This is a genomic window from Ascidiaceihabitans donghaensis (assembly GCF_900302465.1).
GTDB classification, from domain to species: domain Bacteria; phylum Pseudomonadota; class Alphaproteobacteria; order Rhodobacterales; family Rhodobacteraceae; genus Ascidiaceihabitans; species Ascidiaceihabitans donghaensis.
This window is the reverse complement of record NZ_OMOR01000002.1, coordinates 1-55,829: the sequence shown is the minus strand read 5'-3', so window position 1 is coordinate 55,829 and position 55,829 is coordinate 1. Positions and strand designations below refer to the sequence as shown.

Here is a 55,829-nt window from a genome sequence, read left to right as displayed (position 1 = left end):
TGCATTGCTTTATGTGATGTTCCTTGTGGGGATGGGTGTCTCTGCGGTGATCATCGGCGGGTTGCTGACTGAATTTACGTCCCTGAAATTGATCCGCGTCGTGCAAGGGGCTGCTGTGGTTGGCGTTGTGCTGAACCTGATCGCCCTGTGGAAACAGGAAAGCGTGCGGCCCATGTCCGCGGACGAACGCGCCGCCCCGCGCCCGAAATTCAGCGATGCATGGACAGATTTCATGGACGGCGGCCAAGCGGGCCGTTTGCTGGTCTGTGTGTTTGTCGGCACCATGGCCTTCAACATGCAAGACGTTTTGCTGGAACCTTACGGCGGTGAAATTCTTGGGCTTTCGGTGTCGGCCACAACCATGCTGACAGCGCTTTGGGCCGTGGGCGCTTTGCTGGGCTTTGCGCTGGCAGGGGCGCGGCTGGCCAAAGGGTCAAACCCCTACCGTCTGGCAGGCGGCGGCATTCTAGCGGGTGTCTGGGCCTTTAGTCTGGTGATTTTCGCAGCACCCATGGCGTCAAACGCCCTGTTCTATGCAGGGGCGTTAATGATCGGCTTCGGTGGCGGCCTGTTTGCAGTCGCTACGCTGACCGCGGCCATGACCATGCCTGCGACAGGCAAAGCGGGACGCGGTCTGGCGTTGGGCGCATGGGGCGCGGCACAAGCCAGCGCCGCAGGGCTTGCCATCGCCATGGGCGGTACTTTGCGGGACTGGATCAGCACCGTGGCCACATCCGGCGCATGGGGCACCGCCCTTGATACCCCCGCGACCGGATATTCATTCGTTTACCACACCGAGATTGGCCTGCTTTTCGTCACTCTTATTGTCTTGGGACCTCTGGTGCGCCGCAGCGGTCCCCCCACCCCTATGGACATCAACCGACGCCCCTTGGGTCTGGCTGATTTTCCAACTTAAAACCCGTCCAGGAGGACATACTATGACTGGCACATTCTTCGGCGAATTCGACATAGCATCACTGGTGCTTTGGCTGTTCTGGATCTTTTTCGCAGCGCTTATCATCTACATCCAACGCGAAAACATGCGCGAAGGCTATCCGATGGAAGACGACGAAGGAAACAAGTCCTCAAACCCGTCGATGTGGCCAATTCCCGAAGACAAAACCTTTGATCTGCCCCATGGGCGCGGGTCTATTTCCGTACCATCAGGCCAAGCACCAGAGCGTGCCGACATCGCCTTGAAGCGCGTAGGGTCCGGCAACGGCTATCCGCTGGAGCCCACAGGCGATCCGATGATCGACGGGGTTGGTCCAGCATCCTGGGCGCCGCGTCGCGATCTGCCTGAACTGGACGGCCATGGCCACCCCAAGATCGTTCCGATGTCCACCAAAGAGGCCTTTCGCGTATCCGCAGGGCGTGACCCACGCGGTTTGCCTGTTGAATCCGGCGATTTCCAGATCGTGGGCAAAGTCACCGACATGTGGGTGGACGAACCCGAACAGCTGGTGCGCTACGTGGAATATGAACTGGACGCCGAACACGGCGGCGGCACACGTCTTGTGCCCATGACCATGGTGCGCATCAAGAAAGACCGCATGCACATCACATCCATCTATGCCGCGCAATTTGCCAATGTGCCAAAGCACAAAAGCGCGACGGAAGTGACCTGCTTGGAAGAAGACAAAATCAGCGGCTACTACGGCGGCGGCCATCTTTACGCCGACGCCAAACGTCAAGAACCGCTGATCTAAAAACACAACCGCAACCCAAAGAAGGGGACACCAGCCATGTCTCATGATGACTTCGAAATAGAGCCCGTTGAGGGGCTTCCCGAACGCCCCCCGAAAGGCGAACAGATCCTGTGGCAAGGGCGCCCGGACCCTTGGGCGCTGGCCTGCGGGGCGTTGTCACTGAAATGGGTTGCGGGATATTTTGTGCTGTTGGCTGCTTGGCGTTTCACAACAGTGGTTGATCTTCTGCCGCTGGGTCAGGCCATTGGCGCTGCTGTACCATATCTGTTGTTGGGGACCGTGGTGTGTGCGTTGCTTTGGCTTGTGGCCTATGTTCAGGCCCGCGCCACCATGTACACAATCACCGACGCCCGTGTGGTAATGCGGATCGGGGCGGCTTTGACGCTGACGATCAATCTGCCTTACACGCAGGTGGGCAACGCGATGCTGGATATGCGCAAAAACGGCACGGGCACCATCGCGCTGGACACAACCGGCGACACCCAGCTTGGGTATCTGGTGTGCTGGCCCCATGCGCGGCCATGGCATTTCAAAAAGGCACAGCCTGCACTGCGTTGCATCAAGGATGCAGAACATGTGGCAGGCATATTGGCCTCGGCTGCCGAAGCGCGTGTGACACGCCCCGAAGTGGCGCGGGCACCTGTGTCATCCAATGCTATGGCCGCGGAATAATCAGATGGCACACACAGACACCCCCCGCGTTCATGCCCCCCAAGAAGATCTGGTGCCGCGCGTCCTGATCCGTTTGGTCTGTGCCTTTGTTCTGGCCGTGGTTGCGCTGGTCGCCATTGCATCCTTGTCGGATCGCCCTTTGGACGGCACACCCGCCCAAACCGAGATCATCGCACAGCGCGATATTCTAATTACCGGACAAGCGTCTGGGGCCGCCACTGTTTTGGACCCCAACGGGTCTGTGATTGCTGATTTTAGCGCGGACAAAGGCGGCTTTGTCGCAGGTGTCGAACGCGTGATTGCCCGCGAACGGGCCAAGATCGGGGCAGATATGTCTGCCCCTGTCCAACTGCAACTGCGCCAAGGAAACCGCTTGTCTTTGCATGATCCCGTTACCGGATGGTCTGCAGAACTGATGGGTTTTGGCGCTGACAACACCCGCACCTTCGCCAGGTTGTTGGGTACCAACTGAAACCTAAAGGGAAGCCACCTCATGGGACTACTGACAAAAGACATCGAACGTGCCCCCTGCACGGTTGAGATAAGCCACAAATTCGAAAGCCTGCACGCCCACGTTCGCTTCAACAACGGTGCCACCGTTTATCCCGGAGACGAAGTGCAAGTGCACGGGCCGGAAATCATGGCGCCTTTTGGCGAAATCGTATCCGAAGACCGCGAAGCCACAATTTACCGCGCGTCCAAGCTGGAACGCCTCTGGACCCGCCTGACCGGTGATTTTGAGGTCATGGAACTGTGCGAATTTTCCTTTTCCGATGAGGTGAAGCTATGAACATGCAGCCTAAACACACCTCTGACATCACCGACGCAGAAGAAAGCCTGAAACTGCAACAGGCCCAATCCGTCACCGACAGCGACAGTGCCACAGCGCTTGCCATGCAGAACACCCTGCTGACGCCGCGCTTTTACACCACTGATTTTGATGAATTGGACGCCATCGACGTGACGCCTGTGCGCGCCGAATGGGACCGTTTGATCGCACAGATGGTGTCAGACCCCAACAAAGGCCATTTCAAGAAAAACGCCGATTGGGACGAAGTCGATTGGGACGGGATGGAACCCGCGCTGAAGAAGGAATTCATCGACTTTCTGGTGTCCTCGTGTACCGCTGAATTCTCGGGTTGCGTGCTTTACAAAGAAATGAAGCGCCGCGGATCGAATTCCGACATCACGCAGCTGTTCCAGCTGATGGCCCGCGACGAGGCACGCCATGCCGGCTTCATTAACGATGCGCTGCGCGAGGCAGGCGTGTCCGTGAACCTAGGGTTCCTGACGCAAAAGAAGAAATACACCTACTTCCGCCCCAAATTCATCTATTACGCCACCTACCTGTCGGAAAAGATCGGGTACGCCCGCTACATTACGATTTTCCGCCACCTGCAGGCGCACCCCGAGCACCGCTTTCACCCGATTTTCAAATGGTTCGAGGAATGGTGCAACGACGAGTTTTCACACGGCGAGGCCTTCGCCTTGCTGATGAAAACCGACCCAAAGTTGACCAGCGGCATGAACGTCTGGTGGATCAAATTCTTCCTGACGGCCGTGTTCGCCACAATGTATGTGCGCGACCACCAGCGCCCTGTGTTCCACAAGGCGCTTGGCGTGGATCCCGATTGGTACGCCCATGAGGTCTATGTGAAAACCTCGGCCCTGACGCAGCAGATTTTCCCGATCACGCTGGACATCGACAACCCCCGCTGGCAGCGCGGCCTTGAGAAACTGCAAAAGGCGAACGCCGATCTGGCAGAAGCAGTGGAAAACAAGCAGTTCTTCCGCAAACTGGGCGCACAGGCGCGGGCCGGTATGGCCTTTGTGTCGCTGTTCACGATCCCCGTGAAAAAACACAAATGCCCTGATGCGGTGCTGATGGAGCCTGCCTACTAATGACACCCTGGATCGCCTCCATTATTGCCCTGTTTGTCTGGTGGTTCTCCACCGGGGCAATTTTGATGGCGGTCAAATACGCAGACCGCGCAGGGCAACGTGCGCGGACAACAACCGTGCTATGTGGCTTGCCGATGATCTTGGTTGGGGCTTACGGGTTCTGGTGGTCTTTGGACAATGAAACCATCTTCGGGGTCTATGTCGCCTTCCTGTCGGCGCTTGGAATTTGGGGCTGGATCGAATTGGCATTTCTGACAGGCACAATCACCGGCCCCAACACACATGCCTTGCCCCCGCACACACCGGAATGGGAACGCTTTATTCGTGCTTGGGGCACATTGGCCTACCACGAAATGTTGTTGATCACAGCTTTGATTGCGTTGTTTCTGGTGGGTACGGGGCACGAAAACGGCTTTGGCATGTGGACGTTCGCGGTGCTGTTCTTTGCGCGTGTGTCCGCAAAACTGAACCTGTTTCTGGGCGTGCCCCGCATCAATGTGGATTTTCTGCCCGACGCGCTGGCGCATCTGCCCAGTCACTTTCGGGATCGCCGCATGAACTGGCTGTTTCCCATATCCACGACCGCGCTGACCTTCGCCGCCGCCTGTTGGCTGGAACGGCTGATGGCGGTAGAAACACCGGGGCAGATCACCGGGTTTGCCTTGTTAAGTGCGCTTACCGCACTCGCACTTTTGGAACACTGGGTCATGGTTCTGCCCGTTCCGGACGAAAAACTATGGCGCTGGATGTTGCCCGCGCCCAAATCAACACAAAAAGAGACACTAAAGGGGGGACATCATGGACTTTGATGCACTTTTTCAGACGCAACTGGATGATCTGAAAGGCGAAGGCAATTACCGCATATTCGCTGAACTGGAACGGATGTCGGGGTCTTTCCCCAAGGCAAAATGCCACGACGAGGACGCGCCGGATCAGGTGACGGTCTGGTGTTCCAACGACTACCTCGGGATGGGCCAACACCCCGCCGTCAGCAAGGCGATGGTGGATGCGGTGCAGGCCTATGGCACGGGCGCGGGTGGGACGCGCAATATCTCTGGCACCAACCACGCGCACAAGGAATTGGAAAAAGAGCTGGCCGATTTGCACAACAAAGAAGCGGCCCTATTGTTCACCTCCGGCTATGTGTCGAACTGGGCGGCTTTGTCCACGCTTGGCTCGCGCCTGCCCAATGCGGTGATCCTGTCGGACGAGTTGAACCACGCCTCTATGATCGAAGGCATTCGCCACGCCAAATGCCCCAAGGTGATCTGGAAGCATAATGACCCGCAAGACCTTGACCGCAAACTGGCGGCCCTGCCCGCCAACGCGACCAAAATCGTAGCCTTTGAATCGGTCTATTCCATGGACGGTGACATCGCGCCGATCCGCGAAATCGTCGAAGTTTGCGAAAAGCACGGCGCGCTCAGCTACATCGATGAGGTGCACGCGGTTGGCATGTACGGCCCACGTGGCGGCGGTGTGGCCGAACGCGAAGGGTTGATGGACCGGATTACCCTGATCGAGGGCACGCTTGGCAAGGCCTTTGGCGTCATGGGCGGCTATATCACCGGGTCCGAGGCGATGTGCGATTTCATCCGGTCTTTCGCGTCGGGTTTCATCTTTACCACCGCCCTGCCCCCCGCCGTGGCGGCTGCGGCGCAAGTGTCGATCCAGCATCTCAAAGCCAGCAACTCAGAGCGCGACCTGCAAAAACAAAAGGTCGCCTACCTGCGTAAACGGCTGGATCAGGAAGGCATTCCGCATCTGGACAACCCCAGCCACATTATCCCCGTGATGATCGGGGATCCGGTGAAAACGCGGATGCTGGCGGATTATCTGATGCAGACCTACGGGATCTACGTGCAACCCATCAACTATCCCACAGTGCCCAAAGGCACCGAACGGTTGCGGTTCACCCCGTCGCCGCTGCACAGCACCGATGACATCGAACATCTGGTGATGGCATTGAAAGAGCTTTGGAAACAATGCGCAATTTCACATGCTGTGGCATAAAACCGCGTAAAATCGCGGCGATGTGACTGTTGACTCTGGTGATGATGCGCTAAGTAATAAGGCAATCATCACTGGAGAAAAAATATGTTCCGTACATTCGCAACCTTGGCTGTCCTCAGCTTGGCAGCCCCCGCATTCGCAGATGGTCATTCAACAGGTGACGCCGAAGCTGGTGAAAAGGCATTCAAAAAATGTAAAGCCTGCCACATGATCGCAGATGGTGACAACGTGATCTACAAAGGTGGCAAATCCGGCCCGAACTTGTATGGCATCATCGGTCGTCAGGCGGGTGCATTGGACGGTTATAAATTCAAAGACAGCATCATCGCAGCAGGCGAAGCCGGACTTGTCTGGGACGAGGCCAATCTGGCGGAATACGTCGCCGACCCCAAGAAATTCCTGCAAACATACTTGGATGACAAAAAAGCCAAATCCGGCATGTCCTTTCGCTTGAAAAAAGGCGGTGACGACGTCGCGGCCTACCTCAAATCCGTGGGCCCTGCGATGGAAGAGGCCGAAGAAGAGACAAGCTCCGACAGCTAAGTCGCTTGGATATTTTAAGAAGGCCGCTGTGGGAACGCAGCGGCTTTTTTTGTCTCTAATCCGTGAATGGGAAATACAATATGACGTTTGTTCAAGGTGGATGCCTTTGCGGTGACGTGCGCGTCACGGCCCATGGCCGACCAAAGCGCGTGGGCCTGTGTCACTGTCTCAATTGCCGCAAACATCATGGGGCCGTGTTTTATGCCGCAGCTATTTTCCCGACATCTGCGGTGTCTGTCGCAGGAACACCCCACGCGTATGAAGGACGGCATTTCTGCGTGCGGTGCGGTTCATCCGTGTATGCCCAAACGGGGGATGAAATAGAAATTCACCTTGGCGCACTTGATGACCCGAACCAATTTACGCCAACCTATCAATTGTGGACAAAACGGCGCGAACACTGGCTGCCTGATCTGGACGGCCTAACCTCTTATGGCGAAAACCGCACAGGCGATTGATATCATGCCGTCATGTAACGATGCGAATTTCCGTTACATCGCTGTCAACGTCCCTACAGACCCGCAAAAGCCGCGCCTCCAGATGGCTTTGCACATAGGCGGCATGAAAGCGCGACGGAGCCTTGATCGTCAGCACCCCCCCTACCCGACCGGCCCGGTCCAAACCGCTGATCCAAGACGCATAAAGCCCTGCATCCTGCGTATGCATCAACCCCTTGGCCAAAGCCCATTCCGTGCCATCAGACACGTCAGGCGCCACAACAGTGCCTTTCACAGGCATCGGCACAACGGTGGTGTCCACCGCGTCCTGTGCCCCCATGCGCAGGGCAAAGTCCGGCCCGACAGCGTCCCATTGGGGCTGCGTGTCTGCGATGATCCTGTCCCAATCAACACCGTATCGCGTGACCCGTCCCCGCGCCCCTTGCAGGTGCACAACAAGCCATCCGCGCGTGCGCAAATACGCCATCTCGCGTTTTACAGTGCGTTCGTCGACGCACCACATGCGGGCGATTTCACGGCCCCCCACGCTAAGTTCATCACGCGCCCAATTGTAGCGCGCAGTTATTAAAGTCATTAGTCTTAGAACACGGCGCTGATCATGCTTGCCTTGCGATAGGGCATAGGCCCCCAATGCTGTCAGAAGATCGTATTTGCGCGCCTGTGCTCCACGTCCCACCGGTTTCGTGGAAAGCATGGCTGCCCTCATATGTTACCATCACGTTTGTGCGGATGGTGCCTCATTATGGCCTGTTGCGGCTCATTCATGCAGCTTGTCGCCGCTTTTCGTCTCTGTGTCCTGATTTGCGTCCTTTTGTACGATTCTGTCAAGACGCATGTGGATAACTTGATCCGCCTAAACCAATTTTAGAAAGAAAATTAGGTAAGTTAGGTATAGGGTGACAGCCTGTGTGTCCCCTATTTGGTTCGTTGTGTCCCCCATTCCCTAGCGGATGGTCAAAAACTGTCCCCTAGGTTTTGGGCGATGTCGGTTATGTCATGATGCGATGTTCCGAATCATTCCAAGCGCTGATACGCCCATATCTGCTTGGAGAAAGGGCACCCTGCGAAAACCATATTCCCTTTTGCTTTTTTCTCCAAATCAGCGTAAATCATGGAAAACACAAAAATAGCGTCCCCACGGGGACAGCATATAGACACCAGCGACAGGCATACCATGTTCACACACGCAGATCTCGCCCAGTTACAGGCCCAATCCTTGAAAATGCAGGGCTTTATCCGGCAGCAGACGTTTTCACCCCAGAATGAAAAATCACTGCGGCGGTTTTCAAGCTGGGAGGTGGCAGAGCTGATCTTTGAGGTGAACCAATCCACCATGCGCGGGCGCTTGGCCGCTGACCCCACCCTACCTCAAGGCACGGTGGAAGAAGACGGACGGCAACGCTGGTACAGCCTTGAGGAAATCAACGAATTGCGCCGCCGTTTGAAGGTGAACCGCAAGTCGCTGATGCCCAAACGCCCCGCTGGCAAACGGGCAATGCGGGCGGCCATTGCCAATTTTAAAGGGGGCGCAGGCAAGTCCACCGTGGCGTTGCACTTTGCCCATGCCGCAGCCCTTGATGGCTACCGCGTGCTGTGCGTCGACTTTGATCCGCAGGCAACACTCAGCCACTCCATGGGACTCACCGATGTCGCCGAGGAATACACCGTCTGGGGCATCATGGCGCGGGATTTGGCCGCAGAAACCAAACGCATGAATTCGGCGGCACAAGGCGCCGAAAGTGGCGCCGCCCTGCCCCAACGGCGTTTGCCCCAATCCATCGCCGATATGGGGTTGGAAGGGTTGCGGGCCGCTGATTTCATCAAGCCGACGAACTGGCCGACCATCGACATCGTGCCCAGCTGCGCCAATGCCGCTTTTGTCGAGTTTGCGTCCGCCCAATACCGCCACATGAACCCCGAATGGTCTTTCTTCGCAGCGGTGTCGCGGTTCCTTGATCAGCTGCCGGCGGATGCCTACGACGTGATCTTGTTCGATTGCCCCCCTGCGATCGGGTACCAATCAATGAACGCGGTGTTCGCCGCCGACATGCTTTATATCCCGTCCGGCCCCGGTTATTGGGAATACGATTCAACGACATCTTTTATCGGGCAATTGTCCGAAGCGCTTGAAGACTTGTCGCGCTTTCAGGGTCTTGTCCCCGCGGGGACAATGAACTTGCCCAAGGCCTTTCTTGATCTGCGTTTCCTGATCACACGGTTTGAGCCGAACAACGAATTGCACCGCGCAATGCAGTCTGCCTTTGGCAAAGTGTTCGGGGATAGATTGACGGAACACCCCATTGAAATGACGCGTGCCGTTGAACAATCGGGGCGGTTTTTGTCGTCAATCTATGAAATCGACTACCGCGATATGACGCGCGAAACATGGCGACGTGCACGGGCGTCGTTTGATCAGGCTTATGCGGAATTCCGCACCAATCTGACAGATGCCTGGGACAAACTGGAGGACGAGACATGAGCAAGCGCCGCGTATTTGACATCGACTTTGAAGCAGAGCCCACACCGGCAATATCCACCGTGGGCGAAACCCGGCGCGGGCCTATGGCCTCTGCCATTTCCGAAAACGCCGCAGCGCTGACAGAACGCCAATCCGCCGAGGCTGACATTCGCGCGGAAAACGATCGTCTTGCCCATGAATATGTCGCGTTGAAAAAAGACGGTGCCATCGTGGCGCGGGTCGCGTTGACAGATATTCACACCACCAAGTTGATCCGTGACCGCGCCGCGTCACGCGACCCTGAACTGGCTGAATTGAAGGCGTCCATTCAAGCTGTTGGTCTGTCCAACCCGATCCACGTGGAAGACATCGGCGGCGGGTACGAATTGATCCAAGGCTTTCGCCGTTTGTCGGCCTATCAGGAATTGTATCAAGATACGCGCGATCCGATGTACGCGCAGATCCCGGCGACCTTGCAGGCCAGCGGTGTGCAACTGGACCATCTGTATCGCCGTATGGTGGATGAAAACCTTGTGCGGCGCGACATCTCATTTGCTGAAATGGCGCAGTTGGCATTGTCGTATTCAAAGCGTTCAGACACGACAGCCGCCCGTGATGCTGTGGATATTCTGTTCGCCTCGGCAGGCCGGCAAAAGCGCAGCTACATTCGCCACTTTGCCCATCTGCTGCAAGTCCTAGGCCGTGACCTGATGCATGCCGAAGCCATTCCGCGCGCCTTGGGTTTGAAGGTGGTGAAAGCAATTGAAAGCAATCCTAAACTGGTCACACAGATCGCCGCCGTTCTAAGGGCGCATCCTAAACGTGATGCCTCTGAGGAATTGGGCATTCTGTCCGCAAGTCTCGCTGGCCCGAAACGCGCGGCGGCACCTGTTTCCGCGAAGTCCAGTGCGAAGACGACGCTTAAGTTGAACCGCCCTGAAGGACAGGCACGGTGCACCGCGACAGACGGACGTTTCGAAGTCCAGTTGGATCGAAATTTCGGTGCAATAGATCAACGCAAACTTGAGGCTGCGGTGCGCAGTTTTTTGGATCAACTGGCGGACTGATCAACAAAGTCAATTATGGCTCTAAACACCAGATTAGGGTCTTCTTCGTGTGCTAAGTGGCCCAACCCTTCAAGAACCATTGACCGTGCGTAGGGTAAGGCATGGGCCGCGTTTGCGGATACCGTCGCAGGAACCGTCTTGTCTTGCGCGCCAGCCAACAGCAGTGTCTGGGTGCTGATTGAGTGTAGCCGGCCCAACAGTGCGTCCAAAGACCATTGAGACATCATCAACAGCGCCCCATCCACATGGTCACGGTCAGAAATCAATCGTGTGTATAAATCGATCTGATCGGGGGCAAGGCTTGACCCTGTTCCGCCGATTAGGGACTGAACCCGCGTTTGTTTGCCTGCCAGTTCGGAGAATATTTTTGCGGTGAACGGAAGGGCGGCAAGCGCTTTTGCCATCGCGGGAAAAAGTACACCTGCGATGCCTTCGAATGTGCTTAGGGCCGCGTTTATGCCGACGACTTTGGGAATGTGTCCCCGCGGGGACAAAATGGCGTCGCACATTTCAAGTGCAAGGGCGCAGCCAGCTGAATGGCCAATGATGACGTCGGGCTTCCACCCTTGTTCTTGGCACAGGGCTGATATGTCTTCGGCCATGGGTGAAAGGCCGCTTCGGTGCCGTGCGCCAAGCTGCGTAAAGCCATGCCCGGGCAGATCGATTGCCACGACAGTGAAGTGGTCAGCCAAAAGTGGCATAAGCCATGCGAAACTGTGTGTGCTGCCCCCTGCCCCGTGCAAAAGCAAAGCGACCGGCCCCTGCCCCATTTGTTGTACGTGCCATCGGTGCGGTGCGTTAAAGATGCGCCGTGACGTCCCGCTATTCGGCCAGTCCGTGGGCACAGGCCACTTCATATCAAACCTCTGCCAAGGATGCGTTGACAGCGGCGCTTAGCCGTTCGGCATTGGCGCGTGGCAAGGCGATGTATGATCCGTCAAGGGCCGCTGACAGATGTTTAAGCTGTGGTTCGGGCCGGTTGCTCATGTCGATGACCAATGCAGGTATCCCGTTTGTGCGAATGACCCCTGCACAGGCGAGGGCATCATCTGCGGCTTGCGCCCGTCCCGCCGTGCCGTCCAGCCCTACATTGGCGCGACCATCTGTGATCAGGACAATTGTGGGGGTCAGGCCCTTGGCGCGTCCGGCCTGAGCCATCAAAGCCGCTTCCTGCAATCCGTTTGCCAAAGGCGTGCCTCCTCCGCCGGGTAGGGCGGCCAGCCGTTTCTTTGTTTGCACAAGTGACTTGGTGGGGGGCAGCAACACGTCTGCGCTTGTGCCTTTGAAGGCAATCAACGCTACATGGTCGCGTGTGGCGTATGCCTGTGCCAGCAACAGTTCAATCGCGCCTTTTGCTTCGCCCAGACGTGAGACAGCTGTGGAGCCCGAGGCGTCTACCGCAAAGACCAAAAGCCTGTCAGAACGTTCCTGATAGCGTTTGACCCGGATGTCTGATGGCCTGATATGCAAGCCGTCCGCATCGGGGCGTTGCTTTGCCCGCACTGACTGCCAAGGTGCCGCTGCGCGAAGCGTTGCGACCAGATCGATGCGGTGTGTGCCATCCAGTTTGCCGGGTTGCGAGGGCAGGGGGCGACCACGCCGGTTCGAAGCCCGCTTCAATCCTGCGCCTGATCCTGCCGCTTTGCGCGTTGTCCCCACGGGGACAAGTGCTGCCAAAACATCTGCAGGCAGAACGGCTTTTACCGCGTCGACCAACATGTCGCCGTCAGGCAGGACGTCATGATTGGCGTTCCCATCATCGGCGCCGTCAGGTTCTGTCTGGGGTTGGGTGTCTTGGACGGTTTCTTCTTCTGGCGGGACAGGCAAATGAAGGGCGCGTGGGGCAAGCACCAAGGCTACGCTTGCGTCCAGGTCCGTTTGCTCAACGGAACGTCTACCATGCAGCGCCGCGTGGGCGCGGGCTGCTTTGATGGCCAACTGGGGGGCGCGTAAGCTTGTGATACCCAGCTGATACGCAAGAGCGGTCAGCGCTTCGATCTGGTCGCCGGTCGAGGTTACATTTGCAACGAGACCCTGCGGCGTCCCCGCGGGGACATGTGGCGCTGCACTTGGTATGCGGTCGTCGAACGCCACATGAAATGCCAGCCGGTCAGATAGGGCAGGGGGGCAGCCTTCATCGGCGTCTGCCCCTTCGTCGAGTGCGAGAATGCAGTGGTGGGTGTGTTTGTCCAAGGTCAAAGCCAGCTTTGCGGCCAATGCAGGGCTGCAACGCTCTGCCATGGTCAGCAATAGGGCGCAGGGCGCTGACATTATGCCATTTGTTTCAATGACTTGGCCGGTTGCCAGCGTGGCCGCGATGTCAATTCCGCCAAAAAGCTGTTCGTCCGAAATATTTGGATGAATTTTGCGGAGCGGCAATGGGATGTCCGCCAGACCCTGCACTACGGTGTCCCGGGCAGGGCCGGCGCGCATGCGGATTACAGCGCCACCCAACCCGACAGGGTCCACGGCCAACAGCGCCATTGCCAGCTGGGCGCGATGCCAATTGGCGGCGGCGTCTTTCATGCCAGAACGGTGTCGAGGGTGCGCACGACACGGGTGGCAGAGCCTGCATCATCCAAAGGATCGCGCCGCAAACGGTGGGGCAATGCGATGGGGGCCACTGTGCGCAAATGGTCGCGGGTGATTGTGTCATGCCCTTTATAGGCAGCCAAGGCGCGGGCGCTGCGCAACAAAGTCAATTCGCCCCGCAAGCCATCAGACCCAAGTGCGATGCAAAGCGCTGCGCAATCATTCAGGATGTCATCCTCTTGCGTCACAGTCGGCAACAGGGCTTTGGCCTTAACGATGGCCTTGCGGATTTTTGCATCTTGTTTGATGTAGGTTTTCAGAAATGCATCTGTGTCACGTTCAAAGGCATCGCGCCGTTTGATGACTTCAACGCGTTCCTTGACGTCCTGCGGTGAGCGGACTTCGACGGAAAGGCCAAAACGGTCAAGCAATTGGGGTCGTAATTCGCCTTCTTCCGGGTTGCCCGATCCCACCAGTACAAAGCGGGCAGGGTGGCGAATGGAAAGGCCTTCGCGCTCAACCACATTTTCGCCAGACTGCGCCACGTCCAGCAGAAGGTCTACGATGTGATCTTCCAACAGGTTTACTTCGTCGATATACAAATACCCACGGTTGGCCCGGGCCAGCAATCCGGGTTCAAAGGCCTTTTCCCCACGTGTTAATGCGCGTTCAATATCCAAGGCCCCCACAACCCGATCTTCGGAGGCCCCCAAGGGCAGATCAACAACGGGCGTCGGGCGTGAATGTGTCTCTGTTGTGCTGTTTTGGGACCATTCGGGGCATTCGTCTGCCGTCTCTGCGTTGATGGGGCAATCTTTGATGGCTGTGATGGGTGGCAACAGGGCGGCCAATGCGCGTACGGCTGTAGATTTTCCAGTTCCGCGATCCCCGAACACCAAAACGCCGCCTATTCCGGGATCGATTGCGGTCAGGATCATCGCTTGTTTCATGTCGGACTGGCCCACAATGGCCGAGAAAGGAAAGGGGGTCTTCATGCGGGTCTCTCTGTTTGGGTAAGGGGGCTGGAACCGCCCCACGTTCCGCGATCACCGACGATTGTGAAGCGGGCGTAAAGTTCTTCCTTGAACCAATTTTCGTCTCTAACACTGCGAATTGCGCGTGCATGAGGCCCGTCGCGGCGTGCAAATTCCGCCATGCTGTGGGCATCGGGCCAGACCGAAAAGGTGATCTGGTTCAGTAGGGGTGCTTCGCCGATGCCGATCTTGAACATGACTTTGGGATCATCGCTAATGACAGCGCTGATGTTGGGCACCCGCCCCCAAAAGCGCAGTATATTGCGTGTTTTGATTGTGGCGCGCGTCAAAACGGCCAAAGGTGCGGTTTGTGGCGTGTCGCTGGCCGTGAAGGGCGCGATTCCCGCCCATTGGCCGCGCACAGAGGTGGTGTTCAAAAACACCGACCAGGATTCGCTGGCATGTGCGACGTAGCGTGCAAAAATCCCTGCGGTTTTGGTTTGGTGTCGGGCTGTTTCCGCGTCCGGCCACGTGGCAAGTATTGCAAAAACCCTGGGGTTGGGGACGATATCAAAGCCTTCCCCCGCACCGGATCCGCAGAGTTTCCAGAACCCGATTCCTTCGACACGCGGCAGCATCATGCGCGCCGCCACCATCATGGACATGGCCCAAAGCCTGTCTTGCCACCGGTCAAAGCGGAAAAAGGATATGCTGATCGTCTGGGTCATTCTTGCACTGTCGTTTGGCATATTTTGCGTAAAGCTAGGGTACGGCTCAGGAAAGAATTGTCAACTAAACTAGACACATGTAACGTCTGGATATGATGACACGTGTTGATCCTCTCGATTCCTTCACCGCAGATGCCAGCGGTGACCGCCGCCCCAAAGCCGTTGTGATTGGCGCGGGGCTTGGTGGTTTGGCCGCAGCGATGCGCCTTGGGGCCAAGGGGTATGCCGTCACGGTTATCGACAAGCTTGACGTGCCTGGCGGGCGGGGCAGTGCTATTTGGCAAGATGGGCACCGCTTTGATCTGGGGCCGACCATTGTGACCGTGCCGCAGTTGTACCGCGATCTATGGGCGGTGTGCGGGCGTGATTTTGATGATGATATGACGCTGAAAGCGCTTGATCCGTTCTATGAAATTCGCTGGCCCGATGGCACCAAGTTTGTGGCCCAGCAAGACACCGACAAGTTGCGGGCCGAAGTTGCGAAAATCTCGCCCGACGACGTGGCCGGCTTTGACAAATTCCTGAACGACAGCGCCAAGCGCTATTGGTTCGGTTTTGAGGATCTGGGCCGCCGGTCCATGCACAAACTGTGGGATCTGGTCAAAGTGCTGCCCACGTTTGGCATGCTACGCGCCGACCGATCCGTGTATGCCCATGCCGCCAAGCGCTTTAAAAATGAAAAGCTGCGCATGGCCTTCAGTTTTCATCCACTGTTTATCGGCGGTGATCCTGTTCATGTAACTTCGATGTATATTCTTGTGAGCTATCTCGAAAAGGAATTCGGTGTGCATTACGCCATGGGTGGCATCGCCGAGATGGCCCGCAAAATGGCAAATGTGATCGAGGACCAGGGCGGTGCGCTGTTGATGGACACCGAAGTGGATCGCATTTTGGTCAATGACGGCAAGGCGCAGGGTGTGCGGTTGACATCCGGCTTGGATATGGCGGCTGATGTGGTCGTGTCCAATGCCGATGCAGGCCATACCTATGATCGCCTGATGGCCGATGTCCCGAAGCGACGCTGGACCCCCGCCAAGCTGAAGAAGACCCGCTATTCGATGTCTTTGTTTGTTTGGTATTTTGGCACCAAAGGCACCCGCGACATGTGGGGCGATGTGGGCCACCACACCATTTTGAATGCACCGCGTTACACCGAATTGCTCGACGACATTTTCATGAAGGGTAAATTGGCCGACGACATGAGCCTTTATGTCCATCGCCCTTCGGTCACGGATCCGTCTGTGGCACCCGATGGCGACGATTCGTTTTATGTCCTTAGCCCTGTGCCGCATTTGGGCCATGGTGGCGTGGATTGGAAAACCGAAGAACCCAAGTACAAAGCGAAGATGTTGCAGGTGCTTGAGGATCAGTTGTTGCCGGGATTGGCGGATAAGATCAGCACCGAAGTTGTCTTTACGCCGGAAACCTTCCGCGACCGCTACCTTAGCCCTCATGGTGCGGGTTTTTCGATTGAGCCACGCATCCTGCAAAGCGCATGGTTCCGCCCCCACAACGTGTCTGAAGAAGCCAAAGGTCTGTATTTGGTCGGTGCGGGCACGCATCCCGGTGCGGGCGTGCCTGGGGTGATTTCGACAGCTGAAGTTCTGGGCAAATTGGTGCCGGATGCGGAGACAGTGAAATGATAAGACCTGACGATCTTGAACAGTGTCGTGATGCAATTCGCCATGGGTCTTTGTCTTTTCATGCCGCGTCACATTTGTTGCCCAAAAAGGTCCGTGATCCTGCCTTGGCGCTTTACGCGTTTTGCCGTTTGGCCGATGACGAAGTTGATTTGAAAACGGATAAGGTGCGTTCTGTTTTGCGTTTGCGTGATCGGTTGGATCGCGTCTACGAAGGACGGCCGGAAAACGCGGCCCCTGACCGCGCCTTTGCGGCTGTGGTTGCCGATTTTGACATGCCTCGGGCCTTGCCTGACGCTTTATTGGAAGGATTGGCATGGGATGCGGAAGCACGCAGGTACAAGACCCTAAGCGGCACAATAGACTACAGTGCGCGCGTGGCGTCGGCTGTTGGTGCGATGATGTGTGTGCTGATGGGGGTCCGCGACGCTGACGCTTTGGCGCGGGCGTGTGATTTGGGTGTGGCGATGCAATTGACGAACATTGCGCGCGACGTGGGCGAAGATGCGCTGGAAGGGCGTTTGTACCTGCCAACCGATTGGTTTGCAGAGGCTGGCGTGGATGTGGGTGCCTTCATGGCCGATCCGCACGCGACGAAAGATATTCGCGCCATGGTGAAGCGGTTGGTGATGGAAGCGAACCGCTTGTACTATAGATCCGAAGCGGGTTTGGGGGCATTGCCAGTGGGCTGTCGCCCGGGAATTTACGCGGCCCGGTTCATCTATGCGGGAATCGCAGGCAAACTGACGCGCATGGATTACGATTCGATCACGGCGCGGGCCCGCACCTCAAAAGCCCAAAAGCTGGGGTGGTTGGCCCAATCTGTTGGTCGCAGCGGATTAAGCATGGTGATGCCGCGATCTGCGGTGCTGTATGCCAACCCCGTGCCAGAGGTGCAGTTTCTGGTCGATGCCACAAGCGATCCACGCGAAAGACCGCGCAGTGACAAGCTGTTCGACGTGCTTGCCGCACTGGAACATCACAGCCGCGCGGAACGCGGTGGGTTGAACCAGACACCTGCGTCGCTTAGTTAGCTTTTATGTTTTGGCTTCTCTTCACATTGTTTATGGTGGCGTGCTTTAGCGCGGGTGCAACAGGTGGTCTGTTTCCACCGGGCGCTTGGTATCGCGGCTTAAATAAACCGGTTTGGACGCCGCCTGACTGGGTGTTTCCGGTCACGTGGATCACGCTTTACATATGTATGTCTGTGGCGGGGGCCCGTGTGGCACTGGCAGAAGGCAACGGAATTGCGATGGCGTTTTGGTCGATCCAGATTGCGCTGAACGCATTGTGGACACCTGTGTTCTTCGGTTTGCAGAAAATCCGGCTTGGGTTGGCCGTCATCGGGGCGCTGTGGGTCGCCGTATTGCTTGGTATGATTGCGCTCTGGGAGGTTGATACATTGGCGGGGATGTTGTTTGCGCCCTACCTGTTGTGGGTGACGATTGCCGCGGCCTTGAATGCGTCCGTTTGGAAGCTAAACCCTGAGCAAGCCGCCTAACTTCATCTCGCCAAGTAAACCTCTGGGGAGTCTGCAAGACGGGGGCTGGCCCCCTGTAACCTATCCAAACACCCAGTTCCGCCTGCGGGGCACACGCACAGCCAACATTGGTTTCAGCAAAGGGTGGCGAAACCGGGTCAGATCCAAAGCCTCGTGAACGCCAACTGTCTCAACACCGTCCAGTTTCGTCCTTACGGCGGATCGGGAATAGAACGGCGCGTCCAGCATGTTTTGGTGCTGGGTCGGAACATAGCCTGCGTCGCTGCGTGTTTCGCGTTTGACACCCCAAAGGCTACGCTTCATCGCGGCTTTTGGGGGCAGGGGGATTTCACGGGCGGTGCCGTCAGCTTCAAAGGCAAAGCCAGCTGCCAATTCTGAACCATCCAACCGCGTGGCGTCATAAAAACAGGTGGCACCGTTTGCGGTAGGATACCGGCCCCACGTCCAATAGCTGAAATCATCTTCCAAGGCGCGGGTGCCAAAGTTGGCGTCAAAATAGCCTTCGCCGGACCATTTCCAGCCGGGACGGTCAATGTCGACTTCGATGCGTGACTTTGGGGCGAAGGGGCGCCAGACATGCGCACCATCCGGCGTCAAAGGCAATTCGACGCCTGTTACCGCTGAAGGCGTGACACGAATTTGGCCACGCACCCGCGACACCAGAGGGGGGGATGACACTTCGTCGATGTCTATGACAAGCTGGTCGCCGATCCAGCGCATTGACGACGGGCCGACCTCAAGCCGTGACGCGGTCTGGCGCAGGGCAGGGGTGCCGCGATCCGTCATGGTGAAACGTCCGCCGGGGCCATAGGTGGCCACATTGATGCACACGTTGTTTTGCGGGTTTTTGCGCCCCGACCACTTGTACCACGGCGAAAACACCGACCCGATGAACCCGATCACAGACACCGCGCGTGTCCCGCAGTCGCTTAGGCCGTCGACATACCACCAGGCGTAGCCGTTCGGGCAGACGTCGATGTTGAAGTTAGGTCTTTCCAGATCGCCTCGGCCGCGTGCTGCGCGGAGAGCGTCGCCATCGGCACTCCCGCTCCGGGATGTGTCCCGCCCCCGGCCAGATATAACCCGTTCACAGGGGTGTGTGTCGTGGGCCTTTGGAACGCGGCCAGCATCCCGTGGGGCGTTTGGCCGTAGAGTGCGCCCAGACTTGCCGGAAACATCGCGTCGAACATCTGCGGTGTTGTTATGCTGTTCGTGTGTGGCGTCGGACTGAAAGTCAGACCGAAGCCCGCCATCGTCTGAAGTGTCGATTGGTGCCATGTTTCTAGCTCCTGTGGGTCGGTGTCGGCATGGGTCGCCGGTGCGTTTGATATGATCTCGAAGCGTTCCAGGGGGGGTGGGCCCGTGTCTTTGCCGCGATCCATCGCACAGATGTAAAGCGTGCGGCGTTCAGGAACGCGTCCTTGGGCAAGGCTTTGGAATTCTGCTTTCGGGTCGCTGTCAAAGAACACATTGTGATGTGCAAGGTCCGGACCATGTGGCGTCGCGGCAAAGCTGTGAACCCGCGCCGACAGGCTACGTTTCAGCCGTTTGGTTTGTGGCGCGACATTTGCAACATCGGGTCCAAGTTGGCCCGTTGCCAGTGCGCGGGGATCGCCCGCGAACACGGCGCAATCACAAGACAGCCGTTCGCCGCTTTGAAGTTTGATGCCCGTGATAGACCCGTTGTCTGTTTCAATGCTTTGCGTGTGGCAGTTCGTGCGCAGTGTGCCGCCCATGCCTGTAAAACATGCCGCAATCGCTTCGGCCAGTTTGTGCATCCCGCCTTGAACAACCCAGACCCCCGCGGCCTCGGCCTGCCAGATCAGCGACAGGATCGCAGGCGACAGTTGTGGCAAACCGCCCACATAGGTGGCGTAACGCGCAAAAAGCTGCGCAAGTCGCGGATCATCGAAATCTCGGGCAAGACTTTTTGCCAAAGACGACAACGGGGCCATGTCACGGATCAGGCTTGGTTGTTTCAAAACGTGTTTTGTAAGGTTGGCCAGCGTCGGTTTTGGGCTGCGCATCATTGGCGCGTCAAAAGCGGCATACAGCCGTTCGGCTTTGGCACAAAACTTATCAAACTGTTGTGCGGCCTCGGGTCCGGCAAACGCATGCACGGCTGCGCTGCTTTTGTCGGCGTCACTGTGCAGATCCAGCGTGCTGCCATCTGGCCAGAAATGCCGCGCCAGCGTGGTTTGTGAAATAAGCGTCACGTGATCTTCCAGCCGTGTTCCTGCGTTTTGGAATAAATCGTCAAAGACATGTCGCATGGTCAGCACCGTTGGCCCAGCATCAATGGGGCCTGCGTCCGATGCAACCGTGCGCATTTTGCCGCCCACCCAGCTGTGCCGTTCCAGTACCGTCACATCCAGTCCTCGCGCCCGCAACCGCAAAGCAGTTGCAAGCCCTGCGATGCCGGCGCCGATCACGACAGCATGGGGAACAACCATATGGGGTGGCTTGGGCATTGGGGCTCCGGGTTGGGTTGGTGTGAGCTGATTGTTGACTCGTGAGCGCAATGTGTCCAGTATGATTTACACTTTAGTGTCCGAATATCGTGACACATGCATGAAAATGCGCCAGTGAGAGGAGTCCACATGGGCCTGAATACCCGCATCGAAGCCGCGATTTCCAATGCAGTTAAAGTGGGGCAAGCCAAGTTTCCGGACAACTCCGGGGCTGTGCCGCCGCGATTGGCTTCGGCACTGGCCTATGCCACAGCACCGGGTGGCGCACGTATTCGCCCCACCATCCTGACCTCTGTTGCGATGGCTTGTGGTGATGACAAGCCCATGCTGGCCGATGCTGCGGCTTCAGCGCTTGAGCTGATCCACTGCGCGTCCCTTGTGCATGACGACTTGCCTTGCTTTGACGATGCGGACACCCGCCGTGGCAAGCCAACCGTGCATCTGGCCTATTCCGAACCTTTGGCTGTTCTAACGGGCGACAGCCTGATTGTGCTGGCTTTTGAAATTCTGGCCCGTCAATCGTCTCATGCGCCGGACCGGGTTGCGCAAATGATTGTAACATTGGCCCAACGCACTGGCATGCCAGGGGGTATTTGTGCAGGCCAAGGCTGGGAAAGCGAAGCGCAGATTGATCTAAGCGCCTATCATCAGGCCAAGACAGGGGCCTTGTTTATTGCCGCCACCCAGATGGGGGCCATCGCTGCGGGCCAAGAGGCAGAGCCGTGGTTCGAATTAGGCGCGCGCATCGGCGAAGCGTTCCAGGTCGCGGACGATTTGCGGGATGCGTTGTATGACGCCGACACGTTGGGCAAACCTGCAGGGCAAGATGATCTGCACGGCCGTCCCAATGCGGTGACGCTGCTGGGGGTCCAAGGCGCGATCCAGCGTTTGAAAGACATCTTGGGGGGTGCGATTTCATCCATTCCAAGTTGCCCGGGTGAAGCGCAACTGGCTGAAATGGTGCGTATGTATGCGGAACGTCTGACCCCCGTTGTCAGTCCGCAAAGTGTGCCTGGCGAATGACGGCGGACACCCCTGATCTGGGCCAATGGAAAGGCGGTTGGATCAACCGTTTGATTGCGCGCCCGGGCTTTCAAAGCTGGGCAAGCAAGTTTCCCTTGACCCGTGGCTTCGCGCGGCGTGACGGCGCGGTGTTGTTCGATGTGGTGCAGGGGTTTGTTCAAAGTCAGGTTCTGATGGCTTTGGTCGAGATGGATATTTTCAAGCGCCTGCGCGCAGGGCCAATGTCGCCCGAGGTTTTGGGGCAGGCTTTGAATGTGGCCCCCGACCGGATGGAGATTGTGCTGCAGGCGGGGGCGGCGTTGAACCTGCTGACACGCAAACGCGACGATCGCTTTGCGCTGGCGCGTCGGGGTGCGGCCTTGATGGGTGTGCCGGGTCTTGAGGCGATGATCCGCCACCACAAAGCCTTCTACCGTGATCTTGAGGATCCGGTGGCTTTGTTGCGCGGTCCCGACCAGACAGAGCTGTCGCAATTTTGGCCCTATGTGTTTGGGGCAGCCAGCGCAGAAGACCCCGAGGTGGCACGCACCTATTCCGACCTTATGGCGCAAAGCCAAAAGCTGGTGGCTGAAGACACGCTGCGCATGACATCTTTCAAAGGCATCGCCACCTTGCTGGACGTGGGGGGCGGCACGGGCGCATTTTTGGAAGCCGTCGGGCAGGCGCATACGGGTTTTGATTTGCAGCTGTTCGATTTGCCTGCCGTCGTCCCCGATGCGCAGGCCCGTTTTGATGCGGCAGGGTTGGCGGATCGCGTGACGCTTTATGCGGGGTCTTTTCGGGACGACGCGTTGCCAACGGGCGCTGATGCAATTTCGTTGATCCGCGTTTTGTATGACCATTCTGACGATACGGTGCGCAGTTTATTGCACAAAGTATACGCGGCGTTGCCTGCGGGCGGGCGGTTAATTGTGTCAGAGCCGATGGGCGGCGGCGCAAAGCCTGACCGGTCCGGCGATGTTTACTTTGCTTTCTACACATTGGCGATGCAAACCGGACGCACCCGTTCCCCCCAACAGATTGAGGCGCTTTGCCGTGACGCAGGCTTTGAAAACATCCAAAGCCCGACGCCCGCCCGTCCTTTTGTGACGCGTGTTTTGACCGCGCAAAAACCACTGTTGTAAAATTTACCTGACACAAAAGTGTCTAAACTAATTGACACATGGCTGTGTCCACTTAGAATGACACTCACACAATGTCGCACCCCCTGAGTCTGTCTTGGGAAAACGTGCCGCTTCATTATCGCCTTGGGAGGCTTACTTGGAAACCACCGCCGTTCTTCTGAAAGGTCCACGTGATCTAGAGGTCGAGACCCTCGCGTTGAATGCGCCGGGTGTGGGTGATCTGGTGGTGGACGTCACGCATTCCGGCATTTCCACAGGCACCGAGAAACTGTTCTGGACAGGCGATATGCCGCCATTTCCGGGCATGGGGTATCCTTTGGTGCCGGGGTATGAGGCTGCAGGCGAAGTGGTCGAGGCCGGTGCCTTGACCGGCTACAAGCCGGGCGACCGCGTGTTTGTGCCGGGTGCCAATTGCTTTGACGGGGCCTTCGGATTGTTCGGCGGCGCGTCCAATCGTTTGGTCACTGATTCTGAACGCGTCACGCGCATTGACCCCGCTTTGAAAGAAGAAGGGGCTTTGCTGGCCCTAGCCGCCACTGCCCGCCATGCGATGGCTGGCATGAACAAAGCCGTTCCAGACCTGATTGTGGGTCACGGTGTTTTGGGCCGCCTGCTTGCGCGCCTGACAATTGCTTCGGGTGCTCCTGCGCCAACGGTTTGGGAAATTGACGAAAGCCGTCAAGCGGGTGCAACCGGCTACGAGGTTGTGCATCCCGACGCCGACACGCGCCGCGATTACACATCTATTTATGACGCGTCCGGTCAGGCGCATCTGCTGAACGATTTGGTGGGCCGAATCGTCAAGGGTGGTGAAATCGTTTTGGCCGGGTTCTATGCCGCGCCTTTGTCGTTTGCCTTTCCGCCGGCCTTCATGAAAGAGGCGCGCTTTCGCATCGCAGCCGAATGGACCCGCGACGATTTGATGGCGACACGCGCCCTCGTCGAAAGCGGCACGTTGTCCTTGAGCGGCCTCATCACACATCAAACAAACGCAGCCCAAGCGGCGGCGGCTTATAGCCAGGCGTTCACCGATCCCGCCTGTCTCAAAATGATTTTGAACTGGGAGCACTAGTCGTGAAAGATGAAGTACCAAATCTGAAAGATTTCGATCAGCGTCTGCGTGATGAAGCTCACGAGGACTTGGCGGATATCATCGCCGAAGAACCCACAAGCAAAACCCAGATCATCGCGATCTATGGCAAAGGCGGCATTGGCAAATCCTTTACGCTGGCCAACCTCAGCCACATGATGGCCGAACAAGGCAAACGCGTTTTGCTGATTGGTTGCGACCCGAAATCCGACACCACATCGTTGCTGTTTGGCGGCAAAGCCTGCCCGACCATTATTGAGACCTCGACCCGCAAGAAACTGGCGGGCGAAGAAGTTGCGATTGGCGATGTGTGCTTCAAGCGCGGCGGCGTCTTCGCGATGGAGCTTGGCGGACCAGAGGTTGGTCGCGGTTGTGGCGGACGTGGCATTATCCACGGGTTTGAACTGCTGGAAAAGCTGGGCTTTCACGATTGGGACTTTGACTACGTTCTTTTGGATTTCCTTGGCGACGTTGTCTGTGGCGGCTTTGGCCTGCCCATCGCGCGTGACATGGCGCAAAAGGTGATTCTGGTCGCCTCCAACGATTTGCAGTCTTTGTATGTGGCAAACAACGTCTGTTCCGCGGTTGAATATTTCCGCAAGCTGGGCGGCAACGTGGGCGTCGCAGGCTTGGTCATCAACAAGGATGACGGATCGGGCGAGGCGCAGGCCTTTGCCGAAGCGGTCGATATTCCGGTGCTGGCGTCCATCCCGCAGAACGATGATCTGCGTAAGAAATCCGCGAACTATCAAATTGTTGGTACGGCTGAATCTGAATGGGGTGCGCTGTTTGCCGCCCTTGGTGACAATGTCGCCGTGGCCCCGCCCGTGCGCCCGACGCCTTTGGATCAAGACGCGTTGCTGAACCTGTTTGATGCGTCTGAAACGGGCGGTGATGTGGTTCTGGAACCAGCCACCGACATGGACATGCGCGGCAAAAACGCTGAGCCGAAGCCGTCCCTCGAAGTTGTGTACGACGACGCATGAGTGATGAAGTCACATATGACGCCGCCGATGCGGTTGAGGTCACGACGGGGCACCCGCGTGAGGCTGAGATGCCTGCGCCAAGCGGTGCGCCTGTCGATGGTCTCGGCTGTCACTCTGGTTCGGAAATGGAAAAGGCCGCGCGTATGGCGGGCAATTCCGAGATGCTGGACAAGTTCGCCGCTGACTATCCGCAAGGCCCCCATGACAAGCCGCAATCCATGTGCCCTGCTTTCGGGTCTTTGCGTGTTGGGTTACGGATGCGCCGCACGGCGACGGTTTTGTCCGGCTCGGCCTGCTGCGTTTATGGTCTGACGTTCGTGTCCCATTTCTACGGCGCGCGCCGCTCTGTTGGCTATGTGCCGTTCAACTCCGAAACTCTGGTCACCGGCAAGCTGTTTGAGGATATCCGCGAAAGCGTGCATGATCTGGCCGACCCTGAAAAATATGACGCGATCGTTGTGACCAATCTTTGCGTCCCGACCGCGTCCGGTGTGCCCCTGCGTTTGCTGCCGCGTGAGATTGATGGCGTGCGGATTGTGGGCATTGATGTGCCGGGTTTTGGGATTCCCACCCACGCCGAAGCCAAGGACGTGCTGGCCGGTGCCATGCTGAAATACGCCCGCGAAGAGGTTGAGGCGGGGCCTGTGGCATCGCCTGCTGCTGGCAAATCCGATCGCCCGACTGTGGCGCTTTTGGGTGAAATGTTTCCGGCTGATCCGATGATGATCGGCGCGATGCTGGCCCCCATGGGTTTGGCGGCGGGGCCTGTTGTGCCGTGCCGTGAGTGGCGTGAATTGTATTCCGCGCTTGATAGTTCTGTCGTGGCGGCGATCCATCCGTTTTACACGGCCTCTGTGCGCGAATTTCAGGCCGCTGGCCGCCCTGTTGTTGGGTCTGCGCCCGTTGGCGTTGATGGCACAGCGGCGTGGTTGAAGGGTATCGGCGAGGCGCATGGCTGTACTGCGGATCAGATCGCTGCTGCGCAAAACGCGTTTTTGCCAGCGATCAAATCCGCCCTTGAGGGGGCCAAGATTGACGGCACGATTACACTGTCGGGCTATGAAGGCTCTGAATTGCTGGTTGCCCGTTTGATGATCGAAAGCGGGGCCAATGTGCCTTATGTGGGCACTGCCTGTCCCAAGACACCTTGGAACGCAGATGATTGTGCGTGGCTTGAGGCCAAGGGTGTGAAGGTGAAATTCCGCGCCTCTTTGGAAGATGATTGCGCGGCGATGGAAGCGGTGCAGCCTGATCTGGCGATTGGCACGACGCCTGTTGTGCAAAAGGCCAAAGAGCTGGGCATTCCGGGTCTCTATTTCACCAACCTGATTTCTGCGCGGCCTTTGATGGGGCCTGCGGGGGCGGGATCGTTGGCTCAGGTCGTGAATGCGGCGATTGGGAACAAAGATCGTATGGCCCATATGAAAGCGTTTTTTGAAGGCGTCGGGTCTGGCGATACTGCGGGTGTCTGGGAAGGCGCGCCGAATGTGCGGCCTGATTTCCGTGCTCAGAATGCCAAGAAGATTGAGCGTCAGCGTAAAGCGGCAGCTGCGGCGGATATGATTTGATGGGTGTGTTTGGATCATATGTTGATTTTGGGGCTCTGCCCCCGGCCTGCGGCCTCCCCCGAGGTATTTTGGCCAAGATGAAGTGTGGGGGTGGTTCATGCTTGTGATGGATCATGATCGGGCTGGTGGGTACTGGGGTGCTGTTTATGCGTTCTGTGCCGTCAAAGGGTTGCAGTGTGTCATTGATGGTCCTGTGGGTTGCGAGAACCTGCCGGTGACGTCTGTTTTGCATTACACGGATGCCTTGCCGCCCCATGAGTTGCCGATTGTGACGACGGGATTGGGTGAGGAAGAATTGGGTCGTGATGGCACCGAGGGCGCGATGAAGCGCGCCTGGGGCACGCTTGATCCGGCCTTGCCTGCGGTTGTTGTGACGGGGTCCATTGCCGAGATGATCGGTGGCGGCGTCACGCCCATGGGCACCAATATTCAAAGGTTTCTGCCACGCACCATTGATGAAGATCAGTGGGAAGCGGCGGATCGTGCCATGACCTGGATCTTTACCGAGTTTGGCATGACGAAAGGGCGCATGCCGCCCGAGAAAAAACGCGAGGAAGGTGCGCGTCCTCGCGTGAATATCCTTGGTCCGATGTATGGCACGTTCAACATGCCATCCGATCTGGCCGAGATACGGCGGCTGGTCGAAGGGATCGGCTGCGAGGTCAACATGGTGATGCCGCTTGGCGCCCATGTGGCCGAAATGAGAGATCTGGTAAATGCCGATGTGAACATCTGCATGTACCGCGAGTTCGGGCGTGGATTGTGTGAGCTTCTTGCCAAGCCATACTTGCAAGCCCCGATAGGGATCGAGAGCACTACCAAGTTCCTGCGCGCACTGGGGGATTTGGTGGGCCTCGATCCCGAACCTTTTATCGAGACCGAGAAACATTCGACCATTAAACCGGTTTGGGATTTGTGGCGCTCTGTCACGCAGGACTTCTTTGCCACCGCGTCTTTTGCGATTGTGGCCAACGAGACCTACGCCCGTGGCATTCGCCAGTTTCTTGAAGACGACATGGGCCTGCCTTGCGCCTTTGCCGTGGCCCGTGTTGCGGGCAAGAAGACCAACAACGAAGAGGTCCGCGCGATGATGGGGCAGAAACGCCCGCTGATCGTGATGGGGTCTATCAACGAGAAAATGTATCTGGCTGAGCTTAAGGCAGGTTTCGGCCCAGCCCCTGCGTTTATTCCGGCGTCCTTTCCGGGGGCTGCGATCCGTCGCGCCACAGGCACGCCATTCATGGGATATGCGGGGGCGACTTATATGGTGCAGGAAGTGTGCAACGGGCTGTTTGATGCCCTGTTCCACATCTTGCCTTTGGCCTCTGAAATGGATGCGGCTGAAGCCACCCCAACGACCCTGCGTCGCGACTTCCCTTGGGATGCCGACGCTCAAGACATGCTGGACCACATTGTGGAACAGCATCCGATCCTGACCCGAATTTCCGCGGCAAAAACCCTGCGCGATGCGGCTGAGCAAGCAGCCCTCGCGAATGGTGCGGAACGTGTGGTTTTGGAAACTGTGCGCGCATTGGATCCGGGGCTTGCCGGATCACAACCAACTGGAGGAGAGACGACATGAGCGATCTGACGTCCAATACCCCGATGGAGCAGTCCGCTGCCCCGAAACGGAATGCGCAAAAGACCGAGTTCATGGTCTATTTTGCCGTGATCTTTGTGGCGACTTTGCCGCTGGCCTGCCTGACATGGGCGCTGGCCGCGTTTAAGTCCCGGTCGTTCACGGACAAAGGCCCGATGGCCCGTGCCTGGACCCAAGCCCGCATCATAACGCCTATGATTTTTTCGCGGTGACCCGCGAGCACACTTACAGTGTGACGATGATTTTCTCGCGCTAACGCGCGCGATCCTCATCCCCGAAATTCCTGACTTGTGTGCGCCTGTTGGGAACACGAACTGGACGTCTGGCAACAGGCGGACAGAGCCCCGAGGGGGGAGACCCCTAAAGGACCCGGCCGCGGGGTGCGCGGCGTCAGCATAACCTCCCGGAGGAATAATTATGGCTGATAATACAAACCTGTCTTTCACAGGTCTCACAGACGAACAGGCGCAAGAATTGCATTCTGTCTACATGAGCGGGCTCTGGCTGTTTACAGCAGTTGCCGTGGTTGCTCATTTGGCAGTCTTCATTTGGCGCCCGTGGTTCTAAGGAGGGATTGATAAATGGCAAAGTTCTACAAAGTCTGGCTCATTTTTGATCCACGCCGTGTGTTTGTCGCACAAGGCGTTTTCCTGTTCCTGCTGGCAGCGATGATTCACCTCGTCCTGCTGAGCACAGAGCACTTCAACTGGTTCGAACTGGCAGCGCAGAACGCGCAGTAAGTTCAAAAGGCGTGCCTTTCGGGGCATGCGCTTGAACCGGTGATCCAAGGAAAGCCAAAGCAAAGCTGCGGGCGAGGCGCATGTCGCGACGCCCGCAGCAAACCAATCATTTGTTATGACGGCAGCCGTCCCATTCGGGGCACAAGCCACCAATTGCGGAGACATGAAGATGGCGTTGCTCAGCTTCGAAAGAAAATATCGCGTCCGCGGAGGGACGTTGGTCGGCGGTGATCTGTTCGACTTTTGGGTAGGTCCATTTTATGTCGGCTTCTTTGGGGTCACGACTGCCTTTTTCGCCTTGTTAGGCACCATTTTGATCTTCTGGGGCGCCTCGCAGCAGGGCACCTTTAATCCGTGGCTGATCAACATCGCGCCGCCGGACCTCAGCTACGGTTTGGGCATGGCCCCCTTGTTGGAAGGCGGTTTGTGGCAGATCATCACCTTCTGTGCCACCGGCGCTTTCATCAGCTGGGCGCTGCGCGAGGTCGAAATCTGTCGCAAGCTAGGCATGGGCTATCATGTGCCTGCCGGATTTGCCTTTGCCATTCTGGCCTATGTCACGCTGGTCATTTTCCGCCCCCTTCTGATGGGCGCATGGGGTCACGGTTTCCCTTACGGGATTTTCAGCCACCTCGATTGGGTCAGCAACACAGGCTACGCCTATTTGCACTTCCATTATAACCCGGCCCACATGCTGGCGGTGACCTTGTTCTTCACCACCACATTGGCGCTGGCTTTGCACGGTGCGTTGATCTTGTCCGCCGCCAACCCCGAAGAGGGCGAAGAGGCCAAAACCCCCGATCACGAAGACACGTTTTTCCGCGACTACATCGGCTATTCCATCGGCACGCTGGGCATCCACCGCGTTGGCTATCTGTTGGCTTTGAACGCCGTGTTCTTTTCTGCCGTGTGCATCATCATCTCTGGTCCGGTCTGGACCGCTGGCTGGCCCGAGTGGTGGAACTGGTGGTTGGACATGCCAATCTGGGGCGCGGACCCCATGCCTGTAGGAGGACTGTGATCCATGTTTAATACCTATCAAAACATCTTCAATCAGGTGCTGGTCCAGGGCAATCCCGAATGGGGCATGGATGACAGCGGCGAGTTGATGCAGGAACGCACGCTTAAGCCTTTCTTCTCGCGCCTTGCCGGCTTCATCGGCAACGCCCAAATCGGGCCGGTCAATGCAAACATGTACGGGATCATTTCCTGCGTGTGCTTTATGATCTGGTTCAACATCGTTGGCTTTTCCTTTTTGGTTCAGGTCGACTGGTCTGTGCCTGAACTGCTGCGCCAGTTGTTCTGGCTGGCGTTGGAACCCCCCGGTCCCGAATACGGGCTGAGCATGCCACCCTTGAACGACGGCGGTGCCTTCATCATCGCGGGCATGTTCTTTCTGGTGGGTTGCGTCACATGGTGGTTGCGCACCTATCAATTGGCGCAACAGCACAAGATGGGCAAACATGTGGCTTGGGCCTTTGCCGCGCTGCTGTTCCTGATCCTTGTGCTTGGTTTGATCCGTCCCGTGCTGATGGGCAGTTGGTCAGAGGCGGTGCCCTACGGCATCTTCCCGCACCTTGATTGGACCACCGCGTTTTCGATCCGCTACGGCAACCTTTATTACAACCCGTTCCACTGTCTTTCGATTGTGTTCCTTTATGGCTCTGTCCTGCTGTTTGCGATGCACGGCGGCACTATTCTGGCCGTCACGCGTTACGGCGGCGACCGCGAGTTGGAGCAGATCTATGACCGTGGCACGGCCACCGAACGCGCGGCCTTGTTCTGGCGCTGGACCATGGGGTTCAACGCCACCATGGAAGGCATCCACCGCTGGGCCTGGTGGTTCGCGGTTTTGACCCCGATCACCGGCGGCATCGGCATCCTGCTGACAGGCACCGTCGTCGACAACTGGTTCATCTGGGCGCAAGAACACAACTTTGCACCAATGTATGACGGCTCATACGGCTACGAGGACTACGGATCTTACGAAGCCTTCATCGGGAAGGAGGACTAAGCGATGTTTCCCAAGTGGTTTGACAAATGGAACGCCGACAATCCCACCAACATCTTTGGCCCCGCCATTGCGGTGGGGGCGGTGGGCTGCGCCATCTTTGCGGCAGCTCTGATCGTGACATGGGGCAACCCGGCCCAGACAACCAGCATGCAGACGGGCCCGCGCGGCACGGGCATGTCGGTGCCGGAGTTCAACGTGGCTTTGGCCAAGGCAGATCCCGACATCGAAAACTTCGACACCGAGGACACGCCGTATGTGCCTGAAGGTGGTGAGGAACTGGCGAAAGATATCTATCAGAATGTGCAGGTGCTGGGCGATCTGACTGATGACAATTTCAACCGTCTGATGGCCGCCATGACGCAATGGGTCGCACCGGAAGAAGGCTGTGCCTATTGCCACGGCGACGTGGACCTTGAGGATTATGGCAACGACGATCTTTACACCAAAGTCGTGTCGCGCCGCATGATCGAGATGACGCAAGCCATCAACGAAGAATGGGACGGCCACGTCAACGCCAACAAGGAAGTCGGCGTGACATGCTACACCTGCCACCGCGGCGAACATGTGCCATCCAACATCTGGTTCCGCATCTCGCCCGTGAACGCCAAGACGGCAGGCTGGTCCGCCAACCAGAACCGCGCCACGTCGCTGAGCCAATCGACGTCATTGCCGTCGGACGCTTTGGAAAAATACCTGCTTGAGGAAGAAACCATCGCGGTTCACAGCCTCGACAGCCGTGAAGCGGGTGTGCCGGGTCAAGATGGTTACGCCAGCATCCAAGACACCGAACGCACGTATTCCTTGATGAATTACTTTGCGAACTCACTCGGCGTGAACTGCGTGTTCTGTCACAACTCCCGCGCCTTTTACGATGGTGGCCAAGTCACACCGCAGTGGGGCACGGCGTCTTTGGGCATCTTGATGGTGCAGGAAATCAACAACGATTACCTTGTGCCGTTGAAAGACACATACCCGGCAAACCGTCTTGGCCCGATCTATGCGGATGCGCCCAAAGCGGCCTGCAAGACTTGCCACAAGGGCTACCAACAGCCTTTGCAGGGTCTGAATGTGATCGAAAACTATCCGGAGCTGGCCTCGTCAGAGCCACCTGAGTACGCGGAAGAATAAGACTTTCGCGGGCGGCCTTTCCGGGCTTGCCCGCGATGCCAGGCACGGATCATTGGCTTCCTTGATCCGGGCAGCGGGGCTCAACACCCCGGTTCCCTTCCTGTTGGCTACAGGAACCTGGCGCTGCATCTTTGGAAACACGGGTGCAGCGCCTTTTTATTTCTGACCTCGATACGACGCGGGCAAGGCGTCAGAGGTCTAACAGATTGGATGTGCGCTATGACAAATTCCCCAATTCTAGACCGTGTTGCCGGACCCCGCGATATGCGCGGGCTGACCGATCCGCAACTGCGGACCCTCGCGGATGAAGTGCGCTGCGAAGTGGTGCAGGCCGTGTCCGAAACAGGGGGGCATTTGGGGTCTTCTTTGGGGGTTGTGGAACTGACGGTTGCCATCCACGCGGTCTTTGACACGCCCCGCGACAAGTTGATCTGGGACGTGGGGCACCAGTGTTACCCGCATAAAATCCTGACAGGCCGACGCGATCGCATGAACACTCTACGTCAAAAGGGGGGCCTAAGCGGTTTCACCAAACGCAGTGAATCCGAATACGATCCTTTTGGCGCGGCGCATTCCTCGACGTCCATTTCTGCAGCATTGGGGTTCGCTGTGGGTCGCGATCTGGGCCAGGCGACAGGCGATGCCATTGCGGTCATCGGCGACGGATCGATCAGCGCGGGCATGGCCTATGAGGCAATGAACAACGCCGGGGCCGAAGGGCGCCGCCTGTTCGTGATCCTGAACGACAATGAAATGAGCATCGCTCCGCCAGTGGGTGCGATGTCGGGCTATCTGTCCAGCCTGTCCGAACGAGGCCCCCTTGCGGGCCTGCGCGCTGTGGCAGAAGGGGTCGAATCCGCACTACCCAAACCGGTGCGTGATGGCGCACGCCGCGCGCGTGAAATGGTGACGGGTCTGGAAAGCCGTGGCACGTTCTTTGAGGAACTTGGATTTGACTACATCGGCCCGATAGACGGACACGATATGGATCAGCTGCTGCAAGTGCTACGCGCCGCGCGAAGCCGCGCAACAGGGCCGGTTTTGATTCACGCCTGCACGGTCAAAGGCAAAGGCTATGCCCCAGCGGAAGGATCGGCCGACAAATACCACGGCGTTGCGAAATTTGATGTGGCCAGCGGTGTTCAGAAAAAAACCAAAAGCAATGTGCCATCCTACACCAGCGTCTTTGGCGAGGCACTGACCGACGAAGCATCGCGGGACGTGGCGATTGTGGGGGTCACTGCCGCGATGCCGTCGGGCACAGGGATCAACATTTTGCAGGACCGCTTTCCGGCACGTGTGTTTGATGTTGGCATCGCCGAACAGCATGCTGTGACCTTTGCCGCAGGGATGGCGGCGTCCGGTTTGAAACCCTTTTGTGCGATTTATTCCAGTTTCTTGCAGCGCGGTTATGACCAGATTGTGCATGACGTGGCATTGCAAAATCTGCCTGTGCGTTTTGCTTTGGATCGTGCCGGATTGGTGGGCGCGGATGGCCCGACGCATGCGGGGGCTTTTGATGTGGGGTTCTTGGCCAGTTTGCCCAATATGGTTGTGATGGCTGCCGCAGATGAGGCAGAGCTGACGCACATGGTGGCCACGGCTGCGGCGCATGACAGCGGGCCGATTGCGTTCCGGTATCCGCGTGGCAACGGCACAGGGGTCGAGCGCCCCGAACGGGGTCAGGTTCTTGAGATTGGCAAAGGCCGCATGATCCGCGAAGGAGGTTCCGACGTGGCCTTGTTGGCGCTTGGCACATCGTTGCAGGATTGTGAGGCGGCGGCAGATGCGCTGGAGGCAGACGGGATTTCGGTCAGCGTCGCCGACGCCCGCTTTGCCAAGCCTTTGGACATGCGTTTGATTGGCGAACTTGCGGGAACGCACCGGACGTTGATTACTGTAGAACAGGGCGCCATGGGCGGCTTCGGTGCGATGGTGTTGCAAGCCATGGCGGGGGCGGGGATGCTGGACAAGGGGTTGCAGGTGCGCACCATGCACTTGCCGGACCGTTACATTGATCAGGCCAGCCCGGACGAGATGTATGCAGACGCAGGTCTGACAGCGGACGACATCGTGAACAAAGTGCTTGAGACTCTGGGTCACAAAACCGATGTGGTGGATTTGGCCTCTGTGCTCCGAAAAACGTGAGGGTAGCGGAAAATTTGAAATTCTCCGCTACGTTTTCTTTCCAAGAAAACGGCTAATGCAGCGTCGCTTTGGCGCTTTCAGCGCGCGCTCGTGCAATGGCTGCTTGGCCGGGCAATCCCGATTGGTCATAAACATCCGCCAGCATCATATTCAAGGGCACGCCACCCGGATCAAAGGTGCGCCGCATTTCAAGGACCTGCTGCGCCTTTGATGCTTGTCCCGACTGGATCAACGCATCTAGGTGGATTTGTTCAAACAGATCCCGCTGTGCGTGGCTTCCTCCGCATTCTGCCAGCCGGGGCAGCGCCTTGCCCAGAAACCGGATCGCATCGTCCCAGTCTTCGGCTGCATGTGCGGCGATGCCGTGGGCAGCCCATAATGCCACGTCTTCCCATGTTTTGTGATCGTGTTGTGTCGTATCTTTTGCGCGGGCTTCGATCGCGTCCAAAAGGGCTTCGCCTTCGGGACGCTTTGCACGGCCCAAAGCGTATAGATATTGCAGCGTCAGAAACGGGCTAACCGTGTCTGCGCCACGTTTGGCCACGTAATCAGCCACATCCCCCCAACGTGCGCCCACGTCAATGCCCGCGAATTCCATGCGTGCCAGCAATGATGCGGCGCCGACCTGATCTTGGGAATAGTCTTTGGCCAACCCCCACACATGGGTGTCATAGGCTTGCAGCACATCTTCCGGACGGCCTGCGCTGATATAGAACAGCGCCATGTGCCACCAAAGATGCGAATGGATAAATGAATTTAGCCCGTCCCACGTGTCTGCGACGCTTTCCAAAAACGCGATACCTTCGGTGATTTGACCGCGCGTGAGATAGACGTGGGCCAGCGTGTGATGCGCCCAGGGTTCGGCACGTTGAATGTCCATAGCGCGCCGCGCAGAAGCGGCGGCATCGTCCAGAAGGTGACATTCTTCATAGCCAAAAGACACCATCCCATGGGCATAGGGAATGTCGTCGGCCGCTGGCATGGTTTTCAGAGCCACGCGGAGCATGCTTGCGAAATCGCCGATGTTGAATGTGTGGTACTGCGCCAGCTTTAAAGCCACCATATCGCGGGGATGGTCCTCCAGAATGGTTTCGCACAGCGTGATGCAGGCGGGAACATCACCATCGACCCAGGCGCGAATAGCTTGTGTCATAAGTTGTTCGCGCACAGTCACTTTTGGAGCTACGCGTTCGGCTGCCTCAATAAAGGGGGTGGCCTTGGCCGCTGCGATCGGGGCTTCAAGCAACATCCAGATCATGGCTGTGTAGGTGTTGGCCAGACAGCATTCAGGTGCGTCAACGGCCGCTTTCATGACATTTGTGGCTTTGGGATCAAAGCTGATGAAGCCGTGGATCAGATCGTTGATGCCTTGCAGCGCGGCAGCATCGGCCCCTGTGACGGGCAGGCCATATAGGTCTTGTGTCATGCGGTCCTCGTAAAGGTTGTTAGATGATGGGCGACGACGTCCGGAACATCCCAATGAATGGAGTGACCTGCGCCGGGCAAAATCACAGTGTCTATATCGCCAAGCGCTTTTTGTGCGACGGCGACAGGCAACAAAAGATCATTCTCGCCCAGAAAAGCGCGGGCGGGCATAGGGTATGGGCCCAGCAATGGCGTCGGATCGAAATCGGCCAATGCTGCGATCTGGTGCGACATGGCATCCGCGCTTTGCGCAAAGGGGTATGCAAGCGAAGCATCGACGGCCTCTTGCACGGCATTTTCCAATTCGTAAACCGCAGGGTCAAACAGCCACGGGAATAACGCACGCAGCCATGTGTCGGGGCTGGCGTCGCTTTTGCGAATGGCCAGCAACGTCTGAAACAGCGCAAGATTGCGGTTGAGCTGTAGGGGGGCCGCAGCGGCCAATGCTAATGATCGTACACGTTTCGGTGCAGACCGCGCCAAGGTCATTGCGACGGCGCCGCCCATCGAATGACCTAAAACATGGGCTTGTTGCAGATCCAGATGATCCAGCAGGGCCAGGGCATCAGATGCGAAATGGGCGACTGAGGCCGGAGCGCCCATTGGCCGTGTGCGACCTGTGGTTCGGTTGTCGGGGCGGATCAGGGTGAAATGCGGCTCTAACAATGGGACAAGAGGCGCCCAGCTGGCGCTGTCGCTGAGCATCCCCGCAATCATCAGCAAAGGCGGGCCATGGCCGCTGATCTCGTAATGTATGGTCACGCCATCATGGGCAAATTCAGGCATTGTGATCGCTCCAACAGGGCAGCAGATCACCTTCGGCAGGAATCGCCGCATAGACCGCGCGGGCGATTGCGCGGCTAAGACACAAGGCCGCGCCATGACCTGCCATCAACAAATCGCGGGCAGGGCTGTCCATGGGATGCGCACCTGTCGCTGCGCCAAAAACCAGATCGCCATCAGCTGGACAATGCGCGGGAACAATGGCGCGTCCGATACCATCATGGGCGGCTGTCGCGAACCGCAAGCATTGGGCTTTGTCCAATGTCAGATCGGTGGCGACAATGGCGATGGTTGTGTTCGCGCGCTCGTACAGGGCGGTCATTTTCCGGCTGGTCAAATCACGGCCCAAACCGCTGGATGGATCGGGACCTTTGCCGCCGAATTCGCCGTCAATTTCGAACGGTGCGGCCCAGAAGTGCGTATCGGACGGTGTTGTGGCGCTGCCGATGGGGTTTGCAGCGACCAATGCGGCCACTGTGGCCCCATTTGGCAAAACCAAAGATGCGGTGCCAAGCCCGCCTTTGTACATGCCTGTCAAAGCCCCTGTGCCCGCGCCCGCGGTGCCAATTTCAAACTGTTCAGAGGCGGCTTCAAACGCGTCGCGCCCAAGCTGGCGGTAGGGGTTGGTGTCCCAATTTTTTTCGCCGCCATTGATCAGATCAAACAAGATAGCACCCGGAACAAGCGGGATGATTGCGTCTGCCACCTTGTAGCCGCGCCCCTGCGCACGCAACCCGTCAACAACCCCTGAACACGCGTCCAACCCATAAGCGGACCCGCCCGACAGAACCAGCGCGTCAACCTGTGCGACGGACTTGTCGGGGGCCAAAAGGTCGGTTTCGCGTGTTCCGGGTGCGCCGCCCATCACAGCCACGCTGGCCGTGAAAGGTACTTCCCCCACCAGCACTGTTGTGCCTGATTTCAGGGTGTCGTTTTGGGCGTTGCCGACTTTTAGTCCGGCAATATCTGTAATGCTGTTTTTGGGGCCGGGGTTCATTTGGATTTCAGGCCTTCGGCGAAGGTTTATTTTGCGAGATGAAGCAGGATCAGATGTGTGGTTTTGCAGCGGCTGTTTCAGGATCACCAGTGTTTGGCACACCTTTGGGTTCGATCAGCAAGACCTTACATTCGTGTTCGGCGCGGGGCCTGTGGGTGACGCCTTTTGGCACGATGAACAATTCCCCCGCTTTGACGGTGTGGTGTGCGCCGTCCAGATCCATTGTCATTTCCCCTTCAAGCACCAAAAAGAAATCATCCGTGTCAGGGTGGTCATGAAACGGGAATTCGCCTTGAAATTTCACGACCATCACGTCGTTGCCGTTGTAATCCGCCACAACATGGGGGTCCCAGTGGCTGTCGAACTGCGCGAGTTTCTCTGCAAGGTTGACCGTCTTCATATGCACCGTCCCCCGTCTACTTCCATGGCCACCCCTGTTATCATGCTGGCCTCGTCCGAACACATGTAACACGCGGCATTCGCGAGGTCTTCGGGTGTCGAAAAACGCCCCAGTGGAATCGTCGACAGGAATTTGGCGCGCATTTCCGGGGTGTCTTCGCCCATGAAGCTTTTCAGCAGCGGTGTTTCCCCTGCCACAGGGTTCAACGCGTTGACGCGGATGCCTTCGGGGGCCAGTTCCACGGCCATGCCCTTGGTGGCATTGATCATCCAGCCTTTTGAGGCGTTGTACCAGTTCAGGCGCGGACGTGGAGAGACGCCCGCAGTGGATGCGATGTTCAGGATTGCGCCGCTTTTGCGGGATTTCATGTGCGGCACAAGGTGGCGGGCGCTGTGGTAGACGGACTTCATATTCACGTTGTAGACGCGGTCAAAATCGTCTTCGGTGACGTCTTCCATAGGCGCCGGTAAATGCGTCACGCCGGCATTGTTGACCAGAATGTCGACGTGACCAAACGCAGCAAGTGCGGCATCCACCATGGCTTTGACCGACGCGCCGTCTGCCACATTCACGGTACACGCAACAGCAGATGCCCCGTGCTTGGCCGCTTCGGTTTTCGCCCCGTCTGCATTGATGTCCGCGACCAGAACCCGGCACCCTTCAGCCACGAATTTTGCGACGATCCCTGCGCCAAAGCCGGACGCGGCCCCAGTCACGATTGCAGTTTTTTGGTCCAGTCGCATGGTGGTTTTCCTTCTATTGAAAGTCGCGCCAGAACAGTTGCAACAACGGCTTCTGGTTCGGCCCTTTGGTGTCGATGATGGTTTCGATAAACAACAGCCCCAATCCGCAGGCTTCGCGGTTGCTTAACCCGCGCATGTCGGTGTCGGATCGCGCATATGCCCGGCTTAGCCCTTTTTCAGCGGCTGTGACTTCCAAAGCGCTTGCGAATCCTTCCAGCACTTTTTCGCGTTTTGCATCCGCGATACGGGGCGGGTTGGGTCGTGAGACCCCAAGCGTCGAAGCTTTGCGCACGATCCGCAGGTATTCCTTCAGGGCCGGCGCGTTCAGCCGCGCCATGGTTTGAACAAGGGCGCGGCCAAAGACCTCGGGGGCGATTGTATCTTTGACAGAGCGGCCACAGTTGGCGGTGCTCATGGCTTGCATCACCGTCAGTTCGACCTTCATGTGATAGATCTGTTCGCTGACGGGCATATAGGGCATGCCGCGGTCCAAAAGCGGCGCCAGCAGCCCACCCACAGGGTTGGTTGGTGTGGGGGCATTGCGGGCGTTGATCAATTGATCGGCCATGTGTCCCAGGATCGTCTGGTTGTTGGCCAGCTTGGTGCCGTGGTCCAACATCAGCTTCAGTTTTTCGCCTTCAAATCCTGCCGCGCGCAATGCCTGCGGGTTGTTCTGTTCGGTTTGCAGTTTCTGCAAAAGCCGCACCACATCGCTTTTGCGCACTTTTTCTTGGGCGCTTGCCGCGAAAGGGCATGCCAACAGCACAACCAGTAAAAGCCGAAGGAATATCACGTGATTGCGTCCTTTAGAGTGGTCATCCTAAAGCGATGATCCGAGGGGGTGGAGGTCTGGCAGTTTGGGTGCCGCGTTCAACAGCTCTTGCGTATAGGGATGTTGCGGGCTTGCAAAGACCTGAGCCGTCACACCTTGTTCAACTATTTGTCCGGCTTTCATGACCAACACGCGGTCGGTCACGGTTTTCACCACGCTTAAGTCATGGCTGATAAACAAATATGTTAGCCCGTAACGTGCACTTAGGTCCGCCAACAGGTCAAGGATTTGGGCGCGCACCGACACATCCAGCGCGCTAACCGCTTCGTCGAACACAATCAGTTCAGGCTTGATGATCAAAGCGCGCGCAATTGCGATTCTTTGGCGCTGGCCGCCGGAAAACTGATGGATGTATTTGTGTTGGGCCGCGGCTGCCAAGCCCACGGCCTCAAGTGTTTCGCCAATCAGCGCCTGTCGCGCAGCCCCTTTGGGCGGTTGTTTCAGCAAATGGAACGGTTCGGTGATTAACCTGTCGACTTTGTGCCTTGGGTTGAAGCTGCCAAAGGGGTCCTGAAACACCACCTGCATTTTGCGCCGCACATCAAGGTCGGGGGTCTGCCCCGCATAAACGGGGGCATCGTCGATCAGGATTTCACCCGACTGCACAACGTCCAACCCCAGAATGGCCCGTGTGAGCGTCGATTTTCCGCAGCCACTTTCCCCCACCAGCCCCACACGTTCGCCGCGATCTATGTTAAAGCTGACGCCTTTCAGCGCCTCGAACATCGCGGGCGCCCCGAACAAGGACGTGCGCGGCATTTTGTAGCTGCGCCGCACAGAATTGACCCTAAGCAGCGGTTTAGACTGCGTGACCGGGGGCAATGCAACTTCGTGCCCTGACGCCGCGAACAGCATTTTGGTGTAGTCATGCTGCATGTTGGCAAGCAATGCGTTTGTGGCACCTTGTTCGACGATCTGCCCCAATCGCATCACAACAATATGGTCGGCCATGTCCGACACAACGGCCAGATCATGGGTGATCATTAGCAATCCCATATCGTAATCGCGGGCGAGATCCTGAAGCAGATCAAGAATTTGCGCTTGGGTTGTGACATCCAGAGCCGTTGTCGGTTCATCCGCAATCAGCAGCTTGGGACGTAACGCGATAGCCATGGCGATCACGACGCGTTGCCGTTGCCCGCCCGAAAGCTCGTGGGGATAGCGCGACAAAGGGAATTTGTCTTGCGGCAAGCCCACACGTGTCAACATGTCGGCGGCTTGCGCACGCGCCGTCCGTTTCGATGTGTTGGAATGGATCAGGATCGTTTCCGCCACCTGATCCCCGATGGTTTGTACCGGGTTCAACGCGGTCATCGGTTCTTGAAACACCATGCCGATGTCGTTGCCCCGCAACTGGCACATTTGGGCTTCGGATTGGTCCAAAAGGTTTTCACCATCCAGCAGGATGTCGCCGGTTGTGATCGCGTGATCAGGCAACAATCCGATGACCCCAAGTGCCGTCATGGATTTGCCTGACCCGCTTTCTCCGGTCACGGCCACAATCTGACCGGGTGCCACGTCAAGTGACACGTTTTCCAGAATTGTGGCCGTACCAATCGACAGGGACAGATTGCGAATGCTCAGCAGGCTCATGTCCGCGCCACCCGAAGTCGTGGGTTCAGATAGTCGCGCAACCCGTCCCCCATCAGGTTCAGGCCCAACACCGTGATGATGATGGCAAAGCCGGGGATCAGCGCCATGTGCGGGGCTATGCTGACAAGGGTTTGCGCATCTGCCAGCATCCGTCCCCAGCTTGGGGTGGGGGGCTGAGCGCCCAGACCCACGTAACTCAGGGCCGCCTCGGCCAAAATGCCAAGGCTGAACTGGATGGTGGCCTGCACGATCAGCAGGTTCATGACGTTGGGCAAAATGTGTTCCAGCGATATGCGCGCCGCGTTCTTGCCAGCAACACGGGCCGCGAGGATAAATTCACGTTCCCAGATCGGCATGGCCGCACCCCGCACCACCCGCGCAAAGACAGGGATATTGAAGATGCCGATGGCGATAATCGCGTTGATGGCGCCTGCCCCGAAAATCGCGGTGATCAGGATGGCGATGACCAACGAGGGAAAGGCAAAAATCAGGTCGTTGGCGCGCATAATCAGCTCGTCCACGTATGATCCTTTACGCGCCGCGGCCCAAAGCCCCAGCGGAATGCCAAGCGCCATACCGATGCCGACCGCCACAAAAGCCACCGCAATCGACGTTCGTGCCCCCACCATAATCATGCTGAAGATGTCGCGTCCGAAGTGGTCGGTGCCAAACCAATGCACACCGTTTGGGGTTTGCAATTTGGCGGGGATGTTCATTGCGGTGTGTTCAAAAGGAGTCCAGACAAAGGACACGAGGGCGGCGGCAATCGCCAGCAGCGACAGCACCCCACCTATGACAAGGTTGCGGTTCATGTGCGTGACCTGAGACGGGGGTCGACAGCGGCATAGGCCAGATCGACAGCAAAGTTGACGACAATCACAGCAAAGACAAGCAGCATGACCACGCTTTCCACAACGATCAGATCGCGGGCCGAAATCGCCTGAAACACCAGTCGCCCAAGGCCGGGCAGATAAAACACTTGTTCGATGATGATAGACCCCGCCAACAGAAACGAGAACTGCAATCCGATGATCGTCAGCACGGGGATCAGGGCATTGCGCAGCCCGTGCCGCCAGATGGTTTGCGACTTGGTGAGGCCCTTGGCGCGGGCGGTGCGCATGTAGTCTTCGGTCAAAACGTCCAATAGGGCGCTGCGCATGACGCGGGCCAGAATGGCGGCTTGGGGCAAGGCAAGCGCTATGGCGGGCAACGTCAGCGACCACAGACCCGCGCCTAAGCCCTTGTCCCAACCGGCAAACCCGCCTGCGGAAAACCAGCGCAGGTTGATGGCAAACACCAACACAAGCATCATCGCGAACCAGAAGTTGGGCACTGCGACCCCGAATTGCGTCGCTCCCATAATGCCAACATCCCCCAAACGGCCGCGCCGCGCCGCCGCATACATGCCAGCGGGCAGGGCGATCACCGTGGACAAGGTCAGCGCGTAAAGCGTCAATGGCAACGACACCCACAAACGGTCCGCAACCATTTGTGCAACAGGCGTGCGGTAGGTGTAGGAGGTGCCAAAGTCCCCCACAAGCATGCCTTGCACCCACGCCACATAACGCTGCCATTTTGGCACATCCAGGCCCAGTTCGGTGCGCAACGCTGCAATGGTTTCCTCTTGCGCGTTGATGCCCAGCATGAAGGATGCGGGATCTCCGGGTGCGACTTCAATCACAAAGAAAATCAGCACGCTTGCGATGCACAGGCTGAGGATCAGCGACATCAGACGTTTGAGTGTGTAGCGGATCATTGGCGCCTAGACTGTTCGTTCAAATGCGTTAGCTGTGTAGGCCATGGAAAAGCGTCCTTTGTTCATTGGCTCGGAAATCTACCGCGGTTCGACTTACGGAGATTGGCACCCTTTGCGGGTGCCGCGTGTGTCGACGGTAATGGATTTGAGCCGGGCTTTGGGCTGGTTGCCTGCGCAGGTCTATGTGCCCAGTCCACGTGCCAAACCAGCGGCTTTGGCTGTGTGGCATGATGCAGAATATCTGGATGCGTTGGTGGCTGCCGAAGCTGCGCAAACGGTGACGGATGCGGTGCGTGAAAAGTTCGGGTTGGGCACGCCGTCCAATCCAGTGTTCCCCGAAATTTACCGCCGCCCCGCCACCGCTGCCGGTGGATCGCTGTTGGCCGGTGAATTGTTGGCAAAAGGGGGCGTTGTCTATCATCCTGCGGGGGGCACACATCACGGTATGCCTGCCCGCGCAAACGGGTTTTGCTATTTGAACGATCCGGTTCTGGCGCTGTTATCGTTACGGCGGCACGGCGTACAAAGGGTCGCCTATCTGGACATTGACGCGCATCATCCTGACGGGGTCGAACATGCCTTTGGAGATGATCCCGAGTGTCTGATGATCTCCGTGCATGAAGTTGATCGTTGGCCGCGCACGGGTGTGGTTGAAGGCGACACAACACGTCAGACTTACAATCTGCCTGTGCCTGCGGGCCTGAATGACAGCGAAATGGCTTTGATACGCAAAGAGATGATTGTGCCGTTGATCTCGGATTTTGCGCCTGATGCTGTGGTGATCCAATGCGGCTCGGACGCGATTGAGGAAGACCCACAATCGCGACTGGCGCTGTCAAATAATGCGCACCGCGCGATTGTCGGGGCCTTGATGCACGCGGCACCACGTCTCTTGGTGCTGGGAGGCGGCGGCTACAATCCATGGTCGGTGGGCCGCTGTTGGACAGGGATTTGGGGGGTGCTGAACGGATATGATGCGCCAGAGGTGTTGCCTGAGCCCGCACAAAAAGTGCTGCGTGCGCTTCGCTTTGAGGGCAACAGCCGCGGGCGCAATCCACCTGACCATTGGTTCACGACCTTGCATGACGCGCCGCGATCCGGTCCTGTTCGGCAAGAGATCACGAATGCAATCAAAGCGGTTCTTGGTGAAACTCGGCGTCGGTGACGTGGTCGCCCCAATCGGCGGCAGAGCCATCTTGCGTCTCTTGCATCGCCATATGCACCATGCCTGTGTCCGGACCTGCGCCGTGCCAATGATCTTCATGGGGCGGGATCCACACCGTATCACCGGCGCGGATGATCTGGGGCGCTTCGCCACGCAAACACACACGACCCGTGCCAGACATGACATACAAAGTCTGCCCCAAAGGATGGGTGTGCCATGCCGTACGCGCGCCGGGTTCAAAGCTGACCACAAGCGCATTCAGACGGGCAGGGGGCTTTGATCCTATGACGGGATCCATCCACACGGTGCCGGTGAAATAGTCGGGATTGGCGCGTGTGGTGGGACGCGTGCCTGCGGCGTGGATGTCCATTAAGAAACCTCTTTTGCGTCAGGGGGGTAAGGCGGGGGTGTCCCCCGCCCCGCCGGTTTAGTTTGCCCAGCTGACGCCAGTCAAATCTGTCGCTTGGGTCGGCGCGTTGGTCCACAGACCTTGCACACCCGCTTTGGCGACAGACAAGGCCGCCAGTTGGAACAGGTAGCCGTTCACATAATCGCCCGAGATCATCTTTTGTGCGTCACCCATCAGGGCTGTACGCGCTTCGGGATCAGATGTGGCGTTCAATGTGGTCATCAGCTCTTGGAACTTTGGATTGTCGTATTGGAAATAGTAATCCGGGTTCGCATAGATGCCGATGTCCATGGGCTCCGTGTGTGACACGATCGTCAGCCCAAAGTTTTTGCCGCGGAACACAGTTTCCAACCACTGCGCCCACTCGACGTTGGTGATTTCCGCCTTGATGCCGACCTCTGCCAATTGCGCCGCGATGATCTCGCCGCCGCGACGGGCGTAAGAGGGGGGCGGCAGGTGCAGCGTGGTTTCAAACCCATCTGCAAAGCCTGCCTCAGCCAAAAGCTCCTTGGCCTTTTCGGGGTCATAGCTGCTGTTCGCTTTCAAATCGACATAGGCCGGATTGTGCGGCGCGAAATGCGTGCCAATCGGTGTGCCATAGCCGAACATGGCGCCGTCCACGATGGCTTGGCGGTCGATGGCATGGGCCAAAGCTTCGCGCACCTTCACGTTGTCGAAGGGGGGCTGCTTGTTGTTGGTGGACAGGATCGTTTCGCCCTCAGTTGAACCAACCAGCACTTGGAACCGCGGGTCTGCTTCGAACTGGGGCAGGTTTTCGGGGGCGGGGAAGCCGGAAAACACGTCCACATCTTCGGCCATGACGGCTGCAAAGGCAGCCGTTGGGTCAGAGATGAATTTGAACGTGGCTGTTTCCAGCGCAGGGGCTTCACCCCAATAATCAGCATTGCGGGCCAGTTCGATTTTGTCGCCTTGGGTCCAGCTGACAAACTTGAACGCGCCTGTGCCGATGGGGGTCTGCTTGATGCCCTCGATGCTTTCAGGGGCCACGATGACGGCGTCCCCCCATGCCATGTTGAACAGGAAATTGCCGTTTGGTTCGGACAGGGTCACAACAACAGTTGAGGCGTCGGTCACACTTACGTCGGTGATGCCTGCAAACAGTGCTTTTTGCGCGTTCACTGAATCTTCGGCGCGCGCACGGTCTAGTGAAAATTTCACGTCCTCAGCGTCCATTGTGCTGCCGTCGTGAAAGGTCACACCATCACGCAGTGTAAACGTGTAGGTCAGACCGTCTTCGGAAATTTCCCAGCCGCTTGCAAGGCCCGCAACAACTGATCCGTCGCCCATAAAGCGCGTCAGACCTTCAAACACGTTGGAATACAGCACGGAATCAATTGCACCGGCGGCGGCTGATGTCGGGTCCAGATGGGGCGGTTCAAGCTGCAACGCGACGGTGATGTCGGTTTGGGCTTGGGCGGCAAAACCGGCAACGCCCAATGCGCTGGCCAGTGCCAATCGAGATACGAAATGTTTCATGTGTGGTCTCCCTTAGTCAGTTTTTATTGGGCAGCAGAAGCGTTTCCAAGCTTGCACCCATCACCTTTGCGCTGTCGAGCATATCATCAATCCCGATATATTCATCGGGTTTATGTGCCAGCTCCAGAATACCCGGTCCGTAAGCAATACAGTTCTTTAGCTTGCCGATCCGGTCAATGTGTTTTTGGTCGTAGGTTCCGGGGCTTGCGACATACTCGGGGGCTTTGCCCATCACGTCCTCAATCGCTTGGGCCACGGTTTCAACGACAGGTGCGGACTTGTCGGTCATGGACGGCAAAACGCTGTTCAGTTCCGTCATTTCATAGTTAAAATCGGGACGCGTTTCGCGCAGTCCTTCCAACAGCCCTTTGACCTCGCTGCGCACCTGATCCAACGGTTCTTCGACCAAAAAGCGGCGGTCAATCACGATGCGACAACTGTCTGGCACACAATGCGCGGGCAATCCGTCAAAATCGTCGTCTTGTTCTTTTTGCCCGCCATGGATCGAATTGATGTTCATGGTGGATTGCTTTGCCCCTTCGGGCACCACGGGCATATCCGTTATGCGGGCGGCCATTGCGGGGAATAATTTGTCTTCGAATTCGCCAATCACAGCCCCCATATGCCGCACAGCGCAATCGCCAAGGAATGGCATCGATCCATGGGCAATCTCGCCTTTGGTTTCGATTTCGGCCCACCAGCCGCCGCGATGGCCCAAACAGATGCGATCTTTGTTCAAAGGTTCCGGAATGATGACGTGTTGCACGTTTTCAGGGCTGAAATGGCCGTGTTCGGCAAGGTATGCGACCCCGCCGTAACCGCCTGATTCCTCGTCTGCGGTGCCGGAAATCTCGATTGCACCGTGGAAGTCGGGGTGTTCTTCGATGAACGCTTCGGCTGCGATGATGGATGCGGCCAACCCGCCTTTCATGTCGCAGGCCCCCCGCCCATAGATGTTGCCATTGGCAATCTCTCCGCCAAAAGGGTCAAACGTCCAGCCTGCGCCGACCTCAACCACGTCTGTGTGGCTGTTGAAATGCACGCAATCGCCTGTGTGCGCCCCGTCGCGCCGCGCGATGATGTTCCAGCGTGGATATTTTTCGCTGTCGCCGGGTGTGCCAAAGGCGCGGATCAGTTGTGTTTGTAAGCCGTGGGCAGACAGGCGTTTGTCCAGATAATCGCAAATCGCTTGATAGTTTTCGCCGGGCGGGTTCAATGTGGGGATGCGGATCAGGTCCTGCGTCAGCTGGATCAAGTCGTCGCGCTTGGCCGCAATGCGTGTCATAAGCGAAGTTGTCATTTCACACCTTTCGTTAAACGACTTGCAGTATCGCGGCGCATGAGTACGGTATCAATACCGTATATTCACGGGGGTTGGCAATGGATAACGTAACGACTGAAATGCTGGAGGCGTTTGACGCGGCCCCCATTGGCTTGGCAGTGTCACGTCACCGGACCTTGAGCAGTTGCAATCTGACGTTCGCCAGCTTGCTTGGCTACAGTCGTTCCGAACTGTTGGGACAGTCCTTTCGCATGCTGTACCCCAGTCATGCCGAATTTGACCGTGTGCGCGACATTGGCCTTGTGACGATGGCGCAAACGGGGGCCTACTCGGACGAACGAATGATGCGCCAGAAAGACGGTGTGCCCAAATGGTTCCGCTTTCGTGCACGAACGCTGGCGCCGGATGATCCCTTGTCCCATCTGGTCCTAAGCTTTGCGCCCATCCGCGACCATCTGGACGGTCCGCGCCTGACCAAACGCGAACGCGAGGTTTTGTCCCGCCTCAGCCGAGGCCTGACCAGCAAGGAAATCGCGCGGGAATTGGAATTGTCACCGCGCACGATTGAGGACGTGCGTGCGCGATTGTTGCGCAAATTTGAGGCGAAGAATACGGCCGATTTGTTAAGGCGGATGAGTTATGCGAGGCCAAGCGGGTAGGGGAGGCGACTTTGCAGACAATCAAACAGCAAAAATGACTTTGCTAAGATTTTACTAAGTCATCAAGCCAGATGTGACAGATCGTTTGGTTTTCACACTCCATCGCCATCCCAAGCCTTTGGTCTACAATTTGTCTTGCATACGCAGCATCAAACTTAGCCAGAGTATCCCAACCATGGTCTAGACCGTAAATTCCCCAGTCTATTCGTGGGTGCCATTCATCCACATTTTGGATTTCATGGACTTCCATGGAGTGAACAAAGTAACCGTTTTCAAATATTTCGTCTAACATGGTTCGCACGAATTGAGGTGAATGATCCTCGCGTTTCGCATCCGTCAAACATTTTTCTATTGCTGCACTTGTTGCCTTCATCAATCCCACTTCTCCATCACTTCCTCAAAATTGACATGTCCCGCGTCTCCATGCGTTGGCGGATCGGATGGTGTGCCCATGAACCGTGGCACGGGGCCGGGTTGCGTGATCCCGTCTGTGTCCACGAAGGTGCCGCGCGCCTGATTGTGTGGATGCGTTGGCGCCTCTTGCATCGACAGAACGGGGGCAAAGCAGGCGTCAACATCTGTCAGGATCGCAGACCATTCATCGCGGGTCTTGCCCGCGAACAGTGCTTCCAAAGCCGGGTGCATTTCGCTTTGGTCGCCGTATTGTTTTGAAAAGCGCGGGTCGTCTTGCAAACCCACGGCATCCAGCAAAGCGGCAAAAAATTGTGGCTCTATTGGCCCGATAGAGACATATCCGCCATCCTTGGTCGTGTAGCAGCGGTAATACGCGGCGCCCCCGTTCAGCACGTTGCCACCGCGTTTGGTGTCATCCCAAGCGCCGCCAGCGTTCAGCCCGTATTGGAGCACCATCATGAGGGCCGCACCGTCTGACATGCAGGCATCCACAACTTGACCCTGTCCTGTTCTACGCGCGTTCATCGTGGCGGCCAGAACCCCTGTCAGCAGCATCATGCCGCCCCCTGCAAGGTCGGCAATGATGTTTTGCGGGGGCGGGGGTGGCGTGTTGGCGGGGCCTATGGACCACAGCGCGCCGGAGATTGCCATGTAGTTCAGATCGTGGCCCGCGCGGTCTTTCAAAGGCCCCGTTTGCCCCCATCCGGTCATGCGACCGTAGACCAGTTTCGGATTACTCGCTTCAAACGCCTCTGGCCCTAATCCAAGACGTTCCATCACGCCCGGACGGTACCCTTCAATCACAACTTCTGCTTTGTTGATCAGTGTTTTCGCACGCGTTAAATCATCTGCATCGCGCAAATCCAACGTCAGGGATTTGCGTGAGCGGTCATACAGATTGTGTTTCTGTTCCAACCCGAACAGCGGCTTTTGACCGGGACGCGCGATGCGCACGACTTGCGCCCCCATGTCGGCCAGCATCATCGCGCAAAAGGGCGCCGGCCCAAGACCGGCCATTTCGACGACACGCAGGCCACGCAGGGGACCGTTGCGGTCAAGCATCTGTCAGCTCTTTCATCGCGGTCAGAAAGGCGCTGACCTCTGCCAGAGTGTTGTAGTGGCACATGGACACCCGCACGGCCGCAGGCAATCCAAGCGGCGTTAGAATGTTGCCCGAATAGTGGTCTGCCTTGCGGATATGTGTGCGAATGCCGCTGTCGTTCAAATGCGCCACGATCTTCTCCGCGGGGACATCAGCGCTGGCAAAACACACAAGCCCCTCGCGCGCAGGGTTGTCCGCGCCGCCGATGATCGTGATGCCTGCAAGATCTGTCAGGCCAGGCAGGTTGCCAGTGCCAAACAGCATCGCATCTGTCAGCTCTTTTTCGTGGGCCTTGATTGCGGTTGCTGCGGCTTCGATGTGGGTGCGTTCGGTTTGGCCATCGCCAACCTGCTGGCCCAACCACCCGAAATAGGCCACGACGTCTGAAAATGTAGCATATGCGCCGGTGTCGCGTGTCCCCAATTCCCAGTTTTCCTTGGGGCCGTCGATCAGGGCTTCGAGGGGCAATTGGGACAATCTGTCAGACGCCCAAGCCACCCCGTATCCGTGGCGCGAAAAGACCTTGTAGGGCGAGATGACATAGCCGTCGATGTCGTAGCTTTGGATGTCGATGTGACCATGGCTTGCGTGTTGGATGCCATCGACGATGATGAAACATTCAGGCGCCACAGCGCGAATTGCGGCGGCGATGGAAGCCACGTCAATGGCCATTCCGGTGACAGGCGAGGTGTGCAAAATAGTAGCAACACGCACCTCTGGTGTCATGTGGGCGGCATAGGCTTCGGCTGTGACGCGCCCTGTGGCGTCGTCGTGTGGCACGGAAATATAGGGTTTGCCTGCAACAGTCGCCCAATGTTGCGCGGCGCTGCGGGATGCGGGGTGTTCGACGGTTGATCCGATAACGGACCCTTGTGGTGTGCCCATCACGGCCGTGCGGATCAAACGATAGGTCAGTTCCGTGCCGCTTTCGCCAACGAAGAACTGGCCGATGTGCGTGTTAAAGAACGTTGCCATGTCGGCTTTGGATTGCTTGATGATCGCACCCAAAGCCTGTGCCCCGGGATTGTCGCGCCCTTGGTTGTCCGGAATAGCAGCAAACTTTGCCGAGGTTTCGACAGCAGATTTCAGCGTCAAAGCCCCGCCTGCGTTTTCGAAAAACACGCGTGGCCCGGAAAAGGGGCAGGCGTCAACATGTGCAAAGCGGTCGCGAATTTCAGTCAAAAGCGTATCAGAGAACATGGTCGATACCTACGTAGTTTGTTTTGGGGTAAAGATGGGCGAGGGCCGCGATTTCGTCACGTGTCGGGGTTTGTCCGGTCATACAGAACAGATACTGCGCCCCGCGTTTCATACGTGTGTCGTAGTCTTCGCGTTGATCCAGTGTGGCATAGCCGATTTGGGTGAAATATACGATGCGGGCCCGTACATCCGCTTCAGCGGGGGGATATGAAAAACGTTCGAACATCAGCGAGATGGCTGCAATTCGCGCGATGTCGCTTTCGTCCAGCGCACGGCGTACCGTGCCTGATCTGCGGGCCCAATCGCGAATGGCAAAGTCCAGTTTGGTATCAAAAGCCGATCCGTAAACCCACTTGCTGAACAGCTTTGCCAACGCCTCGCAGATTGTAGCGCCGTCGTTGTCAGCGGCATCAATCAACGCTTTTGTGTTGGTCGCGGCCCATGTGTCCAACAATGCATCCATCAATTCGGACCGGTTTTTGAAGTACCAGTAAAAACTGGATCGCGGGCAGTCCAGAATGGCCGCCAAAGACAGAACCTTGACCTGATCCTCGCCTTCGCTGATCAGAGTATCAAGTGCCGCAGTCAGCCAATCTTGACGCGTCGTGCGTCCGGGGCCACGTCCGCCTGCCTTTTTACCGTCTTGCATCTGGTGCTCCGTTGTTGTTGCCACAATTGGCGATCATGGCGCATGATGCAAGCGGCGCTTGGCGTTCCGCTGGCTGTGTTGGTATGGCTTAAAATTCGTCAAATTCGGGCACATTCCCCAGACGTACCAGAAAGCTGGGCGCTTCGACTTCGCCGGTGCCAAGGTCTTCACACAGCATATACGCATCCGCGCCTGCGCAATCGTCGCGCATTGCTTCGCGTTCGGCACGGTTTTGGGCATCATTGGCGTTGGAATATTCGAACTGCTTGTCGATTTTCAACGTCGCCTGACCAGCGCGGCCTGCATCTTTTTCAACGTAGGTTTGGCAAATGTAATGGAACTTCTGGGTGGCGTTGTCAGAGTTTGACATGAACAGCTCCTGCAATTGTTGATACGTGATGTGACGGGTGGTAAGGGCGTTCGTCGCAAAGCACCACCCGAAAAGCTTGGTCCTGAAAGCCAATTCGGCTATAGAAATTAACATAATCCCAATTACGCGCTAAATTTTCGATGTTAGGTGGGTTCGCAAACGAAGTGCAAATTCTGTACGGATACAGAGCCTGTGCGATGTCACGCAAAGGATAGGTCTTTGCGACCACTGATCGGATTTCGTTTGCCTCAATATAGCGGATCGAATTGGTGAACACCTCGTCTTCTTGAAACGTGCACCTCATAAGTGTCAGGTCTTTTAGGTCAAGTGTGCGTACGTCGATTTGGGACATCGGACCCGCGATTGCACCGGCTGTTAAATAGCGCCCTCCCCGACGCAAAACCTCTAAAAGTGACGGCCATTGTTCGCCTGCGACCAGATCAATCACCACATCAATCGAACCCGCGCCCAGTTCTGCCACCATCGCATGTGCGCTTGATTAGGCTGGCTCAAATCAGGCGTTTTGAAGAGTATCCTTTACCGAATTTGCTTTTGGCAGCACGTTTGCACATCGAAAGACTGTTTTGCCATCCCGCGATGCGATGGGGTTAAAACCGAACAAGGAATGACAGGTATGAAAGACGCGGTAGACGAGCTTTTGAAGACTGTTTCAGTTCCCTTTGAAAAAGCCCGTGCCATGCCGCCATCGGTCTATACATCCGATGATTTTTTGAAGCGCGAATTAAACGACATCTTTGCCAAGGACTGGTTCTGCGTGGGTCGTGCGTCGGCCCTTGCCGCATCCGGCGATTATGTCACGCTTGAGCTTGCCGGTCAGCCCATTATCGTTTTACGCGCAGGTGACGGCGCTTTGCGGGCCATGTCGAATGTATGCCGCCACCGCATGTCGACGTTGCTTGAGGGGCGCGGAAACACCCGCAGCATCGTCTGCCCTTACCATGCCTGGACGTATAATCTGGATGGATCATTGCGCGGTGCACCTGCGATGACCCAAAACGAAGGGTTCTGCAAATCCGACTACCAGCTGCCTGATGTGCGTTGCGAAGAATGGCTGGGCTGGGTTTTTGTGTCGCTCAATCCTGACAGCCCGCCAGTGGCCAGCCAACTGTCCAAAGTGGCAGATATGGTCAGCGACTACGACATGACGAATTATACAGAAACCTTCTTTGAAACCCATGTCTGGGACACCAATTGGAAGGTTCTTGCCGAGAATTTCATGGAAAGCTACCACCTGCCCGTTTGTCATGCAGGCACCATTGGTGGTCTTTCCAAGCTGGAAGAAATGATTTGCCCGCCCGGTGAAGACGCGTTCAATTACCATACGATCCTCAAGGATGAATCCCTGAAGATCGCGATGGCTCATCCCAACAACACGCGGATGAAGGGCGAACGTCGGCGCACGACCTACCTGCTGGCGATCTATCCCAGTTTGATGATCACCCTCACACCGGGATACTTTTGGTATCTAACGCTACACCCCGAAGGTGTCGGCAAGGTGCGTATCGGTTTTGGTGGTGGCATGTCCGATGACTATGCAGACGACGTGGATGCGCAAGCGAACTTCGAGCAACTTAAAACGTTGCTGGATGATGTGAACGTCGAGGACAAAGGCTGCACCGAAAAGGTCTATAAAGGCCTGTCTTCGGATGGCGCTGCGCCTGGGCATTTGTCGCATCTTGAACGGCCCAACTATGATTTTGCCCAATACATCAACGCGCGGGTTCAAAGCGCAAACAAATAGGATGACGGCCGTGGCCCATGACCGCATGCGCAAATCTAATACCGGAGCGGCACGCGTAACGTCCCCTCGATCCACGCGAAGCCCTTTTGACGGAGTACCCGGCGATGAATGAACAGGTTGCCATCAGCGCGTTTGAAACAGCCCGTGTTTCTGAAATGCGCCAGACTTTGGCCGATTGCGCAGCATCCCCCGATGGGGCGCCGCAAGGGTTGCCGGGCTACTTTTACAACGACCCTGCGTTCTTCGACCACGAATGTAGGACTTTTTTGCGTGATGGTTGGCATTGCGTGGGGCGGGCCGATGAATATGTAGAACAAGGCGATTATCTGGCGCTTGAGTTGTTGGGCGAACCGCTGATTATCGTGCGCGACAAAGATGAAATCAAAGCGCTGTCAAACGTCTGCCGTCACCGCGGCATGCCGCTTGCCGAAGGACAAGGCAATGCGAACCGTTTTGTGTGTCGCTACCATGCATGGGCCTACGGCACCGATGGCACATTGCTGCGGGCACCGCGCATGAAGAATGCAGGCTTTGACGCCAAGACATGCAAGCTGGGCACGTTTCCTTGTGTGCAGCGGTTTGGGTTTGTCTACGTTAGCCTGTCGCAGAACCCTGCGGATATTGATGTGGAACTGGCGGGGCTTGGGGAATTGATCGGGCGGTATGAGCCAGAGAAATATGTGACCGTACACAGCGACAGCGAGGTCTGGAACTGCAACTGGAAATGTCTGGTCGAGAACTTTATGGAAGGCTACCACCTGTCCGTTGTGCACCCGCAGACGTTGCACGGGTACACGCCAACAGGCCTCAGTAAAAAGGGACCAAATGGCGTGGGTTTCACCAGCTATTTTGCCAACTATCCCGACAACATTCCGCCCCGCGGCGAAGGGGCGCCGGGTCTCAGCGAAAAAGAACGCCACCGCTCAACACTGTTTGCGGCTTTTCCTTGTCAGGTGGTCAGCGTGGCCGCATCCCTGCTGGTGTCTCTCAACATCCGCCCCCTTAGCCCCACGTCTATCAGGGTACGTTGGTCCATGTCTGTCTACGGCGACAGCCTTGATGGTGATACCATCGACCAGCGTATCGCGCTGTGGGAGGACGTGAACCGCGAGGACCGTGAAAAACTGGAAGCGATGCAAGCAGCGCTGGGGTCGGTTTTTGCCACCGGTGGACCGCTGGCCGAAGACGACTACGAAGGCACGGTCCGCGACTTTCTGCTGTGGATCGCCCGTCAAGACGCCGCTTGACGTGATGCGGCCTGCGGGCGATGCAAGGGCATGACTGTGCGGTTTACATATCGGCAACTGGAATATCTTGTTGCGGTTGGGGATGCGGGAACCATCGCGCAAGCGGCGGGGCAATTGAATGTGTCCTCGCCGTCCATTTCGACAGCCATCAACCAATTGGAAGCGCATTTTGGGGTACAGCTTTTTGTACGTCACCACGCGCAAGGGCTGACGCTGACGCCGGGTGGACGGCGGTTGTTCTCGGAAGCAAAACGCATGCTTGCAGACGCAGCGGCGCTGAATGACATTGCGGAAGATGTTGCCAAAAGGCCGGGCGGGCCGCTGGCTGTTGGCGCATTGTCCACGCTTGCCCCGTTGCTGAGTGCGAAGTTTCGCAAGTCGTTCGAACAAAGTTTCCCCGAATCGCGTGTTTCCTTGTTCACGGGCGATCAGACGACACTGTTCCAGCAATTGGCGCGGGCGGAAATCGACGTGGCGATCACCTATGATATGGAAATCCCGCAAGACATCCATTTCGAAGGGCTTGCGGCCCTGCGGCCCTGTGTCATGCTGCATCCCGATCATCCACTGGCGCAAGGCGATTGCGTGTCTTTGCACGAGATTGCCACAGACCCTTTGATTTTGCTCGATCTGCCTCTTAGCCGAGACTATTTCCTATCCACATTTCGCGGTCTCGGGATCACCCCCAATATCGCGGATCGCACCAACGATCTGTCGGTTGCGCGCAGTCTGGTGGCGAATGGCTACGGGTATAGCTTGCTTAGCATCGGCACAGAGATTGCCTATGCCCCGGACGGGCAGCCCTTGGCCATTCTTCCCATTTGTGAAGACGTCGGCCACATCACTTTGGGGTTGGCGACCAAACAGATCACATCAAGATCTGCGATTGTTCAGGCGTTCTACGACCATGTGCGCACCCAAATCGATGCACACGGATTGCCAGCAACGCGCATGTTTTGCTAGACACCCGCCACCAAGCGGTCCAGCAGCGCATCCATCATGGCATCGCAGGCCGCAAGCTGGCATATCTCGACGTACTCGTCCGGCTTGTGCCCCTGATCCATCGATCCGGGCCCACATACCACGGTCGGAACGTCCAGTTTTTGCGAAAACAGCCCGCCTTCTGTGCCGAACGCGACTTTGATGGTTCGGTTGGTTTGCGCCAGTGACTGGACCAGACCGACAACGGCGCTGGCCGGATCAGTGGACAACGAAGGATAGGTGTTTGTGATGTCGATCGTGATATCTGCCGCCCCGAAGCGTGTGCGCAGGTCTCGCAGATAATCGTCGCGGTATTTTTCCAGACGCGACATGATGTCTGCAGGATTGTCCTGAGCCAGATTGCGGATTTCAAACAGGAATTCTGCATGATCCGGTACAATGTTCAGGGCGGTGCCGCCCACAACTGTTCCCACATGAACCGTGCTATATGGCACATCATAGTCGTCATCTCGT

Annotated in this window: 59 protein-coding genes (1 of these 59 running past the window's edge); 33 read left to right on the top strand and 26 right to left on the bottom strand. The window is 57.3% G+C overall.

Annotation, left to right across the window (positions count from 1 at the left end):
- From ASD8599_RS18845 to ASD8599_RS18800, 10 genes are all read left to right on the top strand, one after another.
- Positions 1–916: the 3' portion of a PucC family protein gene (locus ASD8599_RS18845; RefSeq protein ID WP_108830323.1), read on the top strand. The gene continues 512 nt to the left of window position 1, outside the view; only the last 916 of its 1,428 coding nucleotides appear in the window; its start codon lies off the left edge, out of view; the stop codon is at positions 914–916.
- A 22-nt stretch (positions 917–938) separates the two neighbouring features.
- Positions 939–1,709, top strand: coding sequence for a photosynthetic reaction center subunit H (puhA, locus tag ASD8599_RS18840; RefSeq protein ID WP_108830322.1), 771 nt, complete (start codon positions 939–941; stop codon positions 1,707–1,709).
- Positions 1,710–1,745: 36 nt separating this feature from the next.
- Positions 1,746–2,381 (top strand): photosynthetic complex putative assembly protein PuhB, encoded by a 636-nt coding sequence (gene puhB / locus ASD8599_RS18835; protein WP_108830321.1) that lies wholly within the window; start codon positions 1,746–1,748, stop codon positions 2,379–2,381.
- A 4-nt stretch (positions 2,382–2,385) separates the two neighbouring features.
- The gene (puhC, locus tag ASD8599_RS18830; RefSeq protein ID WP_108830320.1) at positions 2,386–2,853 is read left to right on the top strand and encodes a photosynthetic complex assembly protein PuhC; all 468 of its coding nucleotides are present in this window, start codon (positions 2,386–2,388) and stop codon (positions 2,851–2,853) included.
- 21 nt (positions 2,854–2,874) lie between these two features.
- Positions 2,875–3,171, top strand: coding sequence for a hypothetical protein (locus ASD8599_RS18825; protein ID WP_108830319.1), 297 nt, complete (start codon positions 2,875–2,877; stop codon positions 3,169–3,171).
- Complete coding sequence (acsF, locus tag ASD8599_RS18820) at positions 3,168–4,283, top strand: magnesium-protoporphyrin IX monomethyl ester (oxidative) cyclase (RefSeq protein WP_108830318.1); 1,116 nt, start codon at positions 3,168–3,170, stop codon at positions 4,281–4,283. Before ASD8599_RS18825 ends, acsF begins: the two co-directional genes overlap by 4 nt.
- A complete protein-coding gene (gene puhE, locus ASD8599_RS18815; RefSeq protein ID WP_108830317.1) occupies positions 4,283–5,092 on the top strand; it encodes a putative photosynthetic complex assembly protein PuhE in 810 nt (269 codons plus the stop codon). The genes acsF and puhE overlap by 1 nt, the downstream gene beginning before the upstream one ends.
- Positions 5,082–6,296 carry a 5-aminolevulinate synthase gene (gene hemA, locus ASD8599_RS18810; RefSeq protein WP_108830316.1) on the top strand — a complete coding sequence of 405 codons (1,215 nt, stop codon included), beginning with the start codon at positions 5,082–5,084 and terminating at the stop codon, positions 6,294–6,296. The genes puhE and hemA overlap by 11 nt, the downstream gene beginning before the upstream one ends.
- Positions 6,297–6,380: 84 nt before the next feature.
- On the top strand, positions 6,381–6,839 hold the full coding sequence (locus tag ASD8599_RS18805; protein WP_108830315.1) for a c-type cytochrome: 459 nt from the start codon (positions 6,381–6,383) through the stop codon (positions 6,837–6,839).
- A gap of 80 nt (positions 6,840–6,919) precedes the next feature.
- Entirely contained in the window at positions 6,920–7,297 is a 378-nt protein-coding gene (locus ASD8599_RS18800) for a GFA family protein (RefSeq protein ID WP_108830314.1), read from the top strand.
- A gap of 10 nt (positions 7,298–7,307) precedes the next feature.
- Here ASD8599_RS18800 and ASD8599_RS18795 read toward each other — a convergent pair whose 3' ends face one another.
- Positions 7,308–7,991: a hypothetical protein gene (locus ASD8599_RS18795; RefSeq protein WP_108830313.1), complete on the bottom strand. Its 684-nt coding sequence runs from the start codon at positions 7,989–7,991 to the stop codon at positions 7,308–7,310.
- Positions 7,992–8,471: 480 nt separating this feature from the next.
- Here ASD8599_RS18795 and ASD8599_RS18790 point away from each other — a divergent pair, with 480 nt between their 5' ends.
- Both ASD8599_RS18790 and ASD8599_RS18785 read left to right on the top strand, forming a co-directional pair.
- Entirely contained in the window at positions 8,472–9,776 is a 1,305-nt protein-coding gene (locus tag ASD8599_RS18790) for an AAA family ATPase (RefSeq protein ID WP_108830312.1), read from the top strand.
- Entirely contained in the window at positions 9,773–10,822 is a 1,050-nt protein-coding gene (locus ASD8599_RS18785) for a ParB N-terminal domain-containing protein (RefSeq protein WP_108830311.1), read from the top strand. Before ASD8599_RS18790 ends, ASD8599_RS18785 begins: the two co-directional genes overlap by 4 nt.
- Here ASD8599_RS18785 and bchO read toward each other — a convergent pair.
- From bchO to crtA, 4 genes are read right to left on the bottom strand one after another with little or no spacing between them, the layout of a single operon-like run.
- A complete protein-coding gene (bchO, locus tag ASD8599_RS18780) occupies positions 10,807–11,679 on the bottom strand; it encodes an alpha/beta fold hydrolase BchO (protein WP_108830310.1) in 873 nt (290 codons plus the stop codon). The genes ASD8599_RS18785 and bchO overlap by 16 nt on opposite strands.
- A 1-nt stretch (position 11,680) precedes the next feature.
- A complete protein-coding gene (locus ASD8599_RS18775; RefSeq protein ID WP_108830309.1) occupies positions 11,681–13,348 on the bottom strand; it encodes a magnesium chelatase subunit D in 1,668 nt (555 codons plus the stop codon).
- The gene (bchI, locus tag ASD8599_RS18770; RefSeq protein ID WP_108830308.1) at positions 13,345–14,349 is read right to left on the bottom strand and encodes a magnesium chelatase ATPase subunit I; all 1,005 of its coding nucleotides are present in this window, start codon (positions 14,347–14,349) and stop codon (positions 13,345–13,347) included. Before bchI ends, ASD8599_RS18775 begins: the two co-directional genes overlap by 4 nt.
- Positions 14,346–15,056 (bottom strand): spheroidene monooxygenase, encoded by a 711-nt coding sequence (crtA, locus tag ASD8599_RS18765; protein WP_108830307.1) that lies wholly within the window; start codon positions 15,054–15,056, stop codon positions 14,346–14,348. Before crtA ends, bchI begins: the two co-directional genes overlap by 4 nt.
- A gap of 95 nt (positions 15,057–15,151) precedes the next feature.
- Between crtA and ASD8599_RS18760 the strand changes: the two genes are divergently transcribed.
- Genes ASD8599_RS18760 through tspO form a run of 3 tightly spaced genes read left to right on the top strand, consistent with a single transcriptional unit; the run spans position 15,152 to position 18,197 of the window.
- Entirely contained in the window at positions 15,152–16,699 is a 1,548-nt protein-coding gene (locus tag ASD8599_RS18760) for a phytoene desaturase (RefSeq protein WP_422664771.1), read from the top strand.
- On the top strand, positions 16,696–17,730 hold the full coding sequence (gene crtB / locus ASD8599_RS18755) for a 15-cis-phytoene synthase (RefSeq protein ID WP_108830305.1): 1,035 nt from the start codon (positions 16,696–16,698) through the stop codon (positions 17,728–17,730). The genes ASD8599_RS18760 and crtB overlap by 4 nt, the downstream gene beginning before the upstream one ends.
- A 5-nt stretch (positions 17,731–17,735) precedes the next feature.
- Positions 17,736–18,197 (top strand): tryptophan-rich sensory protein TspO, encoded by a 462-nt coding sequence (tspO, locus tag ASD8599_RS18750; RefSeq protein WP_108830304.1) that lies wholly within the window; start codon positions 17,736–17,738, stop codon positions 18,195–18,197.
- Positions 18,198–18,257: 60 nt separating this feature from the next.
- Here tspO and crtC read toward each other — a convergent pair whose 3' ends face one another.
- Complete coding sequence (gene crtC / locus ASD8599_RS18745) at positions 18,258–19,100, bottom strand: carotenoid 1,2-hydratase (RefSeq protein ID WP_146188242.1); 843 nt, start codon at positions 19,098–19,100, stop codon at positions 18,258–18,260.
- 26 nt (positions 19,101–19,126) lie between these two features.
- Positions 19,127–20,668: a 1-hydroxycarotenoid 3,4-desaturase CrtD gene (crtD, locus tag ASD8599_RS18740; protein ID WP_108830303.1), complete on the bottom strand. Its 1,542-nt coding sequence runs from the start codon at positions 20,666–20,668 to the stop codon at positions 19,127–19,129.
- Between the two features lie 129 nt (positions 20,669–20,797).
- Between crtD and ASD8599_RS18735 the strand changes: the two genes are divergently transcribed.
- The 13 genes from ASD8599_RS18735 (at position 20,798) to dxs (ending at position 34,089) form a co-directional block, all read left to right on the top strand.
- Positions 20,798–21,691, top strand: a complete 894-nt coding sequence (locus ASD8599_RS18735) for a polyprenyl synthetase family protein (RefSeq protein WP_108830302.1) — start codon at positions 20,798–20,800, stop codon at positions 21,689–21,691.
- On the top strand, positions 21,688–22,815 hold the full coding sequence (locus ASD8599_RS18730; RefSeq protein WP_181364565.1) for a methyltransferase: 1,128 nt from the start codon (positions 21,688–21,690) through the stop codon (positions 22,813–22,815). Before ASD8599_RS18735 ends, ASD8599_RS18730 begins: the two co-directional genes overlap by 4 nt.
- A gap of 136 nt (positions 22,816–22,951) precedes the next feature.
- Positions 22,952–23,887: a chlorophyll synthesis pathway protein BchC gene (gene bchC, locus ASD8599_RS18725; protein ID WP_108830301.1), complete on the top strand. Its 936-nt coding sequence runs from the start codon at positions 22,952–22,954 to the stop codon at positions 23,885–23,887.
- A gap of 2 nt (positions 23,888–23,889) precedes the next feature.
- On the top strand, positions 23,890–24,891 hold the full coding sequence (locus ASD8599_RS18720) for a chlorophyllide a reductase iron protein subunit X (protein ID WP_108830300.1): 1,002 nt from the start codon (positions 23,890–23,892) through the stop codon (positions 24,889–24,891).
- The gene (gene bchY, locus ASD8599_RS18715; protein WP_108830299.1) at positions 24,888–26,459 is read left to right on the top strand and encodes a chlorophyllide a reductase subunit Y; all 1,572 of its coding nucleotides are present in this window, start codon (positions 24,888–24,890) and stop codon (positions 26,457–26,459) included. The genes ASD8599_RS18720 and bchY overlap by 4 nt, the downstream gene beginning before the upstream one ends.
- A 97-nt stretch (positions 26,460–26,556) precedes the next feature.
- Positions 26,557–28,041, top strand: a complete 1,485-nt coding sequence (gene bchZ, locus ASD8599_RS18710) for a chlorophyllide a reductase subunit Z (protein ID WP_108830298.1) — start codon at positions 26,557–26,559, stop codon at positions 28,039–28,041.
- Complete coding sequence (pufQ, locus tag ASD8599_RS18705) at positions 28,038–28,271, top strand: cytochrome PufQ (protein WP_108830297.1); 234 nt, start codon at positions 28,038–28,040, stop codon at positions 28,269–28,271. Before bchZ ends, pufQ begins: the two co-directional genes overlap by 4 nt.
- A gap of 205 nt (positions 28,272–28,476) precedes the next feature.
- Positions 28,477–28,626, top strand: coding sequence for a light-harvesting antenna LH1, beta subunit (pufB, locus tag ASD8599_RS18700; RefSeq protein WP_108830296.1), 150 nt, complete (start codon positions 28,477–28,479; stop codon positions 28,624–28,626).
- Positions 28,627–28,640: 14 nt separating this feature from the next.
- The gene (gene pufA / locus ASD8599_RS18695) at positions 28,641–28,799 is read left to right on the top strand and encodes a light-harvesting antenna LH1, alpha subunit (RefSeq protein ID WP_108830295.1); all 159 of its coding nucleotides are present in this window, start codon (positions 28,641–28,643) and stop codon (positions 28,797–28,799) included.
- Between the two features lie 169 nt (positions 28,800–28,968).
- Positions 28,969–29,820: a photosynthetic reaction center subunit L gene (gene pufL, locus ASD8599_RS18690; protein WP_108830396.1), complete on the top strand. Its 852-nt coding sequence runs from the start codon at positions 28,969–28,971 to the stop codon at positions 29,818–29,820.
- 3 nt (positions 29,821–29,823) lie between these two features.
- The gene (gene pufM, locus ASD8599_RS18685; RefSeq protein ID WP_108830294.1) at positions 29,824–30,813 is read left to right on the top strand and encodes a photosynthetic reaction center subunit M; all 990 of its coding nucleotides are present in this window, start codon (positions 29,824–29,826) and stop codon (positions 30,811–30,813) included.
- A gap of 3 nt (positions 30,814–30,816) precedes the next feature.
- A complete protein-coding gene (pufC, locus tag ASD8599_RS18680) occupies positions 30,817–31,941 on the top strand; it encodes a photosynthetic reaction center cytochrome PufC (protein ID WP_108830293.1) in 1,125 nt (374 codons plus the stop codon).
- A 219-nt stretch (positions 31,942–32,160) separates the two neighbouring features.
- Positions 32,161–34,089, top strand: a complete 1,929-nt coding sequence (dxs, locus tag ASD8599_RS18675; RefSeq protein ID WP_108830292.1) for a 1-deoxy-D-xylulose-5-phosphate synthase — start codon at positions 32,161–32,163, stop codon at positions 34,087–34,089.
- Positions 34,090–34,141: 52 nt separating this feature from the next.
- Here dxs and ASD8599_RS18670 read toward each other — a convergent pair whose 3' ends face one another.
- Genes ASD8599_RS18670 through ASD8599_RS18630 form a run of 9 tightly spaced genes read right to left on the bottom strand, consistent with a single transcriptional unit; the run spans position 34,142 to position 42,618 of the window.
- Complete coding sequence (locus ASD8599_RS18670) at positions 34,142–35,515, bottom strand: tetratricopeptide repeat protein (RefSeq protein ID WP_108830291.1); 1,374 nt, start codon at positions 35,513–35,515, stop codon at positions 34,142–34,144.
- Positions 35,512–36,300, bottom strand: coding sequence for an alpha/beta fold hydrolase (locus ASD8599_RS18665; RefSeq protein ID WP_108830290.1), 789 nt, complete (start codon positions 36,298–36,300; stop codon positions 35,512–35,514). The genes ASD8599_RS18670 and ASD8599_RS18665 overlap by 4 nt, the downstream gene beginning before the upstream one ends.
- A complete protein-coding gene (locus tag ASD8599_RS18660; RefSeq protein WP_108830289.1) occupies positions 36,293–37,294 on the bottom strand; it encodes a P1 family peptidase in 1,002 nt (333 codons plus the stop codon). Before ASD8599_RS18660 ends, ASD8599_RS18665 begins: the two co-directional genes overlap by 8 nt.
- Positions 37,295–37,343: 49 nt before the next feature.
- Complete coding sequence (locus ASD8599_RS18655) at positions 37,344–37,694, bottom strand: cupin domain-containing protein (RefSeq protein ID WP_108830288.1); 351 nt, start codon at positions 37,692–37,694, stop codon at positions 37,344–37,346.
- A complete protein-coding gene (locus ASD8599_RS18650; protein WP_108830287.1) occupies positions 37,691–38,437 on the bottom strand; it encodes an SDR family oxidoreductase in 747 nt (248 codons plus the stop codon). Before ASD8599_RS18650 ends, ASD8599_RS18655 begins: the two co-directional genes overlap by 4 nt.
- A gap of 13 nt (positions 38,438–38,450) precedes the next feature.
- The gene (locus tag ASD8599_RS18645) at positions 38,451–39,230 is read right to left on the bottom strand and encodes a hypothetical protein (protein WP_108830286.1); all 780 of its coding nucleotides are present in this window, start codon (positions 39,228–39,230) and stop codon (positions 38,451–38,453) included.
- A 27-nt stretch (positions 39,231–39,257) separates the two neighbouring features.
- Complete coding sequence (locus ASD8599_RS18640) at positions 39,258–40,862, bottom strand: ABC transporter ATP-binding protein (RefSeq protein WP_108830285.1); 1,605 nt, start codon at positions 40,860–40,862, stop codon at positions 39,258–39,260.
- Entirely contained in the window at positions 40,859–41,674 is an 816-nt protein-coding gene (locus ASD8599_RS18635; RefSeq protein WP_108830284.1) for an ABC transporter permease, read from the bottom strand. Before ASD8599_RS18635 ends, ASD8599_RS18640 begins: the two co-directional genes overlap by 4 nt.
- Positions 41,671–42,618, bottom strand: a complete 948-nt coding sequence (locus tag ASD8599_RS18630; protein ID WP_108830283.1) for an ABC transporter permease — start codon at positions 42,616–42,618, stop codon at positions 41,671–41,673. Before ASD8599_RS18630 ends, ASD8599_RS18635 begins: the two co-directional genes overlap by 4 nt.
- A gap of 43 nt (positions 42,619–42,661) precedes the next feature.
- Here ASD8599_RS18630 and ASD8599_RS18625 point away from each other — a divergent pair, with 43 nt between their 5' ends.
- Entirely contained in the window at positions 42,662–43,783 is a 1,122-nt protein-coding gene (locus ASD8599_RS18625) for an acetoin utilization protein AcuC (RefSeq protein WP_108830282.1), read from the top strand.
- Here ASD8599_RS18625 and ASD8599_RS18620 read toward each other — a convergent pair.
- The 3 genes from ASD8599_RS18620 to ASD8599_RS18610 are packed head-to-tail and all read right to left on the bottom strand — an operon-like array spanning position 43,749 to position 46,989.
- Positions 43,749–44,153, bottom strand: coding sequence for a (R)-mandelonitrile lyase (locus ASD8599_RS18620; protein WP_108830281.1), 405 nt, complete (start codon positions 44,151–44,153; stop codon positions 43,749–43,751). The two genes, ASD8599_RS18625 and ASD8599_RS18620, sit on opposite strands and share 35 nt — an antisense overlap.
- A 57-nt stretch (positions 44,154–44,210) precedes the next feature.
- Positions 44,211–45,689: an ABC transporter substrate-binding protein gene (locus ASD8599_RS18615; protein WP_108830280.1), complete on the bottom strand. Its 1,479-nt coding sequence runs from the start codon at positions 45,687–45,689 to the stop codon at positions 44,211–44,213.
- A 16-nt stretch (positions 45,690–45,705) separates the two neighbouring features.
- Positions 45,706–46,989, bottom strand: coding sequence for an acetylornithine deacetylase/succinyl-diaminopimelate desuccinylase family protein (locus ASD8599_RS18610; protein WP_108830279.1), 1,284 nt, complete (start codon positions 46,987–46,989; stop codon positions 45,706–45,708).
- 80 nt (positions 46,990–47,069) lie between these two features.
- Here ASD8599_RS18610 and ASD8599_RS18605 point away from each other — a divergent pair, with 80 nt between their 5' ends.
- On the top strand, positions 47,070–47,630 hold the full coding sequence (locus ASD8599_RS18605; RefSeq protein ID WP_219928876.1) for a PAS and helix-turn-helix domain-containing protein: 561 nt from the start codon (positions 47,070–47,072) through the stop codon (positions 47,628–47,630).
- 43 nt (positions 47,631–47,673) lie between these two features.
- Here ASD8599_RS18605 and ASD8599_RS18600 read toward each other — a convergent pair whose 3' ends face one another.
- The 6 genes from ASD8599_RS18600 to ASD8599_RS18575 form a co-directional block, all read right to left on the bottom strand.
- Positions 47,674–48,006: a hypothetical protein gene (locus tag ASD8599_RS18600; RefSeq protein ID WP_146188240.1), complete on the bottom strand. Its 333-nt coding sequence runs from the start codon at positions 48,004–48,006 to the stop codon at positions 47,674–47,676.
- Positions 48,003–49,106 (bottom strand): CaiB/BaiF CoA transferase family protein, encoded by a 1,104-nt coding sequence (locus tag ASD8599_RS18595; protein ID WP_108830277.1) that lies wholly within the window; start codon positions 49,104–49,106, stop codon positions 48,003–48,005. The genes ASD8599_RS18600 and ASD8599_RS18595 overlap by 4 nt, the downstream gene beginning before the upstream one ends.
- Positions 49,099–50,346: an aminotransferase class V-fold PLP-dependent enzyme gene (locus ASD8599_RS18590; RefSeq protein WP_108830276.1), complete on the bottom strand. Its 1,248-nt coding sequence runs from the start codon at positions 50,344–50,346 to the stop codon at positions 49,099–49,101. The genes ASD8599_RS18595 and ASD8599_RS18590 overlap by 8 nt, the downstream gene beginning before the upstream one ends.
- Positions 50,336–50,995: a TetR/AcrR family transcriptional regulator gene (locus tag ASD8599_RS18585; protein ID WP_108830275.1), complete on the bottom strand. Its 660-nt coding sequence runs from the start codon at positions 50,993–50,995 to the stop codon at positions 50,336–50,338. The genes ASD8599_RS18590 and ASD8599_RS18585 overlap by 11 nt, the downstream gene beginning before the upstream one ends.
- A gap of 88 nt (positions 50,996–51,083) precedes the next feature.
- Positions 51,084–51,365, bottom strand: coding sequence for a hypothetical protein (locus ASD8599_RS18580; RefSeq protein ID WP_108830274.1), 282 nt, complete (start codon positions 51,363–51,365; stop codon positions 51,084–51,086).
- On the bottom strand, positions 51,352–51,849 hold the full coding sequence (locus tag ASD8599_RS18575; RefSeq protein ID WP_108830273.1) for a zinc-binding dehydrogenase: 498 nt from the start codon (positions 51,847–51,849) through the stop codon (positions 51,352–51,354). The genes ASD8599_RS18580 and ASD8599_RS18575 overlap by 14 nt, the downstream gene beginning before the upstream one ends.
- A 150-nt stretch (positions 51,850–51,999) precedes the next feature.
- Here ASD8599_RS18575 and ASD8599_RS18570 point away from each other — a divergent pair, with 150 nt between their 5' ends.
- The 3 genes from ASD8599_RS18570 (at position 52,000) to ASD8599_RS18560 (ending at position 55,337) form a co-directional block, all read left to right on the top strand.
- Positions 52,000–53,127: an aromatic ring-hydroxylating oxygenase subunit alpha gene (locus ASD8599_RS18570; RefSeq protein WP_245926162.1), complete on the top strand. Its 1,128-nt coding sequence runs from the start codon at positions 52,000–52,002 to the stop codon at positions 53,125–53,127.
- Positions 53,128–53,231: 104 nt separating this feature from the next.
- Positions 53,232–54,374: an aromatic ring-hydroxylating oxygenase subunit alpha gene (locus tag ASD8599_RS18565; RefSeq protein WP_181364564.1), complete on the top strand. Its 1,143-nt coding sequence runs from the start codon at positions 53,232–53,234 to the stop codon at positions 54,372–54,374.
- Between the two features lie 36 nt (positions 54,375–54,410).
- On the top strand, positions 54,411–55,337 hold the full coding sequence (locus ASD8599_RS18560) for a LysR family transcriptional regulator (RefSeq protein WP_181364563.1): 927 nt from the start codon (positions 54,411–54,413) through the stop codon (positions 55,335–55,337).
- On the opposite strand, the gene ASD8599_RS18555 is transcribed toward ASD8599_RS18560, so the two are convergent.
- The coding region (locus tag ASD8599_RS18555) for a M20/M25/M40 family metallo-hydrolase (protein WP_146188239.1) at positions 55,334–55,829 on the bottom strand (496 nt) is incomplete at its 5' end. The two genes, ASD8599_RS18560 and ASD8599_RS18555, sit on opposite strands and share 4 nt — an antisense overlap.

Coding starts and splice junctions, on each gene's coding strand:
- puhA (WP_108830322.1), top strand. CDS start 939: ATGACTGGCACATTCTTCGGCGAATTCGACATAGCATCACTGGTGCTT.
- puhB (WP_108830321.1), top strand. CDS start 1,746: ATGTCTCATGATGACTTCGAAATAGAGCCCGTTGAGGGGCTTCCCGAA.
- puhC (WP_108830320.1), top strand. CDS start 2,386: ATGGCACACACAGACACCCCCCGCGTTCATGCCCCCCAAGAAGATCTG.
- ASD8599_RS18825 (WP_108830319.1), top strand. CDS start 2,875: ATGGGACTACTGACAAAAGACATCGAACGTGCCCCCTGCACGGTTGAG.
- acsF (WP_108830318.1), top strand. CDS start 3,168: ATGAACATGCAGCCTAAACACACCTCTGACATCACCGACGCAGAAGAA.
- puhE (WP_108830317.1), top strand. CDS start 4,283: ATGACACCCTGGATCGCCTCCATTATTGCCCTGTTTGTCTGGTGGTTC.
- hemA (WP_108830316.1), top strand. CDS start 5,082: ATGGACTTTGATGCACTTTTTCAGACGCAACTGGATGATCTGAAAGGC.
- ASD8599_RS18805 (WP_108830315.1), top strand. CDS start 6,381: ATGTTCCGTACATTCGCAACCTTGGCTGTCCTCAGCTTGGCAGCCCCC.
- ASD8599_RS18800 (WP_108830314.1), top strand. CDS start 6,920: ATGACGTTTGTTCAAGGTGGATGCCTTTGCGGTGACGTGCGCGTCACG.
- ASD8599_RS18795 (WP_108830313.1), bottom strand. CDS start 7,991: ATGCTTTCCACGAAACCGGTGGGACGTGGAGCACAGGCGCGCAAATAC.
- ASD8599_RS18790 (WP_108830312.1), top strand. CDS start 8,472: ATGTTCACACACGCAGATCTCGCCCAGTTACAGGCCCAATCCTTGAAA.
- ASD8599_RS18785 (WP_108830311.1), top strand. CDS start 9,773: ATGAGCAAGCGCCGCGTATTTGACATCGACTTTGAAGCAGAGCCCACA.
- bchO (WP_108830310.1), bottom strand. CDS start 11,679: ATGAAGTGGCCTGTGCCCACGGACTGGCCGAATAGCGGGACGTCACGG.
- ASD8599_RS18775 (WP_108830309.1), bottom strand. CDS start 13,348: ATGAAAGACGCCGCCGCCAATTGGCATCGCGCCCAGCTGGCAATGGCG.
- bchI (WP_108830308.1), bottom strand. CDS start 14,349: ATGAAGACCCCCTTTCCTTTCTCGGCCATTGTGGGCCAGTCCGACATG.
- crtA (WP_108830307.1), bottom strand. CDS start 15,056: ATGACCCAGACGATCAGCATATCCTTTTTCCGCTTTGACCGGTGGCAA.
- ASD8599_RS18760 (WP_422664771.1), top strand. CDS start 15,152: ATGACACGTGTTGATCCTCTCGATTCCTTCACCGCAGATGCCAGCGGT.
- crtB (WP_108830305.1), top strand. CDS start 16,696: ATGATAAGACCTGACGATCTTGAACAGTGTCGTGATGCAATTCGCCAT.
- tspO (WP_108830304.1), top strand. CDS start 17,736: ATGTTTTGGCTTCTCTTCACATTGTTTATGGTGGCGTGCTTTAGCGCG.
- crtD (WP_108830303.1), bottom strand. CDS start 20,668: ATGCCCAAGCCACCCCATATGGTTGTTCCCCATGCTGTCGTGATCGGC.
- ASD8599_RS18735 (WP_108830302.1), top strand. CDS start 20,798: ATGGGCCTGAATACCCGCATCGAAGCCGCGATTTCCAATGCAGTTAAA.
- ASD8599_RS18730 (WP_181364565.1), top strand. CDS start 21,688: ATGACGGCGGACACCCCTGATCTGGGCCAATGGAAAGGCGGTTGGATC.
- bchY (WP_108830299.1), top strand. CDS start 24,888: ATGAGTGATGAAGTCACATATGACGCCGCCGATGCGGTTGAGGTCACG.
- bchZ (WP_108830298.1), top strand. CDS start 26,557: ATGCTTGTGATGGATCATGATCGGGCTGGTGGGTACTGGGGTGCTGTT.
- pufQ (WP_108830297.1), top strand. CDS start 28,038: ATGAGCGATCTGACGTCCAATACCCCGATGGAGCAGTCCGCTGCCCCG.
- pufB (WP_108830296.1), top strand. CDS start 28,477: ATGGCTGATAATACAAACCTGTCTTTCACAGGTCTCACAGACGAACAG.
- pufA (WP_108830295.1), top strand. CDS start 28,641: ATGGCAAAGTTCTACAAAGTCTGGCTCATTTTTGATCCACGCCGTGTG.
- pufL (WP_108830396.1), top strand. CDS start 28,969: ATGGCGTTGCTCAGCTTCGAAAGAAAATATCGCGTCCGCGGAGGGACG.
- pufM (WP_108830294.1), top strand. CDS start 29,824: ATGTTTAATACCTATCAAAACATCTTCAATCAGGTGCTGGTCCAGGGC.
- pufC (WP_108830293.1), top strand. CDS start 30,817: ATGTTTCCCAAGTGGTTTGACAAATGGAACGCCGACAATCCCACCAAC.
- dxs (WP_108830292.1), top strand. CDS start 32,161: ATGACAAATTCCCCAATTCTAGACCGTGTTGCCGGACCCCGCGATATG.
- ASD8599_RS18670 (WP_108830291.1), bottom strand. CDS start 35,515: ATGACACAAGACCTATATGGCCTGCCCGTCACAGGGGCCGATGCTGCC.
- ASD8599_RS18665 (WP_108830290.1), bottom strand. CDS start 36,300: ATGCCTGAATTTGCCCATGATGGCGTGACCATACATTACGAGATCAGC.
- ASD8599_RS18660 (WP_108830289.1), bottom strand. CDS start 37,294: ATGAACCCCGGCCCCAAAAACAGCATTACAGATATTGCCGGACTAAAA.
- ASD8599_RS18655 (WP_108830288.1), bottom strand. CDS start 37,694: ATGAAGACGGTCAACCTTGCAGAGAAACTCGCGCAGTTCGACAGCCAC.
- ASD8599_RS18650 (WP_108830287.1), bottom strand. CDS start 38,437: ATGCGACTGGACCAAAAAACTGCAATCGTGACTGGGGCCGCGTCCGGC.
- ASD8599_RS18640 (WP_108830285.1), bottom strand. CDS start 40,862: ATGAGCCTGCTGAGCATTCGCAATCTGTCCCTGTCGATTGGTACGGCC.
- ASD8599_RS18635 (WP_108830284.1), bottom strand. CDS start 41,674: ATGAACCGCAACCTTGTCATAGGTGGGGTGCTGTCGCTGCTGGCGATT.
- ASD8599_RS18630 (WP_108830283.1), bottom strand. CDS start 42,618: ATGATCCGCTACACACTCAAACGTCTGATGTCGCTGATCCTCAGCCTG.
- ASD8599_RS18625 (WP_108830282.1), top strand. CDS start 42,662: ATGGAAAAGCGTCCTTTGTTCATTGGCTCGGAAATCTACCGCGGTTCG.
- ASD8599_RS18620 (WP_108830281.1), bottom strand. CDS start 44,153: ATGGACATCCACGCCGCAGGCACGCGTCCCACCACACGCGCCAATCCC.
- ASD8599_RS18615 (WP_108830280.1), bottom strand. CDS start 45,689: ATGAAACATTTCGTATCTCGATTGGCACTGGCCAGCGCATTGGGCGTT.
- ASD8599_RS18610 (WP_108830279.1), bottom strand. CDS start 46,989: ATGACAACTTCGCTTATGACACGCATTGCGGCCAAGCGCGACGACTTG.
- ASD8599_RS18605 (WP_219928876.1), top strand. CDS start 47,070: ATGGATAACGTAACGACTGAAATGCTGGAGGCGTTTGACGCGGCCCCC.
- ASD8599_RS18595 (WP_108830277.1), bottom strand. CDS start 49,106: ATGCTTGACCGCAACGGTCCCCTGCGTGGCCTGCGTGTCGTCGAAATG.
- ASD8599_RS18590 (WP_108830276.1), bottom strand. CDS start 50,346: ATGTTCTCTGATACGCTTTTGACTGAAATTCGCGACCGCTTTGCACAT.
- ASD8599_RS18585 (WP_108830275.1), bottom strand. CDS start 50,995: ATGCAAGACGGTAAAAAGGCAGGCGGACGTGGCCCCGGACGCACGACG.
- ASD8599_RS18580 (WP_108830274.1), bottom strand. CDS start 51,365: ATGTCAAACTCTGACAACGCCACCCAGAAGTTCCATTACATTTGCCAA.
- ASD8599_RS18575 (WP_108830273.1), bottom strand. CDS start 51,849: ATGGTGGCAGAACTGGGCGCGGGTTCGATTGATGTGGTGATTGATCTG.
- ASD8599_RS18570 (WP_245926162.1), top strand. CDS start 52,000: ATGAAAGACGCGGTAGACGAGCTTTTGAAGACTGTTTCAGTTCCCTTT.
- ASD8599_RS18565 (WP_181364564.1), top strand. CDS start 53,232: ATGAATGAACAGGTTGCCATCAGCGCGTTTGAAACAGCCCGTGTTTCT.